Origin of the sequence: Dechloromonas denitrificans, from assembly GCF_020510685.1 — a bacterium.
Taxonomy (GTDB): Bacteria; Pseudomonadota; Gammaproteobacteria; order Burkholderiales; family Rhodocyclaceae; genus Azonexus; species Azonexus denitrificans_A.
In genome coordinates this window covers 3,985,001-4,041,649 of record NZ_CP075185.1, presented here as the reverse complement: position 1 = coordinate 4,041,649, position 56,649 = coordinate 3,985,001, and the positions used below count along the sequence as shown (strand labels likewise).

Genomic DNA, 56,649 nt, shown 5'->3' with positions numbered 1-56,649 from the left:
GCGGGCGGCGCGGCGAGTACCGGCCGCCAGCGCATTCTCGAGGTGCAACCGGAAGCGTTGCATCAACGCGTGCCGGTCATCCTCGGGTCGAAAAATGAAGTGGAACGTTTGGCGCGTTATCACGTCGAATATGACGATGGCAGCGACCGCCCCTTCGTCTCGCCGCTGTTCGCCGAACGTTCGCTGTTCCGCGACGAAACGCGTAGCTGATTTCACAGTTAAGGGAGAGAGGCATGTCCGTCAAGCATCCGATCATTGCCATCACCGGCTCGTCCGGGGCCGGTACCAGCACGGTGATGCAGAGTTTTCAGCACATCTTTCGTCGCGAAGGCCTGAAGGCGCTGATTGTCGAGGGCGATTCCTTCCATCGCTACGACCGCATCGCGATGCGGGCGACGATGAAGGAGCAGGAGGAACTGGGCAATCGCAATTTCAGCCACTTCGGGCCGGAAGCCAACCTGCTCGACGATCTGCAGCGGCTTTTCGTCAGCTACGGCCAGAGCGGCGGCGGCAAGGTCCGTAAATACCTGCACGATGCCGGCGAAGCCGAGCCGTTCGCCCAGCCGCCGGGTACTTTCACACCCTGGCAGGAGATCGGCGAAGCGACCGACCTGCTGTTCTATGAAGGTCTGCACGGCGCCTATGCCGATGCGCAGGTCGACATCGCCAAGCAGGTCGATCTCTGCGTCGGCGTCGTGCCGACCATCAACCTCGAGTGGATCCAGAAGCTGCACCGCGACCAGAAGATGCGCGGCTATACGCAGGAGGCGGTGACCGACACCATCCTGCGCCGCATGCCGGATTACGTCAGCCATCTCTGTCCGCAGTTTTCGCGCACCCACGTCAATTTCCAGCGGGTGCCGATCGTCGATACCTCCAATCCCTTCATCGCCCGCGACATCCCGACGGCCGACGAAAGCATGGTGGTGATCCGCTTCGCCAACCCCAAGGGCATCGACTTCCAGTACCTGCTGGGCATCCTGCACGGTTCGATGCTGACCCGCCCGAACACGCTGGTGGTGCCCGGCGGCAAGATGGGCCTGGCCATGCAGATGATCTTCACGCCGATGGTGTTGCGCCTGATCGACCAGAAGCGCCGTGCCTGACCTGAAAAACAAGGAGAGAGACCATGAGTGAAAGCATTCCCCGCCGCAAACTGGCCAATGCCGTCCGCTTCCTGGCGGTGGACGCGGTCGAGAAGGCCAAGTCCGGCCATCCGGGCGCCCCGCTGGGCCTGGCCGACATCGCCGAAGTGCTGTGGCGGCACCACCTGAAACACAACCCCGGCAACCCGCAATGGGCCGACCGCGACCGTTTCGTGCTGTCGAACGGCCACGCCTCGATGCTGCTCTATGCACTGCTCCACCTGACCGGCTATGCGCTGAGTCTCGATGATCTGCGGAATTTCCGGCAGCTCGGCAGCAAGACCCCGGGCCACCCGGAATCCGGCCTGACGCCGGGTGTCGAAACGACCACCGGGCCGCTCGGCCAGGGTCTGGCCAACGCGGTCGGCATGGCGCTGACCGAAAAGCTGCTGGCGCAACAATTCAACCGCCCCGGCTACCCGGTGGTCGACCACCGGACCTGGGTTTTCGTCGGCGACGGCTGCCTGATGGAAGGGATCAGCCACGAAGCCAGCTCGCTGGCCGGCGTCTGGGGGCTGGACAAGCTGGTCTGCTTCTACGACGACAACGGGATCTCGATCGACGGCCATGTCGAAGGCTGGTTCCGCGACGACACGGCGGCCCGCTTCCGGGCCTATGGCTGGAATGTCATCGGGCCGATCGACGGACACGCAGCGAGCGCCGTCGAGGATGCCGTGGTTGCAGCCAAGGTCGGCAACGGCAAGCCGACGCTGATCATCTGTCGCACCACCATCGGCTGGGGTTCGCCGGCCAAGGCCGGGTCGCACGATGTACACGGGGCGCCGCTCGGCGAGGCCGAAAGCGCCGCCACCCGACTGGCCCTGGACTGGCCGTATGGCCCCTTCGAGGTGCCGGAGAGCATCCGCCAGGCCTGGGATGGCCGGGCCGCCGGCGCGGTCGCCGAAGGCAGCTGGAGCGACCTGTTCGCCCGCTATCGGGCCGACTTCCCCGAGCTGGCCGGCGATTTCGAACGGCGCATGCAGGGTGGCCTGCCGGCCAACTGGGCCGATATCCGGCGCCAGCTGCTGGCCCAGGCCGGCGAGCGCAAAGGCAGCGTGGCGACCCGCAAGTCGTCGCAGAACTGTCTCGACCTGCTGGTCGAGCGGGTCCCCGAACTGCTCGGCGGTTCGGCCGACCTGACCGGTTCCAACCTGACCGCCGGCAAGACTAGCCGGCCCTGGCACAGTACGCCGGCCGACCAGGTGCCCAACTACCTTTCGTATGGCGTGCGCGAATTCGGCATGGCGGCGATCATGAACGGCGTCGCCCAGCATCGCGGCCTGCTGCCGTATGGCGGCACCTTCGCGGTGTTCTCGGATTATTCGCGCAACGCGATCCGCATGAGCGCGCTGATGAAAAAGCGCGTCGTCCATGTGCTGACCCACGATTCGATCGGCCTCGGCGAAGACGGTCCGACCCATCAGCCGATCGAACACGCCAGCAGCCTGCGCCTGATTCCCGGCCTCGACGTCTGGCGGCCGTGCGACGAACTGGAAACGGCGGTCGCCTGGACGCTTGCCCTGGAGCGCCAGGACGGCCCGTCGGCACTCCTGCTGTCGCGCCAGAACCTGCCGCAGTACAGCGCCGCCAGCGGCACGACCGACGACATCCGGCGCGGCGGTTACATCCTTTCGGAAGTTGATGGCCCGCTGCAGGCGCTGATCATCGCCACCGGCTCCGAAGTGGCCCTGGCCATGCAGGCGCAGGCGGCCCTCAAGGCGCAGGGGGTGGCTGTCCGCGTCGTCTCGATGCCGTGCACGCGGCGTTTCGACCAGCAACCAGCGACCTGGAAGAAGCACGTGCTGCCCAGCGACGTCTGTCGGGTTGCCGTCGAGGCCGGGCATCCCGACCTGTGGCACAAGTACGTCGGGCTCGACGGCGAGGTGCTGGGTCTCGAGAGCTTCGGCGAATCCGCTCCGGCCCCGGCGGCCTACGAACACTTCGGTCTGACGGTGGGCAATCTGGTGCAGACTGTGTTGCGCACCATTGCCAGTTCCGGCGCCAACGACGGCGACGTTTAAGCGGTATCCACAGCTATTCATCAAGAATCAGGAGAATACCCATGACAATTCGCGTGGCAATCAACGGCTTTGGCCGGATCGGCAGGATGGTCCTGCGCGCCGTCGCCAGGGAAGCGGAGTTTTCGGACATCGAGATCGTCGGCATCAACGACCTGCTGGCGCCGGATTACCTGGCCTACCTGCTGAAGTTTGATTCGGTACACGGCAATTTTCCCGGCGAGATCAGCCTCGACGGCAGCAATCTGCAGGTCAGCGGCCACGCAATCCGGCTCAGCGCGGTCAAGGATCCGGCCGAACTGAAATGGGACGAGATCGGGGCCGATCTGGTGATCGAAGCGACCGGCCTGTTCCTGACCCAGGAGACCTGCGCCAAGCACCTTGCGGCGGGGGCGAAAAAGGTCATCCAGTCGGCGCCCGGCAAGGACGACACGCCGATGTTCGTGTACGGCGTCAATCATCAAAAGTATGCCGGCCAGGCCATCGTCTCGGCCGCTTCCTGCACCACCAACTGCCTGGCGCCAGTGGCCAAGGTGCTGCACGACAATTTCGGCATCAAGCGCGGCCTGATGAGCACCGTGCATGCCGCGACGGCTACCCAGAAAACGGTCGATGGCCCATCCGCCAAGGACTGGCGCGGTGGCCGCGGCATTCTCGAAAACATCATTCCGTCCTCGACCGGGGCCGCCAAGGCGGTCGGCAAGGTGATCCCGGAACTCGACAAGAAGCTGACCGGCATGGCCTTCCGCGTGCCGACTTCCGACGTTTCGGTGGTCGACCTGACCGTCGAGCTGGAAAAGCCGGCCTCCTACGAGGAAATCTGCCAGGCCATGCGGGCGGCCGCGACGGCCGGGCCGCTCAAGGGCGTTCTCGGCTATACCGACGAGAAAGTGGTATCGACCGATTTTCGCGGCTGCCGCACGCCGTCGATCTTCGATGCCGGTGCCGGTATCGCGCTCGACCCGACCTTCGTCAAGGTGGTCGCCTGGTACGACAACGAGTACGGCTACACCTGCAACATGCTGCGTTTCCTGCAGTACGCCGCCCGCTAGGCAATAGTTTCCCCGGCCGCTTGGCTGGCTGGGGACGCTGCCGCTTTCCCCTTGTTTATCGCTGGCTGGCCGTTTCGCCGATTCAGGCGGGGGGCGGCTGCACGCCTGATTTTCTGAAAGGTTCTTCCGATGGCACTGATTTCCCTGCGGCAACTGCTCGATCACGCCGCCGAACACGGCTACGGCCTGCCCGCCTTCAATGTCAACAACATGGAGCAGATCCAGGCCATCATGCAGGCCGCCGAGGCCTGCGCCAGCCCGGTCATCCTGCAGGCCTCGGCCGGGGCCCGCAAGTACGCCGGCGAGCCCTTCCTGCGCAAGCTGGTCGAGGCCGCCATCGAGCAATATCCGGATATTCCGGTCTGTCTGCACCAGGACCATGGCACTTCGCCGGCCGTCTGCCAGCAGTCGATGCGCAGCGGCTTTTCCAGCGTGATGATGGACGGCTCGCTGGGGACCGATGGTAAGACGCCGACCAGCTATGCCTACAACGTCGAGGTCACCGCCCGCGTCGTCGACATGGCCCATGTCATCGGTGTCTCGGTGGAGGGCGAACTGGGTTGCCTCGGTTCGCTGGAAACCGGCGAAGCGGGCGAGGAAGACGGCATCGGCGCGGCCGGCAAGCTAGCCCACGCGCAGCTGCTGACCGACCCCGACGAGGCCGCCGACTTCGTCGCCCGGACCGGCGTCGACGCGCTGGCCATCGCCATCGGCACCAGCCACGGCGCCTACAAGTTCAGCCGGCCGCCGACCGGCGACATCCTCGCCATCGACCGGATCAAGGCCATCCACGCCCGCATTCCGGGCACCCATCTGGTGATGCACGGCTCATCGTCAGTGCCGCAGGAATGGCTGGAGGTGATCCGCCGCCATGGTGGGCAGATCAAGGAAACCTATGGCGTGCCGGTCGAGGAGATCGTCCAGGGCATCAGGCATGGCGTGCGCAAGGTCAATATCGACACCGACATCCGGCTGGCGATGACCGGTGCGATGCGTCAGGCGATGGCCGAGAAGCCCGGCGAATTCGATCCGCGGGCCTTCCTCAAGGCCGCTGTCGCGGCGGCCCGCGGCATCTGCCTGGCGCGTTTCGAGGCCTTCGGCAGCGCCGGCCAGGCCAGCCGCATCAAGCCGCTGTCACTGGAAAAAATGGCCGCTGCCTATCGCTGATCCGGCAAGTTCCACGCTGCAGTACCTTGCGTTTGCGGCCCCGCAGTCAGGGGCCGTTTTTTTGCGCCGGGCCAGTGCTCAGAAATGGGCCGCTGACAGGAGCTTGAGTCCGAGGGCGATCATCACCCCGCCGGCCAGCCGGTCGATCCAGGATTTGTAGCGGAGATAGGCGCTGCGCGGGCGCTCGGATGCCAGGGCCAGTGCCACCAGCGAGTACCAGCCGACTTCGATGAGGAAGATCAGCGTGACCAGTGCGAGGTCGAAGGTCAGCGACTGCTCGGCCGGCAGGAAGGCGGCGAAGACGCTGGCGTAGACGATCGCCGTCTTCGGATTGCTGATCTGCGTCGTGAAGCCCAGGGCCAGCGCCAGCCTGGTCCGGGTCGCCGGGTGTTCGGCCAGGTTGCCGAGGCGCAGCGGACGCTGTGCGGCGCGCCAGATGCGGTAGCCGAGAAAAGCCAGATAGAGACCGCCGACCAGCTTGAGCCCCAGGTACAGGGACGGCACCGCGAGCAGCAGGGCATGCAGGCCGAGCAGTGCCGCCACGGCAAACACCACGCCGCCCGCGCCCATGCCGAAGGCCGCCGCCACGCCCTCCCGCCGGGACGTGCTGAGCGCCGTCCGGGCGACCATGACAAAGCTCGGACCGGGACTGACAATGCCGACGGTAAGTGCGGCGAGGATGGCGAGCAGGTGGGGGAGGTCTTGCATCGGTGAACTCAGGTTGGCGGCTGGTTTGGGGGCGCTAGGTCGCAATCTTGAAGCGCTTCGGGGGCTTGCCCTTGCCTGGATCGAAGGGCCCCCCGCCGGCCTTATTCAATCGAGACTCGCCTTCGCCCGGCCGACGTTCACGGCTTGGGAATTCGCAGCCGGCTGATCATCAGCGAGCCGGAGAGCGCGAAGGTCAGGACGAAGGGATGCAAGGTGAAGCCGGCCAGCTTCAGTTCGCCGAACCACAGGGCGTCCCGGACGGCGCCGGTCGAGGCGGCAACGAACAGCAGGCCGACGATCAGCAGCGATGTCGGTATCGGCGTGCCTTCGAAGTACTTGACCTTGTCGCCGCCCCCGGAAAGCTCTTCTGCCGTGACGTTGTAGCGGGCCAGCCGCGAGACGCCGCAGGCGACGAAATAGCACAGGATGATGCGGTCGTACAGGCCGTTCATGCCCAATGCGTAGCCCATGATGGCCGGGGCGACGCCGAAGGAGATGACGTCGGCCAGGGAGTCGAGTTCCCGGCCCATCGCCGAGGTTTTTTGCCGCCAGCGGGCGATCCGGCCATCCAGCACATCGAAGATCAGGGCCGCCAGCAGCAGGCCGCAGGCAAAGTAGATGTGCCGGATATCGCCGAGCTGCAGGTAGCTCATCGTCGAAAACAGCGCGCCGATGCCGCTGATGGCGTTGCCGAGCGTGAACCAGTCGGCCAGATGGAATTCGCGAATCATTGAAAAGGGCTTCGGTTTGCCAGTGTTGGTCATTGGGGGCCTGGATGAAGTGATTTCTACGTGTTTTCGGGATGTTCGGCGCCAAAAAGCGAAAGCCGCCCGTGGGCGGCTGGCGTCATTCGGCGTTGGCGGAGGCTTATTTGACGATCTGGTTGAGTTCGCCCTTGGCGTAACGCTCGGCCATCTTTTCCAGCGGGATGACCTTGATCTGGCTGGCGCGGCCGGCGCAGCCGAAGGCTTCGAAGCGGGCCAGACAGATTTTCTTGGCCGCTTCGCGGGCCGGCTTGAGGTAGTCGCGCGGATCGAACTTGGTCGGGTTCTCGACCAGGTAGCGGCGCACGGCGCCGGTCATTGCCAGGCGGATGTCGGTGTCGATATTGACCTTGCGGACGCCGTGGGCGATGCCCTTGACGATTTCCTCGACCGGCACGCCATAGGTTTCCTTCATGTCGCCGCCGAATTCGCGGATCTCGGCGAGCAGTTCCTGCGGCACGCTGGAGGAGCCGTGCATGACCAGGTGGGTGTTCGGGATGCGGGCGTGGATTTCCTTGATGCGGTCGATAGCCAGGATGTCGCCGGTCGGCCGCTTGGTGAACTTGTAGGCGCCGTGGCTGGTGCCGATGGCGATGGCCAGCGCGTCGCAGTTGGTCTGCTTGACGAAGTCGGCGGCCTGGTCCGGGTCGGTCAGCAGCTGTTCGCGGGTCATGTGACCGTCGGCGCCGTGGCCGTCTTCCTTGTCGCCCTTCATGGTTTCCAGCGAACCGAGCACACCCAGTTCGGCTTCGACCGAGACGCCGATGGCGTGGGCGAACTTGACCGTTTCACGGGAGACGGCGACGTTGTATTCGTAGGAGGAAGTGGTCTTGCCGTCGGCTTCCAGCGAGCCGTCCATCATCACCGAGGTGAAGCCGGAGCGGATGGCGCCCATGCAGACGGCCGGGCTTTGTCCGTGGTCCTGGTGCATGACGATGGGCAGGTGCGGGTAGGCTTCCAGCGCGGCCAGGATCTGATGGCGCAGGAAGGGCTCGCCGGCGTATTTGCGGGCACCGGCCGAGGCCTGCATGATGACCGGTGCGTCGATCTGGCTGGCGGCTTCGCAGATGGCCCAGACCTGTTCCATGTTATTGACGTTGAAAGCGGGTAGACCGTAGCCATTTTCGGCGGCATGGTCGAGTAGTTGGCGCATGGATACGAGTGGCATGGGAACTCCTGTTCGATAACGTGTTGGTTTAACTTCTTATTCTATACGGCTAGCCGGCCTGATGCTCGCCGACGCGGACAATCTTCAGGGTATTGGTGCCGCCGGTCGAACCGATCGGCTCGCCGATGGTCAGGGCGATCAGGTCGCCCTTGGCTACGACACCGCGATCGATCAGGAGTTGCTCGGCTTCGGCCAGCAACAGGTCGCGGTCGGTATGCTGCTGCATCATCGGCAGCGGGCAGACGCCGCGGTAGAGCACCATGTGGCCGACCGATTCGGCGTCCGGGGTGAGCGCGTAAATCGGCACGCCGCAGTTCAGGCGGCTCATCCACAACGCGGTCGAGCCGGACTGGGTCAGCGCCGCGATGGCCTTGACCTTGAGGTGATGCGCCGTCCAGATGGCGGCCATGGCAATCGACTGGTCGATGCGGGTGAACACCCGATCGAGGAATTCGCGGTCGAGCGTCACTTCGGCCGAGCGTTCGGCCTCGACGCAGATGCGCGCCATCGACTCGACGGTTTCGACCGGGTACTGGCCGGCGGCGGTCTCGGCCGAGAGCATCACGGCATCGGTGCCGTCGAGTACGGCATTGGCCACGTCGGAGACTTCGGCACGGGTCGGCACCGGCGAGAGGATCATCGATTCCATCATCTGGGTGGCGGTGATGGTCAGCTTGTTCTTGTCGCGCGCCATGCGGATCATCTTCTTTTGCAGCGCCGGTACCGTGGCATCGCCGACTTCGACCGCCAGATCGCCGCGCGCCACCATGATGCCGTCCGAGGCATCGAGGATTTCCGCCAGATTGGTGATCGCTTCGACCCGCTCGATCTTGGCGATTAGCACGGCGCTGCTGCCGGCGGCGCGCAGCAACTGGCGGGCCATGTACATGTCGGAAGCGCTTTTCGGGAAGGAGACGGCGACGAAATCGACGCCGATCAGCGCTGCCGTCTTGATGTCGTCCATGTCCTTGGCAGTCAGCGCCGGCGCGGTCAGGCCGCCGCCCTGGCGGTTGATGCCCTTGTTGTTGGAGAGCACGCCGCCGACCAGCACGCGGGTGTGGATCTCGTGGCCGCGCACGGCGGTCACTTCCAGTTTCAGGCGGCCATCGTCGAGCAGCAGGATGTCGCCGTTCACCACGTCTTTCGGCAGATCCTTGTAGTCGAGACCGACGCGCTCCTGGCTGCCGAGCGGGCATAGGGCGTCGAGGATGAAGCTTTCGCCGACGACCAGCGTGATCTTGTTGTCGGCAAACTTGCCGACGCGAATCTTCGGGCCTTGCAGATCGCCGAGGATGCCGATCGTCCGGCCGAGCTTGGCGGCCGCGGCGCGAATGCCGGCGGCGCGCGCCTGGTGGTCTTCGGCCGTGCCGTGCGAAAAATTCATCCGGACGACATCGACGCCGGCCTGCACCATGCGTTCCAGAACCTCCGGTGTCGACGAGGCGGGGCCGAGGGTGGCAACGATTTTTGTATGGCGCAGCATGATGTCTCTTCCCTGTTTCTAATTGTGAACGGGTATTGCAGTGCGGGCCACGGCATTGCCGCAGCCCATTATTTCAACTTATTTTGCGGCGCGTTCTTCGAGTACGGCGATGGCCGGTAGTGTCTTGCCTTCGAGGAATTCCAGGAAGGCGCCGCCGCCGGTCGAGATGTAGCCGACGTCGTCGGCGATGTTGAACTTGGCGATGGCGGCCAGCGTGTCGCCGCCTCCGGCGATCGAGAAGGCTTCGGAGTGGGCGATGGCGGAAGCCAGCATTTTGGTGCCGCCGGCGAACTGCGGCAGCTCGAAGACGCCGACCGGGCCGTTCCAGACGATGGTGCCGGCATTGGCGATGATTTCCGACAGTTTGGCGGCACTCTTCGGGCCGATGTCGAGAATGCGGTCGTTGGCGTGCACGTCGTCGACCGGGATCTTGTTGGCGCGGGCCAGAGCCGAGACTTCGTCGGCGACCACGACATCGGTCGGCAGCGGCACTTCGGCGCCGCGTTCCTTCATGATGTCCATGATGACGTGGGCTTCCTTGACCAGGTCGGGTTCGGCCAGCGAGTGGCCGATGCGCTTGCCGTCGGCGAGCAGGAAGGTGTTGGCGATGCCGCCGCCGACGATCAGCTGGTCGACCTTGCTGGCCAGCGACTTGAGAATGGTCAGCTTGGAGGACACCTTGGAGCCGCCGACGATGGCCACGAGCGGGCGCTTCGGGTTGGTCAGGGCCTTGGTCAGGGCGTCGATTTCGGCGCCCATCAGCATGCCGGCGCAGGCCACCGGGGCGAACCTGGCGATGCCGTGGGTGGTCGCTTCGGCACGGTGGGCGGTGCCGAAGGCATCATTGACGTAGATGTCGCACAGCTTGGCCATTTTCTGGGCCAGTTCTTCGTTGTTCTTCTTTTCGCCCTTGTTGACGCGGCAGTTTTCGAGCAGCACGACTTCGCCCGGCTTGACCTCGAAGCCGCCATCGACCCAGTCGGCGATCAGGCGCACCGGGACGTGCAGCATCTGGCCGAGGCGCACGGCGACCGGGGTCAGGCTGTCTTCATGGCGCAGTTCGCCTTCGGTCGGCCGGCCGAGGTGGGAGGTGACCATGACGGCGGCGCCCTTTTCCAGGCAATACTTGATCGACGGCAGCGAGGCGCGGATGCGGGTGTCCTCGGTGATGTTGCCGGCTTCGTCCTGCGGTACGTTCAAGTCGGCGCGGATGAACACGCGCTTGCCGGAAACATCGAGGTCGGTGAGTTTGATGACGTTCATGGTTATCTCCAGAGTTTGAGTTTAGTTATTCGGGTTTGGGCCAGTGGCGCGACCAGTGCTTGGCGACTTCCAGCATCCGGTTGGCGAAACCCCATTCGTTGTCGAACCAGACGAACAGGTTGACCAGGTGCGTCCCGGCGGTGCGCGTCTGACTGCCATCGACAATAGCCGAATGCGGGTCGTGATTGAAGTCGATCGAAGCGTGGGCGGCCTCGGAATAGGCCACCAGCCGCTTCAGCGGGCCACGCGCCGCCTCGGCCAGCAGCAGGTTGATGCTGTGGGCGGAAACCGGGCGCTGGGTGCTGACCGTCAGGTCGATGGCCGAGACGTTCAGGGTCGGGACGCGGATCGCCTTGGCCTGGACGCGGCCGGTCAGTTGCGGCAGCAGGCGCTCGACGCCGCGGGCCAGGCCGGTGGACACCGGAATGATCGACTGCATGGCGGAGCGGGTGCGGCGCAGATCGTCGTGGTGGTAACCGTCGATCAGCGGCTGATCGTTCATCGCCGAATGCAGCGTGCTCAGCAGCACCTGGTCGATGCCGACTTCGCGGTCGAGCAGGTCGAGCACCGGGACGATGGCGTTGGTCGTGCAGGAGGCGGCCGAGACCAGGCGCTCGCTGCCGTTCAGGCTGTTCTGGTTGATGCCGTTGACGATCGTCGCATCGACATCGTCGGCGCTGAAGCCGGGGTGGGACAGCAGCAGGCGCGGACAGCCGGCGGCAAGAAAGCGCGACAGGTCGGCGCGTTGGCCGTAGGCGCCGGAGCATTCAATCAGCAGGTCGATTTCGTGACCGTACCAATCGACATCTTCCGGCCTCCGGGCGTGATCAACGGTAATCGTTTGGCCGTTGATCAGCAGGCAGTTTTCACCCGTTTCCACTTGGCCGGTAAAGCGGCCGTGCGTCGAATCGAAGCGAGTCAGATAGGCCATGCTCTCCAGGTTGGCTGGTTCGTTGATGGCGACGATCAGGAAATTGTTTTTTTCCGGAGATTCGAGCAGGGCTCTCAGGAAACAGCGGCCGATACGACCGTAACCATTGATCGCGAGGCGAAGGGGTCGATTGAGGCCGGTCACGCATGCCAGTGAGAAGTAATTGAAGCGAGAGATTTTACAGGGTTGCGAGCGGAAATTCGATTTTTGTCGGGGCGGCAAAAGACTGCCGGTAGGGCCGGCAGGAGATGCCGGATGGAAATGGCAATTTTGCCGGTTCGCGGCGTGGGAAGGCGAATTAGCAACTTGGTGCGGAATTTGCAGTGCTTTAGATATTTGCTCTGGAGTAAATCATGAAAGTCGTTTTGGGACTGAATAGCGAATTGACCGCCCATTTGCGCAACGTCAGCCAGAAGTCGTCGGCCGGCGATTTTTCCGCGATATTCGGGCGAGCCATCGAAGCCGGCAGCGCCGGCCAGTCGGTGCAGGTGGCCGCTTCTACGGCGAGTGCTACTGGTAGCAGCAGCGCAGATGCGGCGCAAACGACGGTTGCGGTCAGCGCGCGGGACAAGCTGCTGGCCGATCTCGACGACTATCTGAAGAAGACGCCGGCCGAACACATGCGCGATGCAATCATGGCTGAATTGGGCATAACGGAAGAAGATCTGAAAGCCATGCCGCCGGAGAAGCAGGCGGCGGTCGAGGCTGAGATCAGCAAGCGGATTCAGGAAAGAATGGTAGGCCGCGATGAAAGCCCGGATGCCGAGGCGGACCGGCAATTGTCGGCCAGTACGGTGATCGGTACCGTCGCTGCGGCGGCTACAGCCGCGGCAACGGCCACCTCGGGTGCGGCCGGCGCGTTTGTCGCGTCGCTATTTGCCGGCAAGAGCTGAGGGGCGGGAATTTCCCGAGCCGGCCAGGGCTCCGCGGCGAGCGGCCGACGGTAAGGAGAAGCGGCGCGCGGAATTCAAGGGCGGCCCTTCGTTCCACTTTTACGTATCGGGCACCGCGCGTTTCGCGGCGCCAATACGACTTGCCCCGCCGGAGCGGGGCAAGACAGCGTCATCCGAACAGCCGGAATTACTTGGCGTTCATCCAGGCGCGGGCGGCATCGAGCATGCGGCAGGAATAGCCCCACTCGTTGTCGTACCAGGCCAGCACCTTGACCAGGTTGCCGTCCATGACGCGGGTCTGGGTGGCATCGAAGGTCGACGAAGCCGGGTCGTGGTTGAAGTCGGAGGAGACCAGCGGGTCGTTGTTGACAGCCAGCACGCCCTTCAGCGCGCCTTGCGAAGCGGCGGTCATCAGCTCGTTGATTTCTTCCTTGGTGGTCGGCCGTTCGGCGGTGAAGGTCAGGTCGACCAGCGAAACGTTGATCGTCGGAACGCGCAGCGCGAAACCATCGACCCGGCCTTTCAGGGCCGGCAGCACGAGGCCGACAGCCTTGGCGGCGCCGGTCTTGGTCGGGATGATGTTCTGCGCACCGGCGCGGGCCCGGCGCAGATCCTTGTGGCGCACGTCGACCAGCACCTGGTCGTTGGTGTAGGCGTGGATCGTCGTCATCAAACCCTTCTTGATGCCGATGTTGTCCTGCAGCACCTTGGCCACCGGAGCCAGGCAGTTGGTCGTGCACGAGGCGTTGGAAACGACGGTCATCTGCTGGGTCAGCAGGTTGTCGTTGACGCCATAAACGATGGTTGCATCGACGTCGTCGCCGCCCGGGGCGGAAATCAGCACGCGCTTGGCGCCCTGGTCGAGCAGCGCCTGGGCCTTGGCCTTCGAGGTGTAGGAGCCGGTGCATTCGAGCAGCACGTCGACGCCGTGCTCGGCCCAGTTGATGTCCTTCGGATTCTTGGTGGAATAGAAGGGGATGCGCTTGCCGTTGATGATGATGGTGTTTTCGCCATCCGTTTCGACCGGGGTGCGGAAACGACCGTGCGTCGTATCGTACTTGGTCAGGTGGGCATTGGTCTGAAGGTCGCCGGAAGCATTGATCGCGACGATTTCGAATTCGTTCTCCAGACCCAGTTCGTAAATGGCGCGCAGCGTGCAGCGACCGATCCGACCATACCCGTTGATACCGACCTTGATAGCCATGAAACCTCTCCTCTAAATGAAACCGTTAAAAATCAGGACAGCAGCGCCTTGGCCGTGTTCACCACGTTGCCGACCGTAAAGCCGAACATCTCGAACAACTGGTTGGCCGGGGCGGATTCGCCGAAGCGGTCGATGCCGATCACGGCGCCGTGCAGGCCGACATACTTGCGCCAGAAATCGGGGTGGGCCGCTTCGATGGCGATGCGCTTCTTGCAACCGCCGAGGACGGCAGTCTTGTAGTCGGCGCTCTGGCGATCGAAGACATTGGTACAGGGCATCGAGACGACGCGGGCGGCGATGCCTTCGCCGGCCAGCGCAGCCTGGGCATCGAGGGCCAGCTTGATTTCGGAGCCGGTGGCGATCAGCGTGATCTGGGCTTCGCCGTCGGCCTCGGAGAGCACGTAGCCGCCCTTGCGGATGTTCTCGTCGGAGACGGCGGCGGTAACGGTTGGCAGGTTCTGGCGCGACAGGGCCAGAACGCTCGGGCCGTCGGCGCGGTCGATGGCGGCCGTCCAGGCAATCGCCGTTTCGGTCGCGTCGGCCGGACGCCAGACATCCAGGTTCGGGATGATGCGCAGGCTGGGGATGTGCTCGACCGGCTGGTGCGTCGGGCCGTCTTCGCCGAGGCCGATGGAGTCATGGGTGTACACCATGATCTGCCGTTGTTTCATCAGCGCCGCCATGCGGATGGCGTTACGGGCATAGTCGGAGAAGACCAGGAAGGTCGCGGTGTAGGGCACCAGGCCGCCGTGCAGCGCCAGGCCGTTGGCGATCGCCGTCATGCCGAATTCGCGGACGCCGTAGTAGCAGTAGTTGCCGCCTTCCGTCTTGGTGACGCCCTTGCTGCCCTTGACGAAAGTCAGGTTGGAACCGGCCAGGTCGGCCGAGCCGCCGAAGATTTCCGGCACGGCCGGGACCAGCGCGGTGATGGCGTTCTGCGAAGCCTTGCGGGTCGCGATGTTCTCGGCCTTGGCGCGGCAGCTGGCGATGTAGTCGGTCTTGGTGGCTTCCCAGCTGGCCGGCAGTTGGCGCTTGATGACGCGCCGTTCGAACTCGGCGGCTTCGGCCGGGAAGGCAGCCTGGTAGGCCGCGAAGCGGGTCGTCCAGTTCTCTTCGAAGATGGCGCCGCGCGGCTTGCCGTTCCAGGCTGCGTAGACGTCGCCCGGGATTTCGAAGGGGGCGTGGTTCCAGCCGATGTAGGCGCGGGCCGCGGCGATTTCGTCCTTGCCGAGCGGGGCGCCATGGCAGTCGTGGCTGCCCTGCTTGTTCGGGGCACCCATGCCGATGGTCGTCTTGCAGCAGATCAGGCTGGGCTTGTCGGTCACAGCCTTGGCGGCGAGCAGGGCGCGTTCGATGGCGTCGCTGTCATGGCCGTCGACGTCGGCGATGACGTGCCAGCCGTAGGCGGCGAAGCGGCCCGGCGTGTTGTCGGTGAACCAGCCTTCGACATGGCCGTCGATCGAGATGCCGTTATCGTCCCAGAAGGCGATCAGCTTGCCGAGGCCGAGCGTGCCGGCCAGCGAGCAGGCTTCGTGCGAAACGCCTTCCATCAGGCAGCCGTCGCCGAGGAAGACATAGGTGTGGTGATTGACGATCTCGTGGCCGGGCTTGTTGAACTCGGCGGCGAGAACGTGTTCGGCGAGCGCGAAGCCGACGGCGTTGGTGATGCCCTGGCCGAGCGGCCCGGTCGTCGTTTCGATCCCGGCGGTGTAGCCGAATTCCGGGTGGCCCGGGGTCTTTGCGTGCAGCTGGCGGAAATTCTTCAGGTCGTCGATCGACAGGTCGTAGCCGGTCAGGTGGAGCAGCGCATAGACCAGCATCGAGCCGTGTCCGTTCGACATCACGAAACGGTCGCGGTCCGGCCAGTGCGGGTTGGCCGGGTTGTGGCGCAGCTGGCGGCGCCAGAGCACTTCAGCAATTTCGGCCATGCCCATCGGCGCGCCGGGGTGGCCGGAATTGGCCTGCTGCACGGCATCCATGGCCAGGGCGCGGATGGCACCGGTCAGGGGAGAAAACTTGCGGGGGGTGCTGACGCTCATGATCCGGAATTCCAGCCTGCTGAAAAGGTGAAATTATCCGGGAAATGGCCTCATTTGGGTAGGGTTGTCTGCGTTTCCGGCAGGTATTGCACCTGCCGGAAGGCCGGTTTAGATATTCGGATCGTAGTTGATCATCATCAGAACGCCGCGGCCGCCACCGATCCCGCCGCCGGTGTAGGAAACGCTGCCCTGGCCGCGATAGACGATTTCATAACGCGTGCTGTCGCTGCCGAAGTAGAAGGGGATGAAGGCCTTGGCGGTCGGGTGGGCGCGGACCTCGTGGCTGGTTCCGAGGATGCGTTCGACTTCGCCTTGGTCCATGCCGATCTGCAGTTTGGCCCATTTGCTGTTGGCCGGAATGTTGCCGTACACCTCGCCTTCGAAGGTGCCGTCGCGCGACTTGACGACGCGCGGCTTGCCCGCTTCGGCCGGTTTGGCGGCTTCCTTGGCGGCCGGGGCCGGGGCGGCGGCTACCGGTTCGGCAGTCTTGGCGGTCGTCGCGCCGGCCTTGCTCTTGGCCGGTTCGCAATCGACCGCTGGCGTCGCGGCTTTTTTGCTGGTCTTGGTTTTGGCCGTCGTCTTTTTCTTGGCGGTCGGCTCGGGTGGACATTCCGGCTTGCTGGCGACGGCCGTTGCCGCCGGAGCCGGGGTCGAAGCGGCGGTTGGCGTGGCGGCCGGCTCGGGCTTGCTTTCCTTGCTGGCGCAGCCGGTGCCGATAACGGCGGCGGCAATGATCAGGGCGAGGGTGCGGGCGTGCATGGGAGAGTTCCTTCTGTTGGGCGACGAGGCAATTTACCTCAAATCAGCTGCCGTGATAGCCGGTGACGCGCGCGACCTCATTTTTCGAGCCGAGGATGACCGGCACGCGCTGATGGAGTTTATCCGGCTGGATGTCGAGGATGCGCTGGCGGCCGGTGGTGGCAGCCCCGCCGGCCTGCTCAACCAACAGCGCCATCGGGTTGGCTTCATACATCAGGCGCAGCTTGCCGCCCTGGGCTTTGATCTTGCTGTCGAGCGGGTACATGAAGATGCCGCCGCGCGTCATGATGCGATGCACGTCGGCGACCATCGAGGCGACCCAGCGCATGTTGTAGTCCTTGCCGAGCGGGCCTTCCTTGCCGGCCTGCATTTCGGCGACGTAGCGTTGCACCGGGGCTTCCCAGAAGCGCTGGTTGGCCATGTTGATGGCGAATTCCTGGGTGTCGGCCGGGATCTGCACCTTGTCCTGGGTCAGCACGAAACTGCCTTGCTCGCGGTCGAGCGTGAATACCGCGACGCCATCGCCGACGGTCAGCACCAGCAAGGTGGTCGGGCCATAGACGGCATAGCCGGCGGCGACCTGGGCGGTGCCCGGTTGCAGGAAAGCGGCTTCGGCGGCGGCCGGGGTGGACAGGTCGGCGCCTTCCGGGCATTTCAGCACCGAGAAGATGGTGCCGATCGAGACATTGACGTCGATGTTCGACGAGCCGTCGAGCGGGTCGAAGGTCAGCAGGTATTCGCCCTTGGGAAAGCGGTGCGGCACCAGGTGCGGCAGGTCCATTTCCTCGGAGGCCATGGCCGCCAGATGGCCGCCCCATTCGTTGGCTTCGAGCAGGATGTCGTTCGACAGCACGTCGAGTTTCTTCTGCGCCTCGCCCTGGATGTTGTCGCTGCCGGCTTCGCCGAGCACGCCGCCGAGGCCGCCCTTGCCGATGGCGACGGAGATGGCCTGACAGGCCCGGGAAACGATTTCGATCAGGAACTTGAGGTCGGCGGTGATGACGCCCTTGTCGCGTTGTTCCTCGGTGAGATAGCGTGCCAGCGTGCCTTGTGCCATGACGGCCCCCTGAAATGACGAAAGGGGCGGATTTTACCCTGCGAGGTCGCGGGCGTGCAGAAAGGCGAACGCCGCAGCGCTGTTCAGCGGCTTGCTGAACAGGTAGCCCTGTACTTCGTCGCAGCCGTTGGTGCGCAGCAGTTCGAGCTGGTCTTCGGTTTCGACGCCTTCGGCAATGACATTGAGGCCGAGCGAATGGGCCAGGGCGATGGTGCCGAAGGCAATCGCCCGGTCATTCAGGTCGTGTTCGATATCGGCGACGAAGGAGCGGTCGATCTTCAGGTGGTCGATCGGGAACAGCTTGAGGTAGGCGAGCGAGGAATAGCCGGTGCCGAAATCGTCGATGGCCAGCGAAATGCCCATGCGGCCGAGGCGCTGGAGGATCAGCACGGCTTCTTCCGGGTTTTCCATCACCGAGCTTTCGGTGATTTCGAGTTCCAGCAGTTCGGCCGGCAGTCCGGACTCGGCCAGCGCGCCGGCCACCGTTTCGCAGAAGTCGCGGCGCCGCAGCTGTCTGGCCGAGACGTTGACGGCGATGCGGATCGGCTTCAGGCCGGCGTCGATCCAGTGCTTCATCTCGCGGCAGGCGGTGAGCAGCACCCATTCGCCGATCTCGACGATGATGCCGGTTTCTTCGGCGACCGGGATGAAACGGTCCGGGGCGATCATGCCGTCGGTCGGGTGGTGCCAGCGGACCAGCGCTTCGACGCCGGTGGCCTGCGAACTGTCGGCCCTAAACTGCGGCTGGAAGCACAGGGCCAGTTCGTTGCGGGCGATGGCGTGGCGCAGCTTGCGCTCGATGTCGAGGCGTTCGGCGGTGACGCGGTTCATCTCGGCTGCGAAGAACTGGTAGTTGTTCCGGCCGGCCGCCTTGGCGTGGTACATCGCGGTGTCGGCGTTCTTCAGGATCGTGTCGCCATCCGGGCCGTCGTCGGGGAAGATGCTGATGCCGATCGACGGACTGGTGTGCAGTTCGTGCCCCTCGGCCTCGATCGGCGTGGACAGTGCGGCGACGATCTTGCTGGCGACAATCGCCGCATCGGCCGGCATGGTGATGGCGGACAGGATGACGACGAATTCGTCGCCGCCCAGGCGGGCCACGAAGTCGGTTTCGCGGACGACGCCGGCCAGCCGGCTGGCGACCTCGCGCAACAGTTCGTCGCCGACCTGATGGCCGAGGGTGTCATTGATGATCTTGAAGCGATCGAGATCGATGAACATGATCGCGATGCTCCACTTGTGGCGCCTGGCCTCCGGCAGCAGCTGGGCGAGGCGCATGAGCAGGGCGAGGCGGTTGGGCAGGCCGGTCAGCGCATCGTGCTGGGCGATATGGCGCATCCTTTCCTCGGCCTGCTTGCGCTCGGTAATATCGGCAATAATCCAGATGTAGTGCGCGGCATCGCCGCTGTGCTGATCGTCGACGCGGGTGATGCGGATGCCTGCCGGAAAATCGTCGCCGCACTTCGGGGTGATTTCCAGTTCGCCGTTCCATGAACCGCGCAGGGAAATATTCTCCCGGAAGCTCTCCGGCGTTTCGTCATGGTTCGGGCTGATCAGCCCGAATACCGTCCGGCCCCGCAGTTCGTCGAGCTGGTAACCGGTCATCTGGGTGGTGGCCGGGTTGATCGACAAAATCCGATGCGCCTCGTCGGTAAAGATGATGCCGGCCGGCGTGTGGGTGAAAACCTTCTGGGCCAGATGGTCGCGCTCGGCGCTGTGCCGCTGCTCGGTGATGTCGGTATAGACGGTGACGAAACTGCCGTCGGCCAGCGGCACGCCGCGGATATCGAGGGTTTTGCCGTTCGGCCGGGTGCGCTCCATACGATGGGCGGTCGGCGGGCTGGCGCGGGCCAGCAGGTTCTCGACGATGGTTTCGGGGTCGCCCGGGCCGTATTCGCCGCGTTCGGCGTTGAAGCGGAATATTTTTTCCAGCGTAACCGGGGCCTGCTCGAATAGCGACGGGGGGAAGCCGAGCAGGTCGATGAATTCCCGATTGTGCAGAATCAGCTTCTGCTCCCGGTCGAACAGGCTGACCGCGCTCGGAATGCTCTCGATGACCGTCTGCAGCAAATCGTGCTGGGCCAGCAAGTCCTGCTCGGCAGTCTTGCGTTCGGTGATGTCGGTGTAGGTGGTGATGAACCCGGTCAGCTGGCCGTCGATGAACAGCGGTTCGCCCTGCACCAGATGGGTCCGGCCGCTCGGCCGGGTGCGTTCGAAGCGATGGCCTTCGAATTGAAGGGCCTGCGCGGTCTTCCGCTGAATGTGTTCCTCGACGTCGCCCGGACCGTATTCGCCGCGCATGGCCGGAATGCGGATCAGATCGGCGAACGGAACGCCTTCGTATACCGCCTCGGCCGGCAGGTTGAGGACATCGATAAATCCCTGGTTCCAGACCCGCAGGCGCAGGTTCTCGTCAAACACACTGATGCCCTGCGGCATGCTCGACATGACCGCCTGCAGGTAGAGGTGTTTGCGCCGGGATTCAGCGGTAGTCGACGAAGATGCGTCCAAGGATTCCAAATCGGCAATTTAATAATTTGCACAATTTTCAATGATAGCCCAAGCCCAAGGGGCCAGACATGAGCTGGCTCAGGTTTTTTGACTGTTTCCCGAGCCGCGCCCTAGGCCGTCTTCCACTTGATCGAGCAGCCGATGGACGCCGTCTGCTCGCTTGGTCCGCGCCCGCTGCGGGCAATTTCCGCCATCGCCGCGAACAGTTCGCGGTGAGCCTCGGGTGGTGCGGGATTGCGGCCGGAGGCATCGAGCCGGCCGCGATACTGCAGTTCCAGGTTGGCGTTGTAACCGAAGAAATCGGGCGTGCATACGGCGCCGTAGGCGCGGGCGACGTCCTGGCTTTCGTCGTAGAGATAAGGAAAGGGAAAGGCCAGTTCGGTTGCCCAGCGGCGCATCTCTTCCGGCGCATCCTCGGGGTAGGCGGCGACATCGTTGCTCATGATGGCGACGCAGCCGATGCCGTGCCCGGCCAGTTCGCGGCAGTCGCGAATCAGACGGTCGATGATCGCCTTGACGTAAGGGCAATGATTGCAGATAAACATCACCAGCACGCCGTTCGGGCCGCGGCAACTGGCCAGCGTATGGCGCTTGCCGTCGGTGCCGGGGAGGTCGAAGTCGATGGCCGGTTGGCCAAAATTGCATAATGGTGGGTTCAAGGCGACCATGTTTCTCCACTCCAAAACTCATTTCACCCATAATAGCATTGATGAATATGCCCCGATTTTACTGTCGTGAAGCGCTCTCGCCGGGGGCGCACGTTGAACTTCCCGAACCCGTGGCGCGCCATGCCGTTCGCGTCCTGCGCCTGCCGCCGGGGGCGCCGATGGTGCTCTTTGACGGCCGCGGCGGCGAATACCCGGCGCACATCGAACGCATCGAGCGCGACCGCGTGCTGGCCGAGCTGGGTGCCTGGCGTGACGTCGAGCGCGAGTCGCCGCTGGCGATCACGCTAGTGCAGGCCCTGCAGGCCGGCGAGAAGATGGATTACACGATCCAGAAGGCCGTCGAGCTGGGCGTCCGTCACATCGTGCCGGTTGAAAGCCGGCGCAGCGTCATGCGTCTGGCCGGCGAACGGGCCGGCAAGCGGGTGGCCCATTGGCAGGGCGTGGTCGCATCGGCCTGCGAGCAATGCGGCCGCAATCAGGTGCCGCTGGTCGCGCCGCTGGAAAAACTCGAAAACTGGCTGGCCCGGCCGGCCCCGGCCGGTTTGCGCCTGATGCTGGCGCCGGATGCCGAACAGGCGCTGGTGGCCTTGCCGCCGGCGACGGAAATTCAACTGCTGATCGGTTCCGAGGGGGGACTCGATCCGCAGGAAATGATCGCGGCCAGACAGGCAGGTTTTCAGGCGGTTCGCCTCGGGCCGCGCGTCCTCCGCACGGAAACGGCAGGGCTGGCCGCGCTGGCGGCGATGCAGGCCTTGTGGGGCGATTTCAGGGAGGGTTAGGGGATGTTCGAATCAGCAGAGCTGGGCCACAGGATCGACAAGGAAACCTTCAAGAAAGAGGTGCCGAAACTGCGCGCCGCCTTGCTCGATGCGCAGTACGACATGCTCGAGAAAAAGGAGTTTCCGGTCGTCATCCTGATCAGCGGCGTGGACGGCAGCGGCAAGGGGGAAACCATCAACCTGCTCTACTCGTGGATGGACCCGCGGCATATCTCGACGCTGGCTTTCTCGGCACCGAGCGACGAGGAGGTTTCGCGGCCCTACATGTGGCGTTACTGGCAGGCTTTGCCGCCCAAGGGCAAGGTCGGCATTTTCGCCGGTTCGTGGTATTCGCAGCCGATCACTGATCGCATCACCGGCAAGATGCGGCGCTCGGAAATGGACGAGCGGCTGGACGACATCAACCGCTTCGAGGCGATGCTGGTCAACGAAGGGGCGCTGGTCCTCAAGTTCTGGTTCCATCTCTCCAAGGACGGCCAGAAACAGCGCCTGAAAGCGCTGGAGAAAGATCCGCACACCGCCTGGCGGGTGACCAAGGAAAGCTACGATCGCCTGAAAACCTACGGCAAGCTGCAGGAAGTGGCCGGCCACGTGCTGCGCGTCACCAACACGGCGCATGCGCCGTGGATCATCGTCGAAGGCACCGATGACGAATACCGTTCGCTGACCGTCGGGCGGATCGTCCTCGATTCGATGCAGCGCCGGCTGCGCCAGGAAGGCCGGCAGATGGTGCCGGTGGCGCCGCCGATCGTGCATCCGATCGACCAGAAGAATGTGCTCAGCGCGCTGGATTTGAAGCTGAAACTGGACAAGAAGGATTACGAGAGCCAACTGGCCAAATACCAGGCCCGGCTGTCGGAACTGGTGCGCGATCCGCGTTTTGTCGGCAAGCGTTCGCTGGTGGTCGTCTTCGAAGGTTCGGATGCGGCCGGCAAGGGCGGCAGCATCCGGCGGATCGGCGCGGCAATGGATGCCCGGCAATACCAGATCATCCCGATTGCCGCCCCAACCGAGGAAGAGCGGGCCAAGCCCTATCTCTGGCGTTTCTGGCGGCACCTGCCGCGGATCGGCCGGGCGGCGATTTTCGACCGGTCGTGGTACGGCCGGGTGCTGGTTGAGCGGGTCGAGGGTTTCTGTACCGAGCCCGACTGGTTGCGGGCCTATGCCGAGATCAACGATTTCGAGCATCAGATGGTCGAAGCCGGGGTGATCGTCGTCAAGTTCTGGCTGCAGATCAGTGCCGACGAGCAGCTGCGCCGCTTCAAGGAGCGCCAGGACACCGAGTTCAAGCGTTTCAAGATCACCGACGAGGACTGGCGCAATCGCGAGAAGTGGGATGAATATGTCGCCGCCGTGTGCGACATGGTTGACCGCACCTCGACCGGCTTGGCACCGTGGACGCTGGTCGAGGCCAACGACAAGAACTACGCCCGGGTTAAAGTACTGAAAACGGTTTGCGAGCGCCTGGAAAATGCGCTGAAAGACGACAACGGAAAATATACACAGCAATGAGCGACACCCCTTACGACGAGCACTTCGTTTCCTGGTTCCGGGCCGTCACGCCCTATATCAACGCTTTTCGCGGCAAGACTTTCGTCATCGCCTTCGGCGGCAAGGCGGTGGCCAGCGAGTTCGCCAAGACCCTGGCTTACGACGTCAACCTGCTGGTCAGCCTGGGTATCCGGCTGGTCATGGTGCATGGCGCGCGACCGCAGATCGAGGAAGAGCTGCGCGAAAAGAATCTCGAGTCGATCTATCACCGCGGCTACCGGGTGACCGATGCCGAGGCGCTCGATTGCGTGCTCGACGCGGTGGGCAGCGTCTATCTCGAAATCGAGGCGATGCTGTCGCAAGGGCTGCCCAACACGCCGATGGCCAACAGCCGGATTCGCGTCATCGGCGGCAACTTCATCACCGGCCAGCCGATCGGCGTCCTCGACGGCATCGACATGCAGTACGCCGGCAAGGTGCGCAAGGTCGATAGCGAGGGCATCAACGCCCAGCTCGGCCTCGGCAACATCGTGCTGCTCAACTGCGAAGGGCCGTCGCCGACCGGCGAGATCTTCAACCTGCAGATGGAAGAGGCGGCCGAAGCGGTGGCCGTCGCCATCCGCGCCGACAAGCTGGTCTATCTGACCGATAGCCAGGGGGTTACCAGCGAGGCCGGCGAACTGCTCGATGCGATGACCGCCGACGAAGTGGCCGAGCTGCTGAGCGGCGGCGAATGGTTGTCGCCCGATATCAGGCGCTACCTGCCGTGCGCCGTCCGGGCCACCCGCACCGGCGTCGGCCGGGTCCATCTGATCAGCTACGAACAGGACGGCGCGCTGCTCCGCGAGTTGTTCACCCATGACGGAGTCGGCACCGTGGTCACCCGCGAATCGCTGGAAAACGTCCGCGAAGCGAAGCCCGACGACATCGCCGCACTGATCGCGCTGATCGAACCGATGGAGCAGGAAGGCATCCTGGTGCATCGGCCGCGCGAACTGCTCGAACGCGAAATCGACCATTTCTCGGTCATGCTGCACGACGGCATCATGGTCGGCTGTGCCGCGCTCTACCCGCATTCGGAGGAAGAAGCCGAGCTGGCCTGCCTGGCGGTCAGCCACGAGCACCGCGAATGGGGCTATGGCGAGTTGCTGATGAAGCGCATCGAGCAGCGGGCCCGCAAGATGGGCGTCAAGCGCCTGTGCGTGCTGACGACGCGGACCGAGCACTGGTTCGTCGAGCGCGGCTTCAAGCTGGGTACGGTCGATGACCTGCCGGCCAAGAAACGCGATATGTACAACTATCAGCGGCGTTCTAAGGTGCTCTTCAAGACTTTATAATTCGTCGCATCACCCCCCACGGAGTTTCACATGGCACGTACCGTCAATTGCATCAAACTCGGCCGCGAGGCTGAAGGTCTGGACCAGCCGCCCTACCCGGGCGCCCTCGGCCAGCGCATTTTCGAATCGGTCTCGAAAGAGGCCTGGCAGCAATGGATCAAGATGCAGACCATGCTGATCAACGAGAATCGTCTCAACCTGGTCGATGCCAAGCATCGCAAGTATCTGGCCGAACAGCTCGAGAAGCACTTCTTCGGCGAAGGCGCCGACCAGATTCAAGGCTACGTTCCGCCGAAGTCCTGATCCGGCAGCGCCCAGCAGAAAATCCCGCCCCGGCGGGATTTTTCGTTTCAGGGGAGCTTGTTCAGCGCGAACAGCAGCAACGCGCAGCCCGGAATGGCGGCAATCGCTAGACGAAAGCCGGTGCGCCGGATGCCGCCGGCAAATTCCTCGATGAACTGTTCCATGCCGTCGAACAATTCGGGAAAGCTGGCGATGTCGCTACGGTCATTCTTTTCCATCACGGCTTCCTCGGCTGGGGAGAGAGGCGATCGGCCAGCCCGCCAGGCGGTCGGCCAAGGGCTGGGCGAGGTGGGCGACAGCGAAGCAAGCGTTTGGCATGGCGTCTTTCCGGGTAGGCAATGTCATCAACTATTACCATGCAATATTGCAGGGTCGTGACGCCGGAACCAGTGTCACAATACCTTAACAAAGTCGCCCTACGGTGTCGGCCGTACATCGTCATCTCGGGGTTTTTTAGTGTTGAAAATTGGATCGGGTGTTCTACTCGGCAGACTCGGCTTTCGCGGATTTTTCATGGCGATCGCCCTGGTATTTACGGTTGCCTTTCTTCTTGTCGCCTTGCCGCATCTGCTCTTGCGCTGGGAAGCCATGCAGGAGGTCGAAGCGCGCCTCGCCTCGCTGCAGCAGCTTGCGGCACCGCGCCAGCTATTGCTTGACTTGCGCCAGCAGCGGACCCGGCTGTTCCTGGCCGGCGCCGGCGATGCCAAGGCGGCCGCCGGGTTGTCGGGAAAAATGCCGGCCACCGCCGTGCCCCCGGCCTTTGCCGAAAAGGCGGCGAACCTGCTGGCGATTACGCCGGACGAGAGCAGCGGCCGCAAGCGCTTGCCGATCTTCACCAGTTTCGGCGCGGTCATTGCCGAGCTGCAACAGCATATCGTCGAGCAGTTCGGCGGCGCCGGCAGCATGCCGGCCGGCAGCAACCTGCCGGCCCTCGCCGATCTCTGGCTCAACGACCTGCCATTGCTCAGCGAAGCGCTGGCCCGGCTCGAAGTGTTGGCCGGCGTCTCGGTGCGCGAAGGCATGGTCGCGGAGCGCCTGCGCTCCGAACTGTCAGCCTCGGTCGCCGTGGCCTCGCATGCCCTGGTCAAGTTGCGCCGCGATCTCGAGCCGCTGGCCGGGGCCAGTCCGACCCTCGGCGAACTCAATGCCCAGGTTGCGCTCCTCGACGCCCAGCTGGAGCTGACCCGTACCGTGGCTTATGGCCTGGCGCTGAGCGATACGGCTTATGCCATCGATGAAATCGACCGGGCGATCAGCCAGCCGCTGGCCCGGGCCGATGACATGCTCCGGCAGAGCGAGCGGGCCATGCTCGATGCGCTGGGCGATGAATTGATCCTGGCCCAGCGCCATCTGCTGGTTACCGTGCTGGTCATTGTCGGCAGCATGCTGCTGTCCTGTGGTGGCCTGTATCTCGCCTATGCCCGCCTGGCCTCGAGCATCGAGGAACTGGCGCGCGGCGCCAAGCAACTGGCGACCGGCGATCTGTCGGTGGTCATCGAACTGGCCGGGCAGGACGAGCTGCAGCGCATTGCCGCATCGCTGCGCGAAGTGCGTGACGGTATGTGCAAGCTGGTCGGCGAGGTGGTCAACAGCGCCCAGGCGATGACCAGCGGCTCGCTGTCCTTCGCCCAGACGGCCGGGGCTTCCGCCGAGCGGGCCCGGCAGCAGGAGCAGGACACGCTGCATGTCGTCCAGGCGGTCGAGGAAGCCGGCCGGCAGGTTGCCGAAATCGCCCTGGCCGCCGGCGAGAGCGATGCGGTGGCGCGCAGCTCGGACGATCTGGCGACCTCCGGCATGGCTTCGGTCAGTCTGGCCAAGAGTTCGCTGGAAGAAATGAGCGCCGACATCGTCCTCGCGACGGCCTCGCTTGACCGCATGGAGAGCGAGACGCAGCAGGTGTCGTCGGTGGTCGCGGTGATCGCCGGTATCGCCGAGCAGACCAACCTGCTCGCCCTGAATGCGGCGATCGAGGCGGCGCGGGCTGGCGAGAGCGGCCGGGGCTTTGCCGTGGTGGCCGACGAAGTGCGCAAGCTGGCCGAACGGACGGCGCTCAGCACCAAGGAAATCGGCCAGATGATTCAGCGCATGCAGGGCATCGCCAGCGAAACGGCCGCCGCAGTACGGACGGCGGCGACCCATGTGGCGAGCAGCAACGAACGAGCCGGCGAGGCAACCGAAGCGATGAGCCGGGTCCGCGGCCAGGCGCGTCAGGTCGGCGCGGCCAGCACCCGGATCAGCAGTGCGCTGGCGACGCACCGGCGGGAAGCCGAACGGATCGAGACGCTGGTTGCCGGCATTGCCCGGTTGTCGCTGGAAAATGGCAAGAGCCTGGCGAGCGCCGCCGATTCGGCGCATCAGCTGGAAGGTCTGGCCGGCGACCTGCGCCAGGCGATCGGCCAGTTCCGCCTCGGCGGCGCGGCGCCGGTGGCCGCGGCCGGGCGGCCCGGCTACCCGGTCTTCGCGGCTAGAACCGTCGCAGCATGAGGTGGCGGCCGTCCACCGTGCCTTTGCGGATATCGACGAAGCCGAGGCTGCGAAAGCGTTTGCAATGGCTGGTCGAGACGATGATCCGGCCGCTCGGGAAGTTCTTTTCCAGCCATTCGATGCGCGCCTTGATCAGGGCGCGGCCGATGCCCTGGCCGCGGCTTTCCGGGGCGACGGCGGAGAGGTAGAGCAGGTGGGTTTTGGCCGCCCAGTCGGCGGCCTTGACGCCGCCGACCGCGCGGATTTCGCCATCCTGGACGGCGATGAAGAATTGGCGGTAGAAAACCTTGTCGTTGCTGCGCAGTTCGTGGCCGACCCGCTCGGCGCTATAGCGCACCGGGTCGGCAAAGGCATTGACGATCAGCGTGGTGCAGGATTCGAGCAGCGCCGGGCTGCTCGCGTCCAGCGTGTCGATCCGCAGCTTGCCCATCGGCGGCCGGCCAGACTCAGGGGCCGTCGTGGCGGAGCAGCGAATGGCGTTCGGCGACCAGGCGCGAGTCTTCGCGGTTGTTGGCGGTTTGTTGCTGGCCGAAAGCGTCGCGTTCGCGCCGGCTGCATGCCGCCGCTTCGATGCTGCGAATGCAGCGCCAGCGTTCGCCCAGTTTGGTCTTGAACGGGCGCATCTGGGATTTTGGATGATGGACCCGGCAGCAGTAGCAAAACAGCATTTCAGTCATCGCAACCTCGTGGCAAGTTGAACTACCGGTAGTAGCTCTAAGCATGATAGCTCAATGTTTCCGGACGATGACGCTATTCATTCGCGGCTGTCGAGCTGCACCACCAGATGCGCTTCGTAGCCATGCCAGCGCAGCGGGATGGCGTAGGGCAGCGAACTGGCGCGGGCGACGAATGCCTTGGCGGCGCCGTCGAGGACGCGCGGCGGGGCAATCCCCAGGCCTTCGCCAAAGTGGCGGCGGGCCTGGCCGGACAGCGTGTTGGCAATTTCGCCGACGATGTCGCCATGGCGGTCGTCGGTAAATACCGATTCGCCCATTTTCAGCAGGACATGCGAGAGCAGGGCGCGCGGTGCCGAGAAGCAGATGCTGCCGGTGTAGTCGCCGCTGATTTCGATCAGGCCGTTGAAATCGTTCCAGACCGCCGGCGTATCGCGCTCGATCAGGAAAGCCGAGCGGACGCTGGCCGTTTCGCCGGTACAGGTGATGAAGAAATGGGTAATGGCTTCGGAAAAGACTTCGATGTCTTCCGGGCGTAATTTGACGTGCATCGCTTAGTCCATCAATTCGAGCAGTGATTCGAGCAGTTCGCTATCGGAGAAAGGCTTGTGCAGGAAGCCGCACGCCCCTTTCTTGATGGCCCGCAGGGCGGTGGCCTTGTCGGCCAGCGCCGAGACGACGAGGATGCGGGTGTCCGGCAGAAAGCCGATGATCTGTTCGATGCAGGCTTCGCCGTCGAGCAGCGGCATGGTCAGGTCCATGGTGATCAGGCTCGGCTTGTTTTCGCGCGCCAGTTCGACCGCCATCGCACCATTGCCGGCCAGGCCGGCAATGGTGATGTGCGGCAATTGCGGACTGTTGACCAGGCGGGCGATGCGCTGACGAATGATCGTCGAGTCGTCGACGATCAGCATCCGGTGAGCGGGGCGTGGGGTGTTCATGCGGCCTTGATCTGCAGGATGAAGCGGGTGTGGGAGTTGGGGCGGGAGCTGATGCGCAGGCGCCCGCCGAGCTGACGCAGCGCCTCCTTGACGACGCTCAGGCCGTCGCCGCGGCCGGCGTGCGGATGGGCGCTGTCGAGCGAACTGAAGCCCGGCTCGAACAGCGTGGAGATCACCTGCTCGTCGCTCATTGCGGCGAGTTGTCCGGCGGTGAACAACTGGCGGGCGAGCAGCACGCCCCGCAGGTGCTCGGCCGAGATGCCGCGGCCGTCGTCATGGATGCTCATGTTCAGCGTGCCGTCCGGCGCGCTGGCCAGTTCGAGGCGGACCAGGCCGCTCGCCGGCTTGCCGAGCCGTTGCCGTTCGGCCGGCGTTTCGATGCCATGCGCGATGGCATTGCGGATCAGTTGCGGCACCGCTTCCTGGAGCAGGCCGGCGAGGGCGGGCGGCAGGCGGTCGAGGTGCGGCACGGCCGTCTCGAAGCGGATCTCCTTGTTCAGATCGTCCGCCACCTTTTTGGCATAGTGTTCGAGGCGCCGCAGGCTGTCGCCGAGCCGGTCGTCGGGCAAGTCGCCGGGCAAGTCGCCGGGCAAGTCGCCGGGCAAGTCGCCGGGCGTGCCGCGGGCGAATTGGCGGACGCGGCGGACCACCGCTTCGACCTTGGTGATTTCGCCGAGCAGGCCGCTCAGGCCGACGGCCACCGGGATCAGGTCGTCGCCGGCGAGATTGTTACGCCGGCGCAGCGGCTGCAACAGCTCCTCGAAAGCATGCGCTTCGCGGGCGATGCTGGCGCAGCCGAGGGTTGCCGCCTCGCCCTTGAAGGCATGCACGTTGCGGGCGATGCGGTTGATCAATTGCGGGTAGGCCTGGGCGCTCGGCTGGATGCCCTGCAGTTCGCCATTGATCAGTTGCAGCATGGCGCCGGCCCGGCCGAGGAAGGCGCCAACGTCGTCCGGATTGTGGTCGAGGACACCGAGCAGCAGCGCGATCTCGTTATCGGCCCGCTCCTTGGCGCCGGCCAGTTCGCGTTCCAGGCGGATTTTCTGCGAGACGTCGAAGACGCTGACCAGCAGCGCGACCACCTGGCTGTTCTCGCGAATCTGGTCGAAGGCGAAGCTCAGGTGGCTCGGCCCCTTGCGCTGGCGCTGCTCGCTCAACAGTTCGATTTCCTGCAGCGGGTTCAACTGTTCGAGCAGGTTCTGCTTCATTTTCGGGTTGAACAGCAGGTCGATGTAGTCCTTGGCCGCTGCAGCATTTTCCGGCGAAGTAAGGTGGCCGAGGAAGGCGTGAAAGTCGGCGCCGGCCAGCAGTTGCCGACCGAACAGGCGCTCCAGCGAAGCCGAATGCTGGTGGCCGACCAGCCGCTGGTCGGTGAGCAGGAACAAGCCTTCGCGCACGCTGCCCAGGATGCGCCCGGTTTCTTCGCGGGCGGCGGCGGTCTGGCGGTCGCTGGCGGCCAGTTTGCCGATGAACTTGAAGACGATGAAGATGAAGTTGAGGAAGGCCAGCGAGATGGCGATCGCCTGGATCAGGCGGACGGTGACGGTCTTTTGCCGGGCCATTTCCTCGAGGCTTTCGGTCAGGTCGTTGGCCTGTCGCGACAGCCGGTTGTTGCGGGTCACCGCCTTTTGCACGGCGGCACTGGCCGCCTCCTGGTCCGGGTCGGCATTGACCAGCAGCGGCCCGACTTCGCGCTCGATCGGTTCCCAGGTGTGGACGACCTGGGCCAGATGCTCGGCCGCCTCGGTCCGCAGGCTTTCCGGTTCGATCAGGCCGAGCGTCGGATGTTCGGCCAGCCGGCTTTCCAGCGTCCGGCGGGCATCGTCGAAGCCGAGGCGGGCCTCGGAGATTTCGGCCAGGCTCGACTGGCTCAGCTGTTCGTTGCGCAGATCGGCATCGAGGCTGAGCAGGCCCTTGGTCAGTTGCTGCGAATAGGTGCGGAGCAGGCCGGCCGTATTGATCAGGCGGGTGTCGGCCTCGATCTGCCGGGAGGTGTAGATATTGATGGCCGAGACGCCGGCATCGATAAGCAGGAACAGGCCGATGGCCAGGACCAGATCCCGGTATTTTCCAAAGAGCGCAGCCAGCAGGGTTTTCATGACAGCCTGACGAGAAACGGGCCGGCCAGCTTGCCGCGCGATCATTACAGTATTGTGAAATGGCCTGCCCGGCCTAAATAAGGGAAACCGTTTGGCGAAATTCACGGAACTGAAATATTTGCTTCCTAGACTGCGGGCCTTGTTTACCTGAGAGCACCACGATGATTGTCCTGCTGGATGAAGAAGCCGCCGAACTACGCCGGATCATGGCCGAGGGGCTGCTCAATCCGGTTTTCCAGCCGATCATCGATTTCCGCGTGCGCGCCGTCCTCGGCTACGAAGCGCTGATACGCGGCCCGCAGGACAGCCCGCTGCAATTTCCCGATCAGCTGTTTGCCGCCGCCAGCCGGGCCGGCTTGTCGCTCGATCTCGAACATGCCTGCCGGGAAGCCAGCTTGCGGGCCTTCGCCGCCCAGCGCCTGGCCGGCCGGCTGTTTCTCAATGTCACGCCGGGTTGCCTGCTCAACAACAAGTTGATGAACGGCTACACCCGCGAGCTGCTCGCCGAACTGGGCATCGCCGCCAACCGGGTCGTCATCGAACTGACCGAAAACCAGCAGATCACCGACATGCCGGGCATTCAGGAGGCGCTGCTGCACTATCGCGGGCGCGGCTTCCAGATCGCCATCGACGATCTCGGCGAAGGTTTCGCCAATCTGCGCATGTGGTCGGAGCTGCGGCCGGAGTTCGTCAAGATCGACAAGCATTTCGTGCACGGCATCGCCGACGACCGGATCAAGTTCCATTTCGTTCGCGCCATGCAGGATCTCGCCGAAATCTGCAATGCCTCGCTGGTCGCCGAAGGCATCGAGCGGGCGGTCGATTTCACTTGCATCCGCGACATGGGCATCGCCTGCGGCCAGGGCTATTTCATCGCCCGGCCGGAGACGCACCCGGTTCGGCTGTTGCCGGGCGAGGTGGTCAGCGCGCTCGGCCAGCAACGCCTGTCGCTGTCGCCGATGATGGGCGGCCCGGGCAAGATGCCGACGGCGCGGACCTTGCTGCGCCCGATCGAGCCGGTGCCGCAGGATGCGACCAACGGGTTGGTCATCGACCGTTTCGAAGCCGACCCGGAACTTGACGTCCTGCCGGTCGTCCATGACGGCCAGCCGATCGGCATGATCAACCGGCACAGCATGATCGACCGTTTTGCCCGCCCCTTCCGCCGCGAGCTGTTCGGCCGCAAGAGCTGCGAAATGTTCATGGATCACGCGCCGCTCGTCGTCGACGAGCACGCTACCATTCAGGAATTGGCGCTGATGCTGGCGCTGGCCCCCAAGCATTACCTGTACGACGGCTTCATCGTCACCGGCCATGGCAGCTATCTCGGCGTCGGCAGCAGCCACGACCTGATGGCGACCATCACCGAAATGCAGATCAGCGCCGCCCGCTATGCCAATCCGCTGACCCAGCTGCCGGGCAACGTGCCGATCAACGAGCACATCGACCGCATGCTGGTGGCCGGCAGCAGCTTTGTCGCCGCCTATGTCGATATCGACAATTTCAAGCCGTACAACGACGCTTTCGGCTACCGCCGGGGCGACGACGTGATCCAGACGCTGGGCCGGCTGGTCGGCGAGATTGCCGATGAGCGCCTGGATTTCGTCGGCCATATCGGCGGCGACGATTTTTTCATTATTTTCCAGAGCAGCGACTGGGAAATGCGCAGCTGGCAACTGGTCAGTGCCTTCGCCGAGGCGATGAACGGCTTGCTGACGCCGGAAGAGCAGGCGCAGGGCGGCTACATGGCCGAAAACCGGCGCGGCGAACTGAGCTTTCAGGCCTTGCCGACGCTGTCGATCGGCGCCGTGCGGGTCGGCCCGGGCGAATGCGAGTCGCACCGCGAAGTGGCGGCGGCTGCCTCGATGGCCAAAAAGCAGGCGAAGAAAAAAGCCAGGAGCCCGCTTGGTGAAGACTTCGGCGGCAGCGTCTTCGTCGACCGGCGGCGCCCGGGCCCGGCGGACGGGATCTGCCAGCAGGTGTCACACGTCCTGAACTGATCCGCCGGCCGGGTAGTTCAGTAGAACAGCGCCGCCAGATCCAGCGTCGAGCGCTGGCCGACCGCCGCCTGGTGGGCCTTCAGCCAGGCTTGGCCATGTTCACGCCCACTGTCGCGCAGGCGGGTGAAAAAAGGCAAATTGACGGCCAGCTTGCTCTCGGGCGGCAGGGTTTTCAGCAGCGCATCGGCGGTGATGGCGTGAAAGCGGATATCGTTCGCCCGCTGTTCGAAGCGGCTGCGCGGCAGCCAGCGCGGCAACCAGCGCGGGCGCTCGGCCAGGGTCAATTGGTCGCGCAGGTGGGCGAACATCCGCATTTCGCGCAGGAAGGTCGAATTGAAAGCCAGTTCGCGCAGGCGCAATTTGATGTCCTGGGCCGACTCCGGCGTTTCCTCGTAATGCAGCGGGGTGAGCAGGACGAGCAGGATGTCGGCGGCGGTGCATTGGTAGAACAGCGGAAAAACCGCCGGGTTGGCGCTGTAGCCGCCATCCCAGTACGGTTCGCCATCGATTACGATGCTGCGGTGGATGGTCGGCAGGCAGGCCGAGGCGAGCAGGCTGTCGATCGACAGCTCGGCGTTCTGGAAGATGCGCAGCTTGCCGGAGTTGGCGTGCGTCGCGGCAATGAACAGCTTGACCGAACTGTGCTGGCGCAGCGCGGTGAAGTCGATCTGTTCGAGGATGATGTCGCGCAGCGGATTGAGATCGAACGGGTTGAGCTGCTCCGGCGACAGGTAGTCAGTCCATTGCAGCATCGCCTTGAGGCCCGGCGCCAGCGCCGCCCCATCGCCGCCCTGGTCGAATGGCGAGCTCTGTGCCACCGCCGTCCAGAAACGATCGAGCGCCCGGCGCGCCCCTTCCCGGCCACCGGCCATCAGCCCCTGGGCGAGACAGACGGCATTCATCGCGCCGGCGCTGGTGCCGCTGACACCTTCAAAGTCGAAACGGCCGTCTTCGAGCAGTGCGTCGAGCACCCCCCAGGTAAAGGCGCCATGGGCGCCGCCGCCCTGCAGGGCGAGGTTGAGCGGAGTGCTTGGGCTTGGTCGGGCGGGCATGGTTGATCTCGGGTATGGCGAAAAATCGGAAAGGCGCGGTCAGTTGGCCGGTGGCTAGGCGCGTCTTGCCGCGCTGCGCAGTTGCGGGTACTCGTGGCGGGCCTGGGTGATATTTTCCAGTGCTTCCGGGAAGGCGAAGGCCTCGACGTTGTCCACCAGTTCCTTGCCGGTTGGCCCCAGCCCGTCGCGCAGTTGCCCGGCATGTCTGCTGCAGCATTGGTAGGCGCCCATGTCGGCAGTCAGCAGCAGGGCTTCGAGCTCGTCGATGAGTTGCCGCAGCATGGCCCAGTCGGCCGGCTCCCTGGCATGTTGCGTTGCCGCCGGCAGGCTCGCCTGCAATTGCCCGATCACCGCCTGCAGCGTGCTTTCGAGCTGTTCGATCAGCGGCGTCAGGCCGGGCGTCGCGCTGCCGCTCCTGATCGCTGCTTCGAGGTCGGCCGCCTGTTGCCGGACGTCGACGGCGCCGACATTGGCCGCCACGCCTTTCAGCGAGTGGGCGATCAGGCGGGCGCCTTCCTGGTCGTCGGCGGCCAGTGCCTGGCCGAGGCGGGTCGCGTCGTTGCCGTGCAGGGTGCCGAACATCTGCAGCAGATGAAGATAGGCGGCGAATTTTCCCCGCACCACGTGCAGGCCGGCGTCGACGTCGAAACCGGGGATCAGGCGGACCCGGTCGATCACCGCGGCGGGCGAGACATCCGGCGCGACGGGCTCCGCCAGCGCCGGGGCCTGGCCCGGTTCGGACAGCCATTTGAGCAGGCAGGCGTAGAGGACATCGGGATCGACCGGTTTCCCGACGAAATCGTTCATCCCCGCGGCGATGCAGTCGACGCGGTCTTCATCGAAGGCGCTGGCGGTCATCGCCACGATGGGGGTGGCCTGCCAGTCAGGTAGCCGGCGAATCACCCGGGTGGCTTCCAGTCCGTCCATGTCGGGCATCTGGATGTCCATCAGCACCAGGTCGTAGCCTGCCGCCTTGGCCCGCTCGACGGCCTGCCGGCCGTTTCCGGCGATCTCGGCGCGGAGGCCGACATTGCGCAGGAGCTCCAAGCCGACTTCCTGGTTGATTTCGTTGTCTTCGACGAGCAGAACGCGCGCCCCGGCATGGTGGTGGCGCAATTCGTCGGCGGCATTCCGGAACGGCGGCGCGCTGCTTTCCGGGATGACGCCGGTGCCGCGCCGCAAGCGGGCGGTGAACCAGAAGGTGCTGCCCTTGCCCGGCACGCTGTCGACGCCGGCCTGGCCGCCCATCAGGGCCGCCAGGCGGCGGGTGATGGCCAGACCGAGACCGGTGCCGCCGTATTTGCGGGTGGTCGACACGTCGGCCTGTTCGAAGGCCTGAAACAGCTTGGCGGTCATTTGCGGGTGGATGCCGATTCCGGTGTCCTGGACTTCGAAGCGTAGCGTCAGTTCGGCGTCGTTTTCGGCCAGCACCCGGGCACGCAACTGGATGCTGCCGTGCTCGGTGAACTTGATCGCGTTGCTGGTGTAGTTGAGCAGCGCCTGACGCAACCGGGTCGGGTCGCCGTTCAGCCAGAGCGGTATATCGCCGCTGTCGACGGCGATCCGCAGGCCCTTGTTGCTGGCCGATTCGCCGCTCAAGGTGCCGATGTGGTTAAGGACGTCGCTGAGCAGAAAGTCGGTTTGTTCGAGTTGCAACCGCCCGGATTCGATCTTGGTCAGGTCGAGAATGTCGTTGATGACCGAAAGCAGATGCCGGCCGGCCGCCTCGATCTTGCCCAGGCGTCCAGCCTGATGGGGCGTCGGGTCTTCGTTGCGGAGCAGATGGGTGATGCCGAGAATGGCATTCATCGGCGTCCGGATCTCGTGGCTCATGTTGGCCAGGAAAGCGCTCTTGGCCTGATTGGCCGCCTCAGCCTCGGCGGTGGCCAGGGACAATTCGGCGGTGCGTTGCTCGACCAGCCGTTCGAGATGCTGGCTGTAGCCTTCGAGTTCCTGCTCCAGGCGCTTCTGTTCGGTAATGTCCTGCTTGATCGCGACGTAATGGCTGATCGTTCCATCGGCCTGGAGGATCGGGGCGACGATGGCCAGTTCGGGATATTCGCTGCCATCCTTGCGCTTGTTGATGAATTCGCCCTTCCAGGTGTGCCCTTCGGCCAGCGAATTCCACATCGCCTGATAATGCGTCAGCGGCGTCTTGCCCGACTGCAACAGCCGCGGATTGTGGCCGAGCGCTTCCTCCCGGGTATAACCGGTGGCCTGCTCGAAGGCGTCGTTCACATACTCGATTTCGCCCTCGAGGTTGGTGATCACAATGCTCGCCGGGCTCTGCTTGACGGCCTGCGACAGTTTGCGCAACTGTTCGTCGGCCTGTTTGCGGCCGGTAATGTCGTGGACGATCGAATAGAGGAATTCGCGCTCGTCGATCAGGATCGGACAGCTGAAAGTTTCGACGTCGCGGATCTCGCCATTCGCCAGGCGGTGCTGAAAATGGAAATGATTGGTCTCGGCGATTTTTGCCCGCGCCATTTCGGCATTGATCTTGTCCAGGCTCAGGGTATTGATCTGGGAAATTTTCATGCCGAGCAGTTCTTCATGCGACCAGCCGTAATAGGCGCTGGCCGCCGCATTGGCATCGACAATCGCGCCATCCTGCGGATCGATGATCAGCATCGTCGTGTGGCTATTGTTGAACAGGGCGCGGTAGCGGGCTTCGCTGCGGATCAGTTCGGCTTCCCTGGCGTGTACTTCGCCGACCTTCTCGGCAACTTGCCGGCGGAGCAGGGCATTGCCGGCCAGCACGAAAGCCAGGACGGCGAACAGCGTGCCGACGCCCCACAGGACATAGGGCGGTGCGTCGTCGGGCGGCTGGTTCAGCCAGCGTTCAGTGATCGCGAAATAAGGCGATTTCGGTTCGTCCAGCCAGGGTCCGAGATGGCGGTCGATGGCGGTCAGCAGGTCGGCGTTGCGGCCTTTGCTGGTGCCGTAGAACAGCTGGGATGGCTGGAAGATCAGGGACGACTCGCGCAGTTTGTAGCGCGGGGCCGCCAGGTCGCCGAAAAAGCGATTGGCCGCCGCCGCATCGACCTCGCCGCGCTCGGCCTTGGCAAAGCCGGCATCCAGCGAGTCGACTTCGACCAGTTCGGCCGATACGCCGAATTCATCGAGCAGTTCGCGCAGATAGACCTGCTGGCTCGACCCGGCGAGCACGGCCAGCCGCTTGCCCCGCAGATCGAGGACGGAATTGATGTGGGCGCCGTTCGGCTGGTAAATATTCGACCAGTTGTGCAGGGCCGGCGTCCGGTGAAAGTCGAAGAGCTGGGCGCGCTGTTTGCTGTAGGCGATATCCGGCATCAGGTCGATCTGCCCGGCGCTCAGCGCGCTCAGGCATTCCTGCCAGACGCAGCTGACCGCTTTCAGCGTCCACCCCTCGCGTTGGGCGATCTCCTTCAACAGGTCGCCGAGGATGCCGCTCGGCTCGCCCTGCTCATCGAGCAGGATTTTCGGGGCGTTGGCGTATACGCCGACCCGTACCTCGCGCGGCTCGGCCTGTACCGCACTGCCGGCCAGCAGGCCGAGGGCCAGACACAACTTTCCCAGCAACAGCGGAAAACCGGAGCGGCAAGGTGACGGGGCAGTTGTTGTCATGTGCTTTGCAAGGCCCGGCGAAAGGCGGAGGCATCCTCGAACGGGTAAAACGGCGGACTCATTGTAGGCCGGCCACGGCCACGCTGAACAGATGTCTGGTTCGGCCATGGCGAAAGCGGGGCTGGGCGGGCCGCTCGCCGCGGCGGCACAAGGAAAAACGCCCGGCAGTGCCGGGCGGGATCGCATCGGTCAGAGCCGACCGGCCATGGCTGCGGGCGGCCGGACTACTGGATCGTTTTTACTCCGGCACTGGTTCCGAGCAGCAGCACATTGGCCGGGCGCAGCGCGAACAGGCCGTTGGTGACGACGCCGGTGATCTGGTTGATCTCGGCTTCCAGGCCCTTCGGGTCGGTGATCGCCAGTCCCTTGACGTCGAGGATCAGGTTGCCGTTGTCGGTGACGAAGCCTTCGCGCAGCACCGGCGTGCCGCCCAGCTTGGCCAACTGGCGGGCGACATGGGCGCAGGCCATGGGGATGACCTCGACCGGCAGCGGGAAGTTGCCCATGGTGTCGACCAGCTTGGAACCATCGGCGATGCAGACGAAGGTCCTGGCCACGGCCGCGACGATCTTTTCGCGGGTCAGTGCGCCGCCGCCGCCCTTGATCATGTTCAGGCCGGCGTCGATTTCATCGGCGCCATCGACATACACCGGGATGTCATCGACATCGTTCAGATCGAGCACGGCGAAGCCATGCCCTTCGAGGCGCTTGCGGGTCGCTTCGGAACTGGCGACGGCGCCTTTGTAGCGGTCCTTGAGCGGGGCCAGCGCATCGATGAAGAAATTGGCCGTCGAGCCGGTGCCGACGCCGATGATGCTGCCGGCCGGGGCGTGTTGCGCGACATAGTCGGCGGCAGCCTGGGCGACGGCCTGCTTGAGTTCGTCCTGAGTCATGGAACTGCTCCTGAATGGGGTGGCGACCATTTTAACCTGTCAAAAAAGTTTAACTTTGCTGCCGGGCGAAATCGCTAAACTCCGCATACCGTTTAATGGGAGAGAATAATGACCAATGCAAAAAAGGCGGCACCCGCCGCCAAGCCAGTCAGTACACCCAAACCGCCAAAAAAACTGGTGCCGCGCCCGGCGCCGGAGCGAGCCGTGGCGGCGCCGGTGGACGAGATTCCTCCCGTTGCCGCCCCGACGGCGACCTTGCCGGCGACGGCGGCAGCAACCGCCCGGGCCCGCCCGCCGCGCAAGCCGTCGCGGGAAGATGAAACGGTCGCCCGCCACCAGAAGGTGCTGGCCGATGCGCTGGTCAAGGCGCAGGCCATCAACTACGACCAGCCGAAGGTGATGAAGCAGCCGGCACCGCTCGGCAAGAAGGCCGCCAAGCATGAAAAACCGGCCAAGGCGAAGAAGCCGAAACTGGTCCGCGACGGCTACGCGATGCCGGAAGCCGAGTTCGCCCGGATCGGCGAACTCAAGAAGCGGCTGGCCGCGCTTGGCCACGAGGTCAAGAAGAGTGAACTGCTGCGCGGCGGCATTGCGCTGCTGGCTGCCCTCGGCGATGCCGAACTGAAGGCGGTGATGGGGCGCGTCGAGCGCATCAAGACCGGTCGGCCGGCCAAATAAGCCCACCGGAGTAGTCTCGGGCCGCTTTGTTACAGCCTGTCATTGAACTGTAACAAAGCGCGAGTAACCTGCAATGCGTTGTTCAACTCAACTTAATGCAGGAGTTACTCATGATCAAACGATCCACTTTGGTTTCATTTATGGCAGCGGCCGGTGTGGCCCTGTTTGGCGCCCAAGCCGCCAATGCTCAGCAGATCGTCAAGATTGACGGTTCTTCCACGGTTTACCCGATCACCGAAGCGGTTGCCGAAGATTTCCAGAAAGCCAAGAAGAACGCCATCAAGGTGACGGTTGGCATTTCCGGTACCGGCGGCGGTTTCAAGAAATTCTGTCGCGACGAGACCGATATCTCCAACGCTTCGCGGCCGATCACGTCGAAGGAAATGGTCGACTGCAAGGCCGCTGGCGTCGATTACATCGAAATGCCGGTCGCCTACGATGCGCTGACCGTCGTGATCAACCCGAAGAACACCTTCCTCAAGCAGGCAACGGTCGAAGAAATGAAGACCCTGTGGGAGCCGGCCGCCCAGGGCAAGATCATGAAGTGGAACCAGGTCAATCCGGCCTGGCCTGATGCCCCGGTCAAGCTGTTCGGCGCCGGCGCCGATTCCGGCACCTTCGAATACTTCACCGAAGCGATGGTCGGCAAGGCCAAATCCTCGCGCGGCGACTACACCGCATCGGAAGACGACAATGTGCTGGTCCAGGGTGTTTCCCGCGACGTCAACGCCATCGGTTACTTCGGTTATGCCTACTACGCCGAGAACATGTCCCGCCTGAAGGGTCTGCCGATCGTCAATCCGAAGACCGGCAAGGCCGTCGAGCCGTCCGGCGCCAACGTCGAGAACGGCACCTATGCGCCGCTGTCGCGTCCGATCTTCGTGTACGTCAAGGCCAAGTCGCTGGAAAAGCCGGAAGTGCGTGAGTTCGTCGAGTTCTACATGAAGAACGCCGAAAAGCTGGTGCGCGAAGTCAAGTACGTGCCGCTGCCGAAGTCGATCTATGAAGGCAACATCAAGCACGCCAAGGAAAAGAAGGTCGGCACCGTGTTTGGCGGCCACAATGAAATCGGTATTACCGTTGAAGAAATCATGAAGCGCGAAGCCAAGATGTAAACTGCGTACGGGCATTACGGTGCCCGCCGCCGAAAATCCGCCCCTCCGGGGGCGGACTTTCATCCAAAAAGGTTCTTCAAGTGAATCACGCCATGTCTGCAAACAATGTTTCCGACCTGCATCAGGTCAGCGATCGCCTGGCCAAGAACGCCATGCGCCACGCCAGCGAGCGTCTCATCGAGATGCTGCTGTTCGCTGCCGCCGCGGTCTCCGTGCTGACCACCGTCGGCATCGTCTATGTCCTCGTTTCCGAGTCCTTCCATTTCTTTCAGACCGTCAGCATCGTCGACTTTCTGACCGACAACCAATGGACTCCGCTGTTCGATGATGCCCACTACGGCATCATGGTGCTCATTTCCGGTACCCTGGTTTCTTCCGGTGTGGCCCTTCTCGTCGCCATTCCGATGGGCACGATCATCGCCATCTACCTCTCCGAATTCGCCAATTCAAAAGTGCGTGAAATCGCCAAGCCGGTCCTTGAACTGCTCGGCGGCATTCCGACCATCGTCTTCGGCTACTTTGCGCTGCTCATCGTGACCCCGCTGCTGCAGAAGGTCCTGCCCGAACTGCCGGGCTTCTCGCTGCTCTCCGCCGGCCTGGTGATGGGCATCATGATCGTGCCGTACATCGCCTCGCTGTCCGAGGATGCCATGCGCGCCGTGCCGATGAGCATGCGCGAAGGTTCCTACGCGATGGGCGCGACCAAGTTGTATACGGCGATCCACGTCGTCGTTCCGGCCGCCGTTTCGGGCCTGGCCGCTTCCTACATCCTGGCCATTTCCCGGGCGGTCGGCGAAACGATGATTCTCGCCGTCGCCGCCGGCATGCAGCCCAACCTGACCTGGAACCCGATGGAGCCGGCGGCGACCATCACTTCCTACATCGTTCAGGTCGCGCTGGGTGACCTGCCGCACGGCTCGATCGGCTATCAAACCATTTTTGCCGCGGGCCTGACCCTGCTGCTGATCACGCTGGCCTTCAATATCTTTGGCCAGTGGCTGCGCCGTCGCTTCCGGGAGGCTTACTAACATGCAACAAGCACTGACGACTGAACAAATCCGCACGCTGATTGCGCGCGGCAAAATGAAAGACACGCTGTTCCAGGCGCTCGGCATCATCTGCCTGGGAATCGGTCTGCTGGTCATTTTCCTGCTGGTCGGCGACATGCTGAACCGCGGCATGGAACGGCTCAGCCTCGACTTCTTCACCAACTTCGCCTCGCGCCGGGCCGGCCAGTCCGGCATCCTGTCGGCCTGGGTCGGCACCATCCTGGTGATGTTCGTCACCGCGCTCGCCGCCGTGCCGCTCGGCGTCGCCGCCGGGGTCTATCTCGAGGAATACTCCAAGCGCAACTGGGTGACCGACATCATCGAGATCAACATCACCAATCTGGCGGCGGTGCCGTCGATCGTCTATGGCCTGCTGGCGCTCGGCATCTTCGTCTATACCTTCGGCTTCGGCCAGAGCATCCTGTCGGCCGGTCTGACGCTGGCTCTGCTCATCCTGCCGATCGTCATCGTGTCGACCCGCGAAGCGATCCGCGCCATTCCGGCAATGATCCGCGAAGGCTCGATGGCGGTCGGTGCGACCCGCTGGCAGACCTGCCGTTACCACATCATCCCCTACGCCATGCCCGGCATCCTGACCGGCGTGATCATCGGCCTGGCCCGCGCCATCGGGGAAACGGCGCCGATCATCACCATCGGCGCGCTGACCTTCATCGCCTTCCTGCCGCCGGTGCCCTTTACCGGCGAGCCGGCTGCCGGCCTGTTCGACTGGGTGATGTCGCCCTTCACGGTGATGCCGATCCAGATCTTCAACTGGACCTCGCGTCCCGACCCGGCCTTCGAAGTGAACGCCGCCGCCGCCGGCTTCGTGCTGATGGCCATGGTGCTGTCGATGAACGCCGTCGCCATCTACCTGCGCTACAAGATGCGCAAGAACATCAAGTGGTAAATCCTTAGGTCAACGTCGGACAAACCAGCATAAATGAATACTGAAATGGACGCTCAAATGCAGATTCACGATCACCCCACGCTCAAGGCGGAAGCCCGTAACCTGAACTTCTTTTACGGTGAAGCCAAGGCGCTGAAGAACATCAACATGCCGATCTACGACAAGAAGGTGACCGCGCTGATCGGGCCTTCCGGTTGCGGCAAATCGACCTACCTGCGTAGCTTCAACCGCATGCATGACCTCTACCCGGGCAACCGCTACGAGGGCGAGATCCGCTTCTTCCCGGACAACACCAACCTGCTGTCGCCGGATGTCGATCCGATCGAAGTGCGGATGCGCATCGGCATGGTTTTCCAGAAGCCGAACCCGTTCCCCAAGACGATTTTCGAGAACGTCGCCTACGGCCTGCGCGTCCGCGGCGAGAACAACAAGCGGGCGCTCGACGACAAGGTCGAACAGGCCCTGCGCGGCGCCGCGATCTGGGACGAAGTGAAGGACCGCCTGCAGGATCTGGCGCCCAATCTTTCCGGCGGTCAGCAGCAGCGTCTGTGCATCGCCCGCGCCCTGGCGACCGATCCCGAACTGCTGCTGTTCGACGAGCCGACTTCGGCGCTCGACCCGATTGCCACCGGCGCCATCGAAGAACTGGTGCACGAGCTGAAAAAGCGCGTGACGATTCTCATCGTCACCCACAACATGCAGCAGGCGGCGCGCGTTTCCGACTACACCGCCTACATGTACCTGGGTGAAATGATCGAATTCGGCAAGACCGACGAAATCTTCATCAAGCCGCAGGACAAGCGCACTGAAGACTACATCACCGGCCGTATGGGTTAACGAGGATAGCGACATGAACGAAAGCCAACACCTTTCCAGCCAGTTCGACGAAGAACTCAGCCGTCTGCGCACCCATGTGCTGCAGATGGGCGGTCTGGTCGAAACCCAGGTTTCCGCAGCCATCGATGCCTACACGACGGGCGAAGTGGCGAGCGTCAAGACCATCGTCGAGACCGACCGCAAGGTCAATGAACTCGAAAAGGCCATCGACGACGATTGCGCCCACGTCATCGCCAAGCGTCAGCCGACGGCTTCCGATCTGCGTTTGGTGCTTGGCATCAGCAAGATTGTCACCGACCTCGAACGGGCCGGCGACGAAGCCAAGAAGATCGCCAAGGGCGTCCGCCGCATCTACGAAAACGGCCATACGCCGTCGCAGTACGGCGTCGGCATCCGCCATCTGGCCGAAGCGGCGCTGATCATGGTGCGCCAGGCCCTCGACGCCTTTGCCCGCCTCGATACGGCGCAGGCCAGGGAAGTCATCCGGGCCGATTCCGATGTCGATACCGAATTCAAGTCGATCATCCGCCAGTTGATCACCCACATGATGGAAGACCCGCGGACCATTACCACCTCGATCGACATCATCACCATCGCCCGCGCCATCGAGCGCATCGGCGATCACGCGAAGAATGTCTCGGAGCAGGTGATCTACGTGGTCGAAGGGCGGGATGTCCGCCATACCGGCAAGGAGAGCGTCAAGTGACACCGACGATTCTGGTTGTCGAAGACGAACCGGCGATCCAGGAGCTTGTCGTGATCAACCTCAAGCACGCCGGCTTTCTCGTCGTGCGCTCAAGCAGCGCCGAGGAGGCCGAGTCGGCGATTCGTGCTGCCCTGCCGGACCTCGTCGTGCTCGATTGGATGCTGCCCGGCCAGTCCGGGGTGGCGCTGGCCAAGAAAATCCGCGGCGACGAACGGACCCGCGAACTGCCGATCATCATGCTCACTGCCCGTGTCCATGAAGAAGACAAGGTGCAGGGGCTGGAGGCCGGGGCCGACGATTACGTCACTAAACCCTTCTCGCCCAAGGAACTGGTCGCCCGCGTCCGCGCCGTGCTGCGCCGGCGGGCGCCGCATCTGGCCGGCGAAGCCGTCGAGGTCGGCAATCTCGCGCTCAATCCGGCGACCCATCGGGTGCTGGCTGGCGGCCAACCGATCGAACTGGGGCCGACCGAATTCCGTCTGCTCTTCTTCTTCATGACCCATGCCGAACGGGTGTACACCCGCGCCCAGTTGCTCGATGAAGTGTGGGGTGATCACGTCTTCATCGAGGAGCGTACGGTCGATGTCCATATCCGCCGGCTGCGCGCCGCGCTGGAAACCTCCGGCCACCATGAGCGGGTCGAGACGGTGCGCGGCACCGGTTATCGCTTCCGGGGAGCCTGAAGCGGGTGTCGGCACAAGTAATTCGGGCGCTAGTTCTCGCCCTGTTGACCGGTGTGGCGGCCTTGCCGGTTGGCATCTTTTTCGCCGAATGGGCCGGCTGGACGATCTTCTGTGCCGGTCTCGGGCTGCAGATGGCGTTCCATTTTCGCAACTTTTCCCGCCTTGATCGCTGGTCGCAGGCTCCGGTCGTCGATAGCAGTCTGGAAGGCGAGGGCGCCTGGGACGGCATTTTCGGTCGTCTGTATCGGCACGAGAAAGACCTGCGGCAGCAGATCGCCCAACGCGAGGAGGAGATTGCCCGGATCATTGCCGCCGCCCAGGCGCTGACCGACGGCGTCGTCCTGCTCGACCTGAACAACCAGATCGTCTTCTGCAACACGACGGCCGAGACACAACTGGGCTTGATGCTACGAACCGATTTCGGCCAGCCGATCGTCAATCTGGTGCGTCGCCCCGAATTCGTCGCCTATCTGGAAGCCGAGGATTTCTCCCGGCCACTGACCCTGCGCTTCGACCGCAAGGAAGAGCGGGTCCTTTCCATCCACCTCATTCCCTATGCCGGTGACCGCCGGCTGATGCAAATCAAGGACGTGACGCAAGCCGATCGTCTGGACCGCATGCGGCGCGATTTCGTCGCCAATGTTTCGCATGAATTGCGCACGCCGCTGACGGTGCTCGCCGGCTTTCTCGAAACCCTGCAGGAAATCGAGCTCGATCGCGATGAACAGCAGCGTTTCCTGGCGATGATGTCCGAACAATCGATGCGCATGGAGTCGATCGTGCAGGATCTGCTCACTCTGTCGTCGATCGAATCCGCCCCGCCGCCGGAAAGCGAACTGGTCGACATGGCCAACCTGATCGACAAGCTGCGCCGCGATGCCGAAGCGCTATCGGCCGGCCGTCACACCATCGTCGTCGAAAGCGACGGGCGGGGTGACCTGCGCGGCGCCGAGCCGGAGCTGGTCAGTGCCTTCGGCAATCTGGTGGCCAACGCCGTGCGCTACACCCCGGCTGGCGGCACCGTGCGCATCAGCTGGCAGGCCAGTCCGCAGGGGGCGGAATTCGCCGTCGAAGATACCGGCATCGGTATCGAAGCCAAACATATTCCCCGGCTGACCGAACGCTTCTATCGCGTCGACCGGGGCCGCTCGCGCGATGCCGGCGGGACCGGCCTCGGGCTGGCCATCGTCAAGCATTCGCTGAGTCGCCATCAGGCCCAGCTGGAGATCAAGAGCACGCCGGGCGTCGGTAGCCGGTTTGCCGCGAAGTTTCCGGCCAGCCGCGTCGCCGGCGTTTAAGGCCGGCCGCCGAATTCCCGATGGGGCCGGCGCCTTTCGGTGATAATCCGGGCCGGTCGCGCTTTCGCGACCAAACTGCAGGCAAGGAAACCCCGATGAGCATGTCGAAGACCGATCTGGAAAAGAACCGCGGAATCAAAATCAATGGCAAGGTGGGCGCCACCGCCATTCCCGGCCGCTTTGCCGGCGGCGCGGCAAGCGCCGTGGACAAGCGCGAGCAGCGCCGGCAGGACCGGGCGTCCGGCCAGATTCCCTTCGCCTGCAAGCTGCCGGCCGAGCTGGTCAAGCAATTGCAGGAACGCGGCATGGCCCACGAAGGCGGGATCAACGTCTTCGTCGCCGAATTGATCGCCAAGGCACTGACCGCAGCCTGAAGTCCCCAGGTTCGCCGGCGCCACAGCCCGGCCCGCCGGAAAATTTCCGGCGCTACCGCTATTGCCCGTGCCGTCCGCGGGTACCGGTTTTCAGGCGTGCGTCAGCCGCCATTCATTGAGTGCCGTGTTGGCGCTCGCGAAGCTCGTCAGCAGAACCACCCCGTCGATTCCAGCCAGGCGCTGAACGCCTTGACCGCCGACCCACAGCGCGACGGCCGGTGGCAACACCTGGCGCAGTTGCTGGAGCAGGCCGGGAATCTGTCGCTGCGCAAAGGCCGTCGAGAACGACAAGGCGACGATGTCGGCCTGATGGGCCGTGGCCGCCCGGCCGATTTCGAGCAGTGGCATCTGGGTGCCGAGCGGCACGCATTCGGCTCCTTCCAGCGAGAACAAGGCTTCAACCATCAGCAGGCCGAGGACGTGCGGTTCGTCGGGCACGCTGGTCAGCAGGATGCGCGGACTGCGTTTGCCATCGGGCAGCGCCGCGATGGCCTGGCGCAACACGCGCTTGGTCAGTTCGGTGAATAGGTGCTCCTCGAAGACGGCAAAACGGCCATCTTCCCAGGCTTCGCCAACTAGCTGGGTGAGCGGCGCGATGGTGTCCTGGACAAAACCTTGCAGGCCCTGGCGGGCCAGGCACTGCTGCATGGCCTGCTGATAGCCGGCGCTGTCGTGTTGCTTGATCAGCGCGAGCAGGGGCGCGAGGTCCTCGCCGGCCACTGCTGCGGCGGCTGGACGTGCTGTTGCACGGCGCGGTGCCAGGCAGCTCAGTTCTTCGCTCGGCATCGCCATCAGCTTGCCCGGCCGGTGGCCCAAGTCCATCAAGCGTTTGATCAGGCGCAGGCGGTCCACCTGCTCGGTCGGGTAGCTGCGCTCGCCGTTCGCGTCGCGATGCGGGATCGGGAAACCGTAGCGCCGCTCCCACATCCGCAGGACATCCTTGGAGAGCCCGGTGTCGCGTTCGACTGCCGCAATGTTAAAACAGGGTGTATTCATTTTGTCCTGAACAAATGTTAGACAAACCGTTGACAATTCAAACTTTGATGCTTATCTTACGAACAAATGTTCTATTTGTCTAGGACAAACAATCAAGGAGTTGGACATGTTCGGAAACCTCAAATCTTGGCTAGCCATTGCCGGTGTGCTGTCATTCGGCACGCTGCCGCTTGCTGCGGCTGCCGCCGACTGTCCACCTCTGCTCAATTACAGTTTTCCCGGGCTGCTCGATGGCCAGCCGCAGTCGTTGTGCCAGTACAGCGGCAAGGTCATCCTGGTGGTCAATACCGCCAGTTACTGCGGTTTTACCTCGCAGTACGACGGCCTGGAAAAGCTCTATGCCCGCCTCAAGGGGCAGGGGCTGGTGGTGCTCGGCTTTCCGTCCAACGATTTTGGCGAGCAGGAACCGGGGAGCAGCAAGGAGATCGCCGATTTCTGCCGGCTGACCTACGGCGTCGAGTTTCCGATGCTCGGCAAGACGGTGGTCCGCGGCAAGGCGGCCAATCCTTTCTATATGCGGCTGGCCGAGATCACCGACAGCCGGCCCAAATGGAACTTCCACAAATACCTGATCAACCGCGATGCGACGCAGGTGGTGGCGTTCGGCAGCATGACCAAGCCGGACGACAAGGATCTGCTGAAGAAAATCGATGAGTTCCTCAAGTAAACGCCGTCCGCCCAACAGGAGCCAACGATGAACGCCCCGCACCCCTTCATTGACCGACCGCAACGGATCGCCGTGGTCGGCGCCGGCATCTCCGGCCTGGCCAGCGCCTGGCTGCTCGGCAAGCAACATCGGGTCACCTTGTTCGAGGCCGCGCCTTATCTCGGCGGCCACACCAATACGGTGGACGTGCATCTCGAAGGCAAGACGCATCCGGTCGATACCGGCTTCCTGGTCTTCAACGAGCAGACCTACCCGAACCTGATCGCCTTGTTTGCCGAGCTTGGCGTCGCCAGCGTCGAAACCGAGATGTCTTTTGCGGTCAGCCTCGAAAATCCCGATCTCGAATGGGCCGGCAGCAGTCTGGCCACTGTCTTCGGCCAGAAACGCAATCTGCTGCGTCGGCGCTTCTGGTCGATGCTGTCCGACATCCTGCGCTTCAACCGCGACAGTCGCCGCTGGCTGGCCAGGCACCCGGAGAGCACGCTCAGTCTGCGGGCTTTCCTCAACGACGGGCGCTATTCGAGCGCCTTTGCCGAGTGGTATCTGCTGCCGATGGCGGCGGCGATCTGGTCCTGCCCGACCGGCGAGATGCTCGATACGCCGCTCGCCACATTCATCCGCTTCTGCCAGAACCATGGCCTGCTGCAGATTTTCGACCGGCCGATGTGGCGAACGGTGAAGGGCGGCGGGCGCCAATACGTGCGCAAGATCGCTGCCCAACTGAGCGACATCCGTCTTGCCTGCCCGGTTTTTTCGGTCAGCCGCGAGGCCGCCGGGCTGCGCCTGACCCATGCGGCGGGCAGCGAGCTGTTCGACCGGGTGGTGATGGCCTGCCACAGCGATCAGGCGCTGGCCATTCTCGGCGGCGCGGCAACCGAGGCGCAGCGCGACGTGCTGGCGGCGATCCGCTACCAGCCGAATCGCGCCGTGCTGCACAGTGATCCGCGTCTGTTGCCGCGCGACGAAAAGCTCTGGTCGGCATGGAATTACTTCGCCGGCAGTGGCGAGCCGGGCCGTCAGCCGGTCGCCGTCTCCTATCTGATCAACCGGCTGCAGCCCCTGCCATTCACCACGCCGGTCGTCGTCACGCTGAATCCGGCGCGTCAGCCGGACTCGGCCAAGGTGATTGCCGAATTCGACTACGCCCATCCGATCTTCGACGGCCCGGCGATTGCCGCCCAGCAACGACTGGCCGAAGTCCAGGGCGATAACGGCATCTGGCTGGCCGGTGCCTGGGGCAGCTACGGTTTTCATGAAGATGGACTGAAGTCGGCGCTGCGTGTCAGCAACGGCCTTGGGGTGCTGGCGCCGTGGCAGGCCGCCGCGGCACCGCTCGGTCGCGAGTTGGCCCATGTCTGAGCGCAAGCTGGCCGCACCGCCGCGCCTGCTCGTCGGTCACGTGATGCACCGCCGACTGCGCCCGGTGGTTCATGCCTTCGTCTATCCGGTCTTTTTCGTGCAGTTGCCGCTCGCCGATCTGGCCTCGGCCAATCGCTGGTTGTTCGGCGTCGACCGCCGCCGCTTGCTCAGTTTTCGCCGGAAAGATCATGGTCCGCGCGACGGCAGTCCGCTCTTGCCGTGGATTCAGGCGAAGCTCCGCGAGCATGGTTTGCCGGTCGATGGCGAGATCGTTCTCCAGTGTTTTCCGCGCGTCCTCGGTTACGTCTTCAATCCGGTCAGCTTCTGGTTCTGCCATGACGGGGGTGGCGAGCTGATCGCCGTGCTGGCCGAGGTCAGCAACACCTTCGGCGGTCGCCACAGTTATCTGCTGCACCATCCGGACGGCGCACCGCTGCGCGATGGCGAGGAATTGACGGCGACCAAGGATTTTCATGTCTCGCCGTTTTGTCAGGTCGAAGGCGGCTATCGCTTCCGCTTCGATCTGCAGCGCAAGTACCCGCAGGTCCGGATCGATTACGCCGATGCCGAGGGCCAACTATTGCTGACTTCGATCTCCGGCAAGCCCGCGGCCTGGTCTTCGCGGGCGCTGCTCGGCGCCTTGTTGCGCATGCCCTGGTTGACCGTCGGCGTGATGTTTCGCATCCACTGGCAGGCATTCCGGCTCTGGCTGAAGGGCGTGCCCTTCGTCGGCGCCCATCCGCCGGCCGCATCTCACCCTCTCCGGGAATCGACCAAATGAATAACACCCTGACCCTGCGCGGCGCCGACCATCTCGCCCGCGACACCCGACTGGTTTTTGCGCTGCTCGACAGATTGCGGGGCGGCATGCTCGAAGTCCGCCTGCCCGACGGTTCAAGCCAGCTCTTTGGCGATGGCGAGCATGGCGTGACGCTGCAGGTGCACGACGAAGCGATGTTCGGCCAGGTGCTGGCCAAGGGCGATATCGGGCTGGCTGAGGCCTATCTCGACGGTTACTGGGATTCGCCCGATGTCACCGGGCTGCTGACGCTGCTCGCGAAAAACCGCGCGGCGCTGCGTTCCGCGGTCTACGGCTCGTGGCGCAAGCTGCTGGTAGCCCGCGTCCGGCACTGGCTCAACGGCAACAGCCGGGCCGGCAGCAAGCGCAACATCATGGCCCATTACGACCTCGGCAACGATTTCTACAAGCTCTGGCTGGATCCCGGCATGAGCTATTCGAGCGCCCTCTATCGGGCGGTCGATGACGGCAGCCTGGAAAAAGCCCAAAGTGCCAAATACCGCCGCATCCTGCGCCGGCTGAAGGCGGCGCCGGGCGACCGCGTGCTGGAAATCGGCTGCGGCTGGGGCGGCTTTGCCGAAATGGCCGTCGCCGAGGGCTTGCAGGTAACCGGCCTGACCTTGTCGCCGGCCCAGCTGGCATGGGCCCAACGGCGTGTGCCGGCGGCCGACCTTCGCTTGCAGGACTATCGCGACACGACCGAGCGATTCGACCACGTCGTTTCGATCGAAATGTTCGAAGCGGTTGGCGAGCGCTGGTGGCCGAGCTATTTCAAGAGCGTGGCGCGGGCGCTGAAGCCGGGCGGTCGGATGGTGATCCAGAGCATCACCATCCGCGACGACCTGTTCGCCAGCTATCGCAAGGGCACCGACTTCATCCAGCAATACATTTTTCCCGGCGGCATGCTGCCCTCGCGCGCCGCCTTCCGCGCGGCGGCCGCCAGGCAGGGCCTGACCGTGCATGCCGAGTACGCCTTTGGCGCCGACTACGCCCGGACGCTGGCCGAGTGGCGCCACACTTTCGAGCGGAAATGGCCGGAAATCGCGGCACTCGGTTTCGACGAGCACTTCCGTCGCCTGTGGCGTCTCTATCTCTGCTATTGCGAGGCCGGTTTCCTGGCCGGCAATGTCGATGTCGTCCATTTTGAACTCCGCCATCACTAGGCGCCGGCTGCTCGGCCTGCTCGCCGCCTGGCCGCTGCTCGGCGGGGCCGCCGAGAACCCGCTGGCCGGCTTCAGCCGCTGGGGCAGCGGCGAATTCCGGCGCTTCGGCTTCCTGATCTATGAAGCGACGCTGTGGGCTGCCGGCGACGACCCGGCCCGCCCGCCGCTGGCCTTGAAACTGACCTACCGGCGCAGTATCGCCGGCAAGGACATCGCCGAGGCCAGCGTCAAGGAAATCCGTGCGCTCGGGATGGCCGACGAGACCCAGCTCAGGCTGTGGGGCGAGCAGATGGCGCGCATCTTTCCCGACGTCGGGCCTGGCGACCAGATCACCGGCTTGCATCTGCCGACTGGCGCCCGCTTTTTCTACAACGACCGTCTGATCGGCGCGCTCGGCGATCCGGCCTTCGCCAACGCCTTCTTCGCCATCTGGCTCGATGCCCGAACCAGCGCCCCGGCTTTGCGCAGCGCACTGCTCAAGCGTCCGGCGGCGTGAGATGACCAACGGCCGCATTCTTGCCTACGGTCTGCTCGGCCTGCCGCTGGCCTTTGCCGCGCTGCCAATCTATGTCCATGTGCCGCGTTTCTACGCCGAAACCTTCGGCATGGAACTGGCGCTGCTCGGCGCCATCCTGCTCGGCACGCGCCTGCTCGACGCCGGCATCGACCCGTGGCTCGGCTGGCTGGCCGATCGCGTGGCGCGCCCTGGCATGGTGGCGATTGCGCTGCTGCCTTTTGCCATCGGCTTCGTCGCGCTGCTCAATCCGCCGGCCGAGCATGCGGCCATCTGGCTGGCCGGTTCGCTGGCCTTGACCTACGTCGGCTTCTCGGCTGCCTCGGTCGCCTATCAGGCCTGGGGCGCGGATATCGGTATCGACTCCGGGCTGCGCACCAAGCTGACCGCCGCCCGCGAAGGCTTCGGCCTGCTCGGCGTGGTGCTGGCAGCTGCCTTGCCGGCAGTCTTGGCGAGCAATCTGAGCGACGGCATCGCACGCCTCTCGTGGATCCTGCCGCCGCTGCTGTTGATCGCCGCACTCGCCACCTTCAGTCGGGCGGGCGGCACGCTGCCTTCGGCGCCGCCCTTTGCCGGTGGGCGGCTGGCGCAGCCCTTATTGCCCAGCCTGCGCCGGGTCTTCGCCGATCCGGCTTTTCGCCGGCTGCTCGGCGTCTTCGTCGCCAATGGCATCGCCGCCGCGCTGCCGGCCACGCTTTTCCTGTTCTTCGTCGCCGACGTGCTGCAACTCGAAACGGCGAGCGGCCCCTTGCTGGCCCTCTACTTCATTGCCGGCGCCGCCTCGTTGCCGCTATGGGTGAAACTTGCCGGGCGTTTCGGCCGTGTCTACGCCTGGCTGGGGGCCATCGGCCTTTCGATTGCCGCGTTTGCCGGTGCCAGCCTGCTCGCCAGCGGCGATCTGTGGGCCTTCGCGGCCATCTGTATCGCCTCGGGCCTGGCGCTTGGTGCCGATCTGGCACTGCCGGCAGCGATCGCTGCCGACCTGGGCGAACGTCAGGGGCAGGCCGGCGCCTGTTTCGGGGTCTGGAATTTCGTCGCCAAGCTCAATCTGGCGCTGGCCGCCGGGCTGGCCTTGCCGCTGCTCGCCTTGCTCGGTTATGTGCCGGGTGGCACGCAGGGGCTGGGCGCCCTTACTTTTGCCTATGCCTTGTTGCCGCTCGGCTTCAAGTTGCTAGCCGGCGTGCTGCTCTGGCGCTGGCGTCATTATCTGGAGATCTGACATGAAACTCGTTATGGCTGCCGCCTTCACGCTTGGCCTGGCCGGCTGTGCGTCGCCCGGAGTCGAGCAATACCGCAGCGAACAACCGCCCCTCGATATGAAGACCTATCTGAATGGCACACTCGACGCCTGGGGCATGTTCCAGGGCCGCTCCGGCGAGGTGAAAAAGCGCTTCCATGTCGTCATCGATGCGCAATGGACGGGCGATACCGGCATCCTCGACGAGAACTTCAAGTGGTCCGACGGCACCACTTCGCGCCGGGTGTGGACGCTGACCAAGCAGGCGGATGGCACATTCCGGGGGCGGGCCGACGATGTGGTCGGCGAGGCAATCGGCGAAGTCGCCGGCAATGCGCTGCGCTGGCGCTATGTGCTGGCCCTGCCGGTCGACGGCAAGGTTTATCACGTCAATTTCGACGACTGGATGTACCTGATGGACGACAAGGTGATGATGAACCGCTCCTATATGAGCAAGTGGGGCTTCAACCTGGGCGAAGTGACGCTGACCTTCGTCAAGCGCTGAGCCGGCGATGAACCCGAAAATCACCGAGTGGCAAGGCAGGCGTGTCTGGCTGGTCGGCGCCTCGAGCGGCATTGGCGCCGCGCTGGCCCGCGACCTGGCCGGACGCGGTGCGCGGCTGGCCCTCTCCGGGCGCGATGGCGGCAAACTGCAGGCGCTGGAAATCGCCAACGCCTTGGTGCTCCCTTGCGATGCGACCGACACCGCCAGCCTGGGCGCGGCGCATCAGGTGCTCGTCACGACAATGGGCGGCGTCGATCTGGTGCTTTACCTGGCCGGCGACTACGTGCCGATGCAGGCCGCCGGGTTTGACCTTGAGTTGGCGGAAAAGGTCGTCGCCGTCAATTTCACCGGCGCGATGCGCCTGGCTGCAACGGTCCTCCCCGATCTGCTTGGCGCGGGCGGCGGAATTGCCTTCTGCGCCAGCGTCGCCGGCTACCGTGGCTTGCCGAAGGCACTGGCCTACGGACCGGGCAAGGCGGCACTGATCCACTTTGCCGAATGTCTGCATCTCGAGCTGGCGCCCAAGGGGATTGGTGTCTGGGTCATCAACCCGGGCTTTGTCGCCACCCGGCTGACGGCCAAGAACGATTTCAACATGCCGGCGCTGCTGACGCCGGAGCAGGCGGCGGTTGCGACGCTCGATGGTTTCCGTCGCGGCAAATTCGAGATTCACTACCCGAAGCGATTTACCTGGGTCATGAAGCTGCTGGCGCTGCTGCCCTACGCCTGGTATTTCCCGCTGGTTCGTCGATTCACCGGAGGCTGACATGACGTTGCCCGAACTGATTCGCTTCTACCAAGATCTTTCCCCGGACAGCGTTGCCCGCTTTCCGGAGTTCTATAGCGAGAACGCCTATTTCAAGGATCCGTTCAACGAGGTGCACGGCCTCGTCGCCATCCAGCGCATCTTCACCCATATGTATACGCAGGTCGTCGAACCACGCTTCACCATTACCGGGCAGGTCGCCGACGCCAATGGCGCGATGTTGGTCTGGGAACTCAGCTACTGCTTCGGCTCATGGGGCAAAGGCGAAACGCAGATCATGCGCGGCGTCTCGCATCTGAAATTCGACGCCGACGGCAAAGTGAATTACCACCGCGACTATTGGGATACGGCGGAGGAGTTATATATGAAGCTGCCGGTTATCGGCCTGTTAATGCGTCTACTAAGAAAAGCACTGGCCGCTTGATTGATGAGCAACGTCTGACGCCTCTTCTTGGGTCTCTTCGGCAGTGCAAAAGCGAAAGTATCAAGTTATTTTCACTGGCGCCTTGACCTTCGGTTTGAGATCTATATAATGCGCAGCTCTTCTGCAGCGGCGGGTGTTTTCGGCGGTTGGAGAAGAGGAAGCAGAAAGAAGAAGTTGAGCTGAAAAGCTTGACGGGAGTAGAGAAGAGGTTCATAATTCGGCCTCTCTGCTGCAGACGAAGCGAAAGCGACGGCGCAGTGCAGGAAGTGATCTTTAACAATTTGGACAATCGATAGGTGTGGGTGCCTTGATGCGAAAGCGGCGCAAGTCGCAAAAAGTATTAAAGGCAATCACACGGATGGAGAGATCCATCGAGGTAGAAGTCAAATTCTACCGTCAGTGAATTGTGAGTAATTAGTTGGATTGAACTGAAGAGTTTGATCCTGGCTCAGATTGAACGCTGGCGGCATGCCTTACACATGCAAGTCGAACGGCAGCACGGGAGCAATCCTGGTGGCGAGTGGCGAACGGGTGAGTAATGTATCGGAACGTACCTTTCAGTGGGGGATAACGTAGCGAAAGTTACGCTAATACCGCATATTCTCTGAGGAGGAAAGCAGGGGACCTTCGGGCCTTGCGCTGTTAGAGCGGCCGATATCAGATTAGCTAGTTGGTGGGGTAAAAGCTCACCAAGGCGACGATCTGTAGCGGGTCTGAGAGGATGATCCGCCACACTGGAACTGAGACACGGTCCAGACTCCTACGGGAGGCAGCAGTGGGGAATTTTGGACAATGGGCGCAAGCCTGATCCAGCCATGCCGCGTGAGTGAAGAAGGCCTTCGGGTTGTAAAGCTCTTTCGGCCGGGAAGAAATCGCATTGGTTAATACCTGGTGTGGATGACGGTACCGGAATAAGAAGCACCGGCTAACTACGTGCCAGCAGCCGCGGTAATACGTAGGGTGCGAGCGTTAATCGGAATTACTGGGCGTAAAGCGTGCGCAGGCGGTTTTGTAAGACAGGCGTGAAATCCCCGGGCTCAACCTGGGAACTGCGCTTGTGACTGCAAGGCTAGAGTACGGCAGAGGGGGGTGGAATTCCACGTGTAGCAGTGAAATGCGTAGAGATGTGGAGGAACACCAATGGCGAAGGCAGCCCCCTGGGTCGATACTGACGCTCATGCACGAAAGCGTGGGTAGCAAACAGGATTAGATACCCTGGTAGTCCACGCCCTAAACGATGTCAACTAGGTGTTGGGAGGGTAAAACCTTTTAGTACCGGAGCTAACGCGTGAAGTTGACCGCCTGGGGAGTACGGCCGCAAGGTTAAAACTCAAAGGAATTGACGGGGACCCGCACAAGCGGTGGATGATGTGGATTAATTCGATGCAACGCGAAAAACCTTACCTACCCTTGACATGTCAGGAAGTCTTGAGAGATTGAGATGTGCCCGAAAGGGAACCTGAACACAGGTGCTGCATGGCTGTCGTCAGCTCGTGTCGTGAGATGTTGGGTTAAGTCCCGCAACGAGCGCAACCCTTGTCGTTAATTGCCATCATTTAGTTGGGCACTTTAGCGAGACTGCCGGTGACAAACCGGAGGAAGGTGGGGATGACGTCAAGTCCTCATGGCCCTTATGGGTAGGGCTTCACACGTCATACAATGGTCGGTACAAAGGGTCGCCAACCCGCGAGGGGGAGCCAATCCCAGAAAGCCGATCGTAGTCCGGATTGCAGGCTGCAACTCGCCTGCATGAAGTCGGAATCGCTAGTAATCGTGGATCAGCATGTCACGGTGAATACGTTCCCGGGTCTTGTACACACCGCCCGTCACACCATGGGAGCGGGTTCCGCCAGAAGTAGGTAGCCTAACCGCAAGGAGGGCGCTTACCACGGCGGGGTTCGTGACTGGGGTGAAGTCGTAACAAGGTAGCCGTAGGGGAACCTGCGGCTGGATCACCTCCTTTCTAGAGAAAAGCATCAGTGGCACCCACAACCTATCGATTGTTCAAACGTAGCGCAAACAGACGAGGGTCTGTAGCTCAGTCGGTTAGAGCACCGTCTTGATAAGGCGGGGGTCGTTGGTT

General features: G+C 63.7%; 52 protein-coding genes, 1 tRNA gene and 1 rRNA gene (2 of these 54 only partly in view). 32 read left to right on the top strand and 22 right to left on the bottom strand.

Going from position 1 to position 56,649, the window contains the following annotated elements:
* The 5 genes from KI611_RS19270 to fba (KI611_RS19250) all read left to right on the top strand — a co-directional run.
* On the top strand, nt 1-210 hold the 3' end of the coding sequence (locus KI611_RS19270) for a class 1 fructose-bisphosphatase (RefSeq protein ID WP_226417263.1). It extends 864 nt beyond the left edge of the window; only the last 210 of its 1,074 coding nucleotides appear in the window; its start codon lies beyond the left edge, outside the window; the stop codon is at nt 208-210.
* Between the two features lie 23 nt (nt 211-233).
* A complete protein-coding gene (locus KI611_RS19265) occupies nt 234-1,106 on the top strand; it encodes a phosphoribulokinase (RefSeq protein ID WP_226417262.1) in 873 nt (290 codons plus the stop codon).
* Between the two features lie 23 nt (nt 1,107-1,129).
* Nucleotides 1,130-3,166 carry a transketolase gene (gene tkt / locus KI611_RS19260; protein ID WP_226417261.1) on the top strand — a complete coding sequence of 679 codons (2,037 nt, stop codon included), beginning with the start codon at nt 1,130-1,132 and terminating at the stop codon, nt 3,164-3,166.
* Between the two features lie 41 nt (nt 3,167-3,207).
* Complete coding sequence (gap, locus tag KI611_RS19255) at nt 3,208-4,215, top strand: type I glyceraldehyde-3-phosphate dehydrogenase (protein WP_226417260.1); 1,008 nt, start codon at nt 3,208-3,210, stop codon at nt 4,213-4,215.
* Between the two features lie 129 nt (nt 4,216-4,344).
* Entirely contained in the window at nt 4,345-5,382 is a 1,038-nt protein-coding gene (fba, locus tag KI611_RS19250; RefSeq protein WP_226417259.1) for a class II fructose-bisphosphate aldolase, read from the top strand.
* Nucleotides 5,383-5,460: 78 nt separating this feature from the next.
* On the opposite strand, the gene KI611_RS19245 is transcribed toward fba (KI611_RS19250), so the two are convergent.
* From KI611_RS19245 to KI611_RS19220, 6 genes are all read right to left on the bottom strand, one after another.
* Nucleotides 5,461-6,090, bottom strand: a complete 630-nt coding sequence (locus KI611_RS19245; protein ID WP_226417258.1) for a LysE family translocator — start codon at nt 6,088-6,090, stop codon at nt 5,461-5,463.
* A gap of 137 nt (nt 6,091-6,227) precedes the next feature.
* Nucleotides 6,228-6,821 carry a CDP-diacylglycerol--serine O-phosphatidyltransferase gene (pssA, locus tag KI611_RS19240; protein WP_226417257.1) on the bottom strand — a complete coding sequence of 198 codons (594 nt, stop codon included), beginning with the start codon at nt 6,819-6,821 and terminating at the stop codon, nt 6,228-6,230.
* Nucleotides 6,822-6,957: 136 nt separating this feature from the next.
* A complete protein-coding gene (gene fba / locus KI611_RS19235) occupies nt 6,958-8,022 on the bottom strand; it encodes a class II fructose-bisphosphate aldolase (protein WP_226417256.1) in 1,065 nt (354 codons plus the stop codon).
* Between the two features lie 49 nt (nt 8,023-8,071).
* Nucleotides 8,072-9,505, bottom strand: a complete 1,434-nt coding sequence (gene pyk, locus KI611_RS19230; RefSeq protein WP_226417255.1) for a pyruvate kinase — start codon at nt 9,503-9,505, stop codon at nt 8,072-8,074.
* Nucleotides 9,506-9,583: 78 nt separating this feature from the next.
* Nucleotides 9,584-10,768 (bottom strand): phosphoglycerate kinase, encoded by a 1,185-nt coding sequence (locus KI611_RS19225; RefSeq protein ID WP_226417254.1) that lies wholly within the window; start codon nt 10,766-10,768, stop codon nt 9,584-9,586.
* 25 nt (nt 10,769-10,793) lie between these two features.
* Nucleotides 10,794-11,843: a type I glyceraldehyde-3-phosphate dehydrogenase gene (locus KI611_RS19220; RefSeq protein WP_226417253.1), complete on the bottom strand. Its 1,050-nt coding sequence runs from the start codon at nt 11,841-11,843 to the stop codon at nt 10,794-10,796.
* Nucleotides 11,844-12,052: 209 nt separating this feature from the next.
* Between KI611_RS19220 and KI611_RS19215 the strand changes: the two genes are divergently transcribed.
* Nucleotides 12,053-12,592 carry a hypothetical protein gene (locus KI611_RS19215; RefSeq protein WP_226417252.1) on the top strand — a complete coding sequence of 180 codons (540 nt, stop codon included), beginning with the start codon at nt 12,053-12,055 and terminating at the stop codon, nt 12,590-12,592.
* A gap of 187 nt (nt 12,593-12,779) precedes the next feature.
* Here KI611_RS19215 and gap (KI611_RS19210) read toward each other — a convergent pair whose 3' ends face one another.
* From gap (KI611_RS19210) to KI611_RS19185, 6 genes are all read right to left on the bottom strand, one after another.
* A complete protein-coding gene (gap, locus tag KI611_RS19210) occupies nt 12,780-13,796 on the bottom strand; it encodes a type I glyceraldehyde-3-phosphate dehydrogenase (protein WP_226417251.1) in 1,017 nt (338 codons plus the stop codon).
* A 32-nt stretch (nt 13,797-13,828) separates the two neighbouring features.
* Nucleotides 13,829-15,835 (bottom strand): transketolase, encoded by a 2,007-nt coding sequence (gene tkt / locus KI611_RS19205; protein WP_226417250.1) that lies wholly within the window; start codon nt 15,833-15,835, stop codon nt 13,829-13,831.
* A 108-nt stretch (nt 15,836-15,943) separates the two neighbouring features.
* A complete protein-coding gene (locus tag KI611_RS19200; RefSeq protein WP_226417249.1) occupies nt 15,944-16,594 on the bottom strand; it encodes a hypothetical protein in 651 nt (216 codons plus the stop codon).
* Between the two features lie 43 nt (nt 16,595-16,637).
* Entirely contained in the window at nt 16,638-17,651 is a 1,014-nt protein-coding gene (locus tag KI611_RS19195) for a class 1 fructose-bisphosphatase (RefSeq protein WP_226417248.1), read from the bottom strand.
* A 33-nt stretch (nt 17,652-17,684) separates the two neighbouring features.
* Complete coding sequence (locus tag KI611_RS19190) at nt 17,685-20,162, bottom strand: EAL domain-containing protein (protein ID WP_226417247.1); 2,478 nt, start codon at nt 20,160-20,162, stop codon at nt 17,685-17,687.
* A gap of 110 nt (nt 20,163-20,272) precedes the next feature.
* Nucleotides 20,273-20,830, bottom strand: a complete 558-nt coding sequence (locus KI611_RS19185) for a thioredoxin family protein (protein ID WP_226417246.1) — start codon at nt 20,828-20,830, stop codon at nt 20,273-20,275.
* Between the two features lie 41 nt (nt 20,831-20,871).
* Between KI611_RS19185 and KI611_RS19180 the strand changes: the two genes are divergently transcribed.
* The 4 genes from KI611_RS19180 to KI611_RS19165 are packed head-to-tail and all read left to right on the top strand — an operon-like array spanning nt 20,872 to nt 24,740.
* On the top strand, nt 20,872-21,609 hold the full coding sequence (locus KI611_RS19180; protein ID WP_226417245.1) for a 16S rRNA (uracil(1498)-N(3))-methyltransferase: 738 nt from the start codon (nt 20,872-20,874) through the stop codon (nt 21,607-21,609).
* Between the two features lie 3 nt (nt 21,610-21,612).
* The gene (pap, locus tag KI611_RS19175) at nt 21,613-23,121 is read left to right on the top strand and encodes a polyphosphate:AMP phosphotransferase (RefSeq protein WP_226417244.1); all 1,509 of its coding nucleotides are present in this window, start codon (nt 21,613-21,615) and stop codon (nt 23,119-23,121) included.
* Complete coding sequence (argA, locus tag KI611_RS19170) at nt 23,118-24,437, top strand: amino-acid N-acetyltransferase (protein WP_226417243.1); 1,320 nt, start codon at nt 23,118-23,120, stop codon at nt 24,435-24,437. The genes pap and argA overlap by 4 nt, the downstream gene beginning before the upstream one ends.
* 30 nt (nt 24,438-24,467) lie before the next feature.
* The gene (locus KI611_RS19165) at nt 24,468-24,740 is read left to right on the top strand and encodes an oxidative damage protection protein (RefSeq protein ID WP_226417242.1); all 273 of its coding nucleotides are present in this window, start codon (nt 24,468-24,470) and stop codon (nt 24,738-24,740) included.
* 47 nt (nt 24,741-24,787) lie between these two features.
* Here the strand turns inward: KI611_RS19165 and KI611_RS19160 are convergent, their stop codons facing one another.
* Nucleotides 24,788-24,958: a hypothetical protein gene (locus KI611_RS19160; RefSeq protein WP_226417241.1), complete on the bottom strand. Its 171-nt coding sequence runs from the start codon at nt 24,956-24,958 to the stop codon at nt 24,788-24,790.
* A 295-nt stretch (nt 24,959-25,253) separates the two neighbouring features.
* Between KI611_RS19160 and KI611_RS19155 the strand changes: the two genes are divergently transcribed.
* Nucleotides 25,254-27,224, top strand: coding sequence for a methyl-accepting chemotaxis protein (locus KI611_RS19155; protein WP_226417240.1), 1,971 nt, complete (start codon nt 25,254-25,256; stop codon nt 27,222-27,224).
* Here the strand turns inward: KI611_RS19155 and KI611_RS19150 are convergent.
* From KI611_RS19150 to KI611_RS19130, 5 genes are all read right to left on the bottom strand, one after another.
* A complete protein-coding gene (locus tag KI611_RS19150; RefSeq protein ID WP_226417239.1) occupies nt 27,205-27,654 on the bottom strand; it encodes a GNAT family N-acetyltransferase in 450 nt (149 codons plus the stop codon). The genes KI611_RS19155 and KI611_RS19150 overlap by 20 nt on opposite strands.
* Before the next feature lie 16 nt (nt 27,655-27,670).
* The gene (locus KI611_RS19145) at nt 27,671-27,901 is read right to left on the bottom strand and encodes a hypothetical protein (protein WP_226417238.1); all 231 of its coding nucleotides are present in this window, start codon (nt 27,899-27,901) and stop codon (nt 27,671-27,673) included.
* A 77-nt stretch (nt 27,902-27,978) separates the two neighbouring features.
* Complete coding sequence (locus KI611_RS19140; RefSeq protein WP_226417237.1) at nt 27,979-28,449, bottom strand: chemotaxis protein CheX; 471 nt, start codon at nt 28,447-28,449, stop codon at nt 27,979-27,981.
* Between the two features lie 3 nt (nt 28,450-28,452).
* A complete protein-coding gene (locus tag KI611_RS19135; RefSeq protein WP_226417236.1) occupies nt 28,453-28,839 on the bottom strand; it encodes a response regulator transcription factor in 387 nt (128 codons plus the stop codon).
* A complete protein-coding gene (locus tag KI611_RS19130) occupies nt 28,836-30,938 on the bottom strand; it encodes an ATP-binding protein (protein WP_226417235.1) in 2,103 nt (700 codons plus the stop codon). Before KI611_RS19130 ends, KI611_RS19135 begins: the two co-directional genes overlap by 4 nt.
* Nucleotides 30,939-31,099: 161 nt before the next feature.
* Here KI611_RS19130 and KI611_RS19125 point away from each other — a divergent pair, with 161 nt between their 5' ends.
* Nucleotides 31,100-32,938: an EAL domain-containing protein gene (locus tag KI611_RS19125; protein WP_226417234.1), complete on the top strand. Its 1,839-nt coding sequence runs from the start codon at nt 31,100-31,102 to the stop codon at nt 32,936-32,938.
* Nucleotides 32,939-32,955: 17 nt separating this feature from the next.
* Here the strand turns inward: KI611_RS19125 and KI611_RS19120 are convergent, their stop codons facing one another.
* The 3 genes from KI611_RS19120 to rpiA all read right to left on the bottom strand — a co-directional run bounded on the left by KI611_RS19120 (nt 32,956) and on the right by rpiA (nt 38,489).
* Nucleotides 32,956-33,990: a patatin-like phospholipase family protein gene (locus KI611_RS19120; protein ID WP_226417233.1), complete on the bottom strand. Its 1,035-nt coding sequence runs from the start codon at nt 33,988-33,990 to the stop codon at nt 32,956-32,958.
* A 54-nt stretch (nt 33,991-34,044) separates the two neighbouring features.
* Nucleotides 34,045-37,596 (bottom strand): PAS domain S-box protein, encoded by a 3,552-nt coding sequence (locus KI611_RS19115; protein WP_226417232.1) that lies wholly within the window; start codon nt 37,594-37,596, stop codon nt 34,045-34,047.
* 224 nt (nt 37,597-37,820) lie between these two features.
* Nucleotides 37,821-38,489, bottom strand: a complete 669-nt coding sequence (gene rpiA / locus KI611_RS19110; protein ID WP_226417231.1) for a ribose-5-phosphate isomerase RpiA — start codon at nt 38,487-38,489, stop codon at nt 37,821-37,823.
* 108 nt (nt 38,490-38,597) lie between these two features.
* On the opposite strand from rpiA, the gene KI611_RS19105 reads away from it, so the two are divergent.
* The 9 genes from KI611_RS19105 (at nt 38,598) to KI611_RS19065 (ending at nt 46,136) form a co-directional block, all read left to right on the top strand.
* Nucleotides 38,598-39,167, top strand: coding sequence for a hypothetical protein (locus KI611_RS19105; RefSeq protein WP_226417230.1), 570 nt, complete (start codon nt 38,598-38,600; stop codon nt 39,165-39,167).
* Between the two features lie 110 nt (nt 39,168-39,277).
* Nucleotides 39,278-40,282, top strand: a complete 1,005-nt coding sequence (locus KI611_RS19100; protein WP_226417229.1) for a PstS family phosphate ABC transporter substrate-binding protein — start codon at nt 39,278-39,280, stop codon at nt 40,280-40,282.
* A 92-nt stretch (nt 40,283-40,374) separates the two neighbouring features.
* The gene (pstC, locus tag KI611_RS19095; protein WP_226417228.1) at nt 40,375-41,310 is read left to right on the top strand and encodes a phosphate ABC transporter permease subunit PstC; all 936 of its coding nucleotides are present in this window, start codon (nt 40,375-40,377) and stop codon (nt 41,308-41,310) included.
* Between the two features lies 1 nt (nt 41,311).
* A complete protein-coding gene (gene pstA, locus KI611_RS19090; RefSeq protein ID WP_226417227.1) occupies nt 41,312-42,238 on the top strand; it encodes a phosphate ABC transporter permease PstA in 927 nt (308 codons plus the stop codon).
* 57 nt (nt 42,239-42,295) lie between these two features.
* Nucleotides 42,296-43,075: a phosphate ABC transporter ATP-binding protein PstB gene (gene pstB, locus KI611_RS19085; protein ID WP_226419949.1), complete on the top strand. Its 780-nt coding sequence runs from the start codon at nt 42,296-42,298 to the stop codon at nt 43,073-43,075.
* Between the two features lie 13 nt (nt 43,076-43,088).
* The gene (gene phoU / locus KI611_RS19080; protein WP_226417226.1) at nt 43,089-43,781 is read left to right on the top strand and encodes a phosphate signaling complex protein PhoU; all 693 of its coding nucleotides are present in this window, start codon (nt 43,089-43,091) and stop codon (nt 43,779-43,781) included.
* Complete coding sequence (gene phoB, locus KI611_RS19075) at nt 43,778-44,464, top strand: phosphate regulon transcriptional regulator PhoB (RefSeq protein WP_226417225.1); 687 nt, start codon at nt 43,778-43,780, stop codon at nt 44,462-44,464. The genes phoU and phoB overlap by 4 nt, the downstream gene beginning before the upstream one ends.
* Before the next feature lie 5 nt (nt 44,465-44,469).
* The gene (gene phoR / locus KI611_RS19070) at nt 44,470-45,762 is read left to right on the top strand and encodes a phosphate regulon sensor histidine kinase PhoR (RefSeq protein WP_226417224.1); all 1,293 of its coding nucleotides are present in this window, start codon (nt 44,470-44,472) and stop codon (nt 45,760-45,762) included.
* A 95-nt stretch (nt 45,763-45,857) separates the two neighbouring features.
* On the top strand, nt 45,858-46,136 hold the full coding sequence (locus KI611_RS19065; protein ID WP_226417223.1) for a hypothetical protein: 279 nt from the start codon (nt 45,858-45,860) through the stop codon (nt 46,134-46,136).
* A gap of 90 nt (nt 46,137-46,226) precedes the next feature.
* On the opposite strand, the gene KI611_RS19060 is transcribed toward KI611_RS19065, so the two are convergent.
* Nucleotides 46,227-47,132, bottom strand: a complete 906-nt coding sequence (locus KI611_RS19060) for a MerR family transcriptional regulator (protein WP_226417222.1) — start codon at nt 47,130-47,132, stop codon at nt 46,227-46,229.
* A gap of 106 nt (nt 47,133-47,238) precedes the next feature.
* Here KI611_RS19060 and KI611_RS19055 point away from each other — a divergent pair, with 106 nt between their 5' ends.
* From KI611_RS19055 to KI611_RS19005, 11 genes are all read left to right on the top strand, one after another.
* Nucleotides 47,239-47,799: a glutathione peroxidase gene (locus tag KI611_RS19055; RefSeq protein ID WP_226417221.1), complete on the top strand. Its 561-nt coding sequence runs from the start codon at nt 47,239-47,241 to the stop codon at nt 47,797-47,799.
* A 27-nt stretch (nt 47,800-47,826) separates the two neighbouring features.
* Entirely contained in the window at nt 47,827-49,158 is a 1,332-nt protein-coding gene (locus KI611_RS19050) for an NAD(P)/FAD-dependent oxidoreductase (RefSeq protein ID WP_226417220.1), read from the top strand.
* A complete protein-coding gene (locus KI611_RS19045) occupies nt 49,151-49,939 on the top strand; it encodes a DUF1365 domain-containing protein (protein WP_226417219.1) in 789 nt (262 codons plus the stop codon). Before KI611_RS19050 ends, KI611_RS19045 begins: the two co-directional genes overlap by 8 nt.
* Nucleotides 49,936-51,120 (top strand): SAM-dependent methyltransferase, encoded by a 1,185-nt coding sequence (locus KI611_RS19040; RefSeq protein WP_226417218.1) that lies wholly within the window; start codon nt 49,936-49,938, stop codon nt 51,118-51,120. The genes KI611_RS19045 and KI611_RS19040 overlap by 4 nt, the downstream gene beginning before the upstream one ends.
* Nucleotides 51,089-51,616: a chalcone isomerase family protein gene (locus tag KI611_RS19035; protein ID WP_226417217.1), complete on the top strand. Its 528-nt coding sequence runs from the start codon at nt 51,089-51,091 to the stop codon at nt 51,614-51,616. Before KI611_RS19040 ends, KI611_RS19035 begins: the two co-directional genes overlap by 32 nt.
* Before the next feature lies 1 nt (nt 51,617).
* A complete protein-coding gene (locus tag KI611_RS19030; protein ID WP_226417216.1) occupies nt 51,618-52,853 on the top strand; it encodes an MFS transporter in 1,236 nt (411 codons plus the stop codon).
* Nucleotide 52,854: 1 nt separating this feature from the next.
* Nucleotides 52,855-53,376: a DUF3833 domain-containing protein gene (locus tag KI611_RS19025; RefSeq protein WP_226417215.1), complete on the top strand. Its 522-nt coding sequence runs from the start codon at nt 52,855-52,857 to the stop codon at nt 53,374-53,376.
* 7 nt (nt 53,377-53,383) lie between these two features.
* Entirely contained in the window at nt 53,384-54,142 is a 759-nt protein-coding gene (locus tag KI611_RS19020; RefSeq protein ID WP_226417214.1) for an SDR family NAD(P)-dependent oxidoreductase, read from the top strand.
* A gap of 1 nt (nt 54,143) precedes the next feature.
* Nucleotides 54,144-54,566 (top strand): nuclear transport factor 2 family protein, encoded by a 423-nt coding sequence (locus KI611_RS19015; RefSeq protein ID WP_226417213.1) that lies wholly within the window; start codon nt 54,144-54,146, stop codon nt 54,564-54,566.
* A 425-nt stretch (nt 54,567-54,991) separates the two neighbouring features.
* Nucleotides 54,992-56,529, top strand: a 16S ribosomal RNA gene (locus KI611_RS19010).
* Between the two features lie 64 nt (nt 56,530-56,593).
* Nucleotides 56,594-56,649 (top strand) — tRNA-Ile (locus KI611_RS19005) (it continues 21 nt past the right edge of the window).

Coding starts and splice junctions, on each gene's coding strand:
- KI611_RS19265 (WP_226417262.1), top strand. CDS start 234: ATGTCCGTCAAGCATCCGATCATTGCCATCACCGGCTCGTCCGGGGCC.
- tkt (WP_226417261.1), top strand. CDS start 1,130: ATGAGTGAAAGCATTCCCCGCCGCAAACTGGCCAATGCCGTCCGCTTC.
- gap (WP_226417260.1), top strand. CDS start 3,208: ATGACAATTCGCGTGGCAATCAACGGCTTTGGCCGGATCGGCAGGATG.
- fba (WP_226417259.1), top strand. CDS start 4,345: ATGGCACTGATTTCCCTGCGGCAACTGCTCGATCACGCCGCCGAACAC.
- KI611_RS19245 (WP_226417258.1), bottom strand. CDS start 6,090: ATGCAAGACCTCCCCCACCTGCTCGCCATCCTCGCCGCACTTACCGTC.
- pssA (WP_226417257.1), bottom strand. CDS start 6,821: ATGATTCGCGAATTCCATCTGGCCGACTGGTTCACGCTCGGCAACGCC.
- fba (WP_226417256.1), bottom strand. CDS start 8,022: ATGCCACTCGTATCCATGCGCCAACTACTCGACCATGCCGCCGAAAAT.
- pyk (WP_226417255.1), bottom strand. CDS start 9,505: ATGCTGCGCCATACAAAAATCGTTGCCACCCTCGGCCCCGCCTCGTCG.
- KI611_RS19225 (WP_226417254.1), bottom strand. CDS start 10,768: ATGAACGTCATCAAACTCACCGACCTCGATGTTTCCGGCAAGCGCGTG.
- KI611_RS19215 (WP_226417252.1), top strand. CDS start 12,053: ATGAAAGTCGTTTTGGGACTGAATAGCGAATTGACCGCCCATTTGCGC.
- gap (WP_226417251.1), bottom strand. CDS start 13,796: ATGGCTATCAAGGTCGGTATCAACGGGTATGGTCGGATCGGTCGCTGC.
- tkt (WP_226417250.1), bottom strand. CDS start 15,835: ATGAGCGTCAGCACCCCCCGCAAGTTTTCTCCCCTGACCGGTGCCATC.
- KI611_RS19200 (WP_226417249.1), bottom strand. CDS start 16,594: ATGCACGCCCGCACCCTCGCCCTGATCATTGCCGCCGCCGTTATCGGC.
- KI611_RS19195 (WP_226417248.1), bottom strand. CDS start 17,651: ATGGCACAAGGCACGCTGGCACGCTATCTCACCGAGGAACAACGCGAC.
- KI611_RS19185 (WP_226417246.1), bottom strand. CDS start 20,830: ATGGTCGCCTTGAACCCACCATTATGCAATTTTGGCCAACCGGCCATC.
- KI611_RS19180 (WP_226417245.1), top strand. CDS start 20,872: ATGAATATGCCCCGATTTTACTGTCGTGAAGCGCTCTCGCCGGGGGCG.
- pap (WP_226417244.1), top strand. CDS start 21,613: ATGTTCGAATCAGCAGAGCTGGGCCACAGGATCGACAAGGAAACCTTC.
- argA (WP_226417243.1), top strand. CDS start 23,118: ATGAGCGACACCCCTTACGACGAGCACTTCGTTTCCTGGTTCCGGGCC.
- KI611_RS19165 (WP_226417242.1), top strand. CDS start 24,468: ATGGCACGTACCGTCAATTGCATCAAACTCGGCCGCGAGGCTGAAGGT.
- KI611_RS19160 (WP_226417241.1), bottom strand. CDS start 24,958: ATGGAAAAGAATGACCGTAGCGACATCGCCAGCTTTCCCGAATTGTTC.
- KI611_RS19155 (WP_226417240.1), top strand. CDS start 25,254: ATGGCGATCGCCCTGGTATTTACGGTTGCCTTTCTTCTTGTCGCCTTG.
- KI611_RS19150 (WP_226417239.1), bottom strand. CDS start 27,654: ATGGGCAAGCTGCGGATCGACACGCTGGACGCGAGCAGCCCGGCGCTG.
- KI611_RS19145 (WP_226417238.1), bottom strand. CDS start 27,901: ATGACTGAAATGCTGTTTTGCTACTGCTGCCGGGTCCATCATCCAAAA.
- KI611_RS19140 (WP_226417237.1), bottom strand. CDS start 28,449: ATGCACGTCAAATTACGCCCGGAAGACATCGAAGTCTTTTCCGAAGCC.
- KI611_RS19135 (WP_226417236.1), bottom strand. CDS start 28,839: ATGAACACCCCACGCCCCGCTCACCGGATGCTGATCGTCGACGACTCG.
- KI611_RS19130 (WP_226417235.1), bottom strand. CDS start 30,938: ATGAAAACCCTGCTGGCTGCGCTCTTTGGAAAATACCGGGATCTGGTC.
- KI611_RS19125 (WP_226417234.1), top strand. CDS start 31,100: ATGATTGTCCTGCTGGATGAAGAAGCCGCCGAACTACGCCGGATCATG.
- KI611_RS19120 (WP_226417233.1), bottom strand. CDS start 33,990: ATGCCCGCCCGACCAAGCCCAAGCACTCCGCTCAACCTCGCCCTGCAG.
- KI611_RS19115 (WP_226417232.1), bottom strand. CDS start 37,596: ATGACAACAACTGCCCCGTCACCTTGCCGCTCCGGTTTTCCGCTGTTG.
- rpiA (WP_226417231.1), bottom strand. CDS start 38,489: ATGACTCAGGACGAACTCAAGCAGGCCGTCGCCCAGGCTGCCGCCGAC.
- KI611_RS19105 (WP_226417230.1), top strand. CDS start 38,598: ATGACCAATGCAAAAAAGGCGGCACCCGCCGCCAAGCCAGTCAGTACA.
- KI611_RS19100 (WP_226417229.1), top strand. CDS start 39,278: ATGATCAAACGATCCACTTTGGTTTCATTTATGGCAGCGGCCGGTGTG.
- pstC (WP_226417228.1), top strand. CDS start 40,375: ATGTCTGCAAACAATGTTTCCGACCTGCATCAGGTCAGCGATCGCCTG.
- pstA (WP_226417227.1), top strand. CDS start 41,312: ATGCAACAAGCACTGACGACTGAACAAATCCGCACGCTGATTGCGCGC.
- pstB (WP_226419949.1), top strand. CDS start 42,296: ATGCAGATTCACGATCACCCCACGCTCAAGGCGGAAGCCCGTAACCTG.
- phoU (WP_226417226.1), top strand. CDS start 43,089: ATGAACGAAAGCCAACACCTTTCCAGCCAGTTCGACGAAGAACTCAGC.
- KI611_RS19065 (WP_226417223.1), top strand. CDS start 45,858: ATGAGCATGTCGAAGACCGATCTGGAAAAGAACCGCGGAATCAAAATC.
- KI611_RS19060 (WP_226417222.1), bottom strand. CDS start 47,132: ATGAATACACCCTGTTTTAACATTGCGGCAGTCGAACGCGACACCGGG.
- KI611_RS19055 (WP_226417221.1), top strand. CDS start 47,239: ATGTTCGGAAACCTCAAATCTTGGCTAGCCATTGCCGGTGTGCTGTCA.
- KI611_RS19050 (WP_226417220.1), top strand. CDS start 47,827: ATGAACGCCCCGCACCCCTTCATTGACCGACCGCAACGGATCGCCGTG.
- KI611_RS19045 (WP_226417219.1), top strand. CDS start 49,151: ATGTCTGAGCGCAAGCTGGCCGCACCGCCGCGCCTGCTCGTCGGTCAC.
- KI611_RS19040 (WP_226417218.1), top strand. CDS start 49,936: ATGAATAACACCCTGACCCTGCGCGGCGCCGACCATCTCGCCCGCGAC.
- KI611_RS19035 (WP_226417217.1), top strand. CDS start 51,089: ATGTCGTCCATTTTGAACTCCGCCATCACTAGGCGCCGGCTGCTCGGC.
- KI611_RS19030 (WP_226417216.1), top strand. CDS start 51,618: ATGACCAACGGCCGCATTCTTGCCTACGGTCTGCTCGGCCTGCCGCTG.
- KI611_RS19025 (WP_226417215.1), top strand. CDS start 52,855: ATGAAACTCGTTATGGCTGCCGCCTTCACGCTTGGCCTGGCCGGCTGT.
- KI611_RS19020 (WP_226417214.1), top strand. CDS start 53,384: ATGAACCCGAAAATCACCGAGTGGCAAGGCAGGCGTGTCTGGCTGGTC.
- KI611_RS19015 (WP_226417213.1), top strand. CDS start 54,144: ATGACGTTGCCCGAACTGATTCGCTTCTACCAAGATCTTTCCCCGGAC.